Genomic DNA, 57,671 nt, shown 5'->3' on the forward strand with positions numbered 1-57,671 from the left:
ACATAAGCTGACTGAAGTCTGGAAGAGGTAGGTACGTGACGAGGCGTCGTAGGCGGTTCTCGCCGGAGTTCAAGGAAGAAGCCATCCGCATGGTGCTGGAGGGCGATCGGACGGTCGCGTCGGTGGCGCGGGAGTTCGACATCAACGCCAGCACCCTGGGCAGCTGGGTGAACCGGCATCGGATTGTGAGCGCTCAGGAGGAACCGCGGCCGGTCTCCGGGCCGGACCGGGCCAGGATCCGGGAGTTGGAGCGAGAGAACGCCGAGCTGCGCGAGAAGTTGATCTTCCTGAAAAAAGCAGCCGCCTTCTTCGCGGCCGAAACTCGATGACGCTCGCCATGTACGAGCTCATCGACGCGGAGAAGGCCGACCACAAGATCGCCCGGATGTGCGCCTGGCTGGGCGTGTCCCGCTCGGGCTATTACGAATGGCGCGAGCGGCCGGCCTCGGCTACCACGCAACGCCGCACCCTGCTGGCCGCGCTGGTTGCCGAGATCTTCGCCGACTCGCACGAGACCTACGGTTACCGGCGCGTGCACGCCGCCCTGGGCCGTCGCGGCGAGCACTGCTCGACCGAGCTGGTCCGCGCCCTGATGCGCGAGCAGGGCCTCCTGCCGGCCCAGGTCCGGGCGTTCCGGCCCGCCACCACCGTCCAGGGCGACTTTCGCGGCATTCCCGACCTGGTCGGCCGCGACTTCACCGCTGAGCGGCCGGGCACCAAGCTCGTCGGCGATATCACCTATGTCCGCACCTGGGAGGGCTTCCTCTACCTGGCCACGGTGATCGACTGCCACAGCAAGGCGGTGCTGGGCTGGGCGATGGCCGATCACTACCGCACCGATCTGATCAAGGACGCGATCCGGATGGCCGCCGGCACCGGCCTGCTCCAGCCCGGCGCCGTGTTCCACACCGACCGCGGCTCGAACTACACCTCAGATGAGTTCGGCCGCTACCTGACCGGCCTGAACATCCGCCGCTCGGTCGGCCGCACCGGCGTCTGCTGGGACAACGCGATGGCCGAGTCGTTCTTCAGCGCGATCAAGAACGAATGGCTGCACCGCTTCGTCTTCACCACCCGAGCCAAGGCGAGACGGCAGGTCATCCGCTACATCGAAGGGTTCTACAACCGCCGGCGCCTGCACTCGGCGCTCGGCTACCGGCCGCCCCTGGAGGTACTCAACGAATTCCTCTCAACTCGAACAGCCGCATAGGCTACGCCCATAGGACGGCTGTCCGGAATCACCGTGGCCCCTCACACCAGCTGCGACGCGCCATCGCGTCCGTTCTGATGCTGCCCGCTCCCACCTGAGCTCCAGCCCCACCCCCTGACCCCGACGGACAGACCCCACCGGCCCGTGGACCCGGCATCACCGGCGTGACCGCCGGCCCGGCACCCTGCCCAGAGACCAAATCGAAGATCAATAAATCACTCAGCCGTCACGCTGGGCGAAGCCACCCAAACCCGTGAATCATCGAGGCTAGTACTCCAGGGCTCATCAGCGCCTGTGTCGGTTCCTTGGGAGCCAGTCGGCGTGGGTGACCCGATCCACCATCCGCGATATGACCCGCCGTACATGGTTGGGCGGCCAAGGCTGAGGTGACAGCAAGCCAAGCCATTCGTCCCATCTATCCCCTTTGCTACATTTAACGCCATTCCATAGTTAAGAGGAAAGCTACTAGGCGTTTAGAAGTTTTTGTAGCAGAAGCTCTTTTAGTCCGACTTGTCAAATAGGATCAGCCTGTTAGACAATCCGCGCCTACCGGGGCATACCAGGATTGGTGCTCCTTCGCGTTGGGCGAAAGGTTGCGGGCGTGATCGCAGATGTCGCGGAGCAGTTTTTAGACGATGTCGATACCCGTGAGCTGCAGTGGAATCAACCGGACGGCGCTCCGCCCGAGCTGACCACCGAACGACTTCTGTTCGGCAACGGAGACGCACCTCTAGAAGTAGCGATTGCCTATAGCGAGACCGGCACACCCACGACAGAGAACCTCCGTCGCCTGTGGAAGCTTCGGCATGGGAACCGCCCGTCTCCGGTTCTGCTCGTTGTGCTTTACAGCGACGCCGGCACAACCAAGGCAGCGGCCTGTGGAAACCTCGGCGACCCGATCACTGAACTAACCGTCGACCAGCTTGGCCGGATCTGCCGAGCCGCGCTCGCTGAACCAGACCGGCACACCGCGCTGCGCACCCTGGATCGGCTCCTCACCACCGCCAAAGAGCAGCTCACCCCGGGTCTCACCAACCAGGGCCTGTTCGCCACGCACGAACTCCGCAACGGAGTCCCTCGCCGGGCCGACTGGTCAGCCGCGGCCGCGGCTGCTCGTCCGCTGCTGGGCCTCAGCGGTCTCTCGCTGATCCAGGCGCTTGGATATGGCACGACCACACGGGGGTCGGCCGCGCTGCTCCTGACGCATCAAGGCACTTCCCGATCGATTGCAGTTCTACTGGAGCACGACGAGGTCTTCGACCGCCCTTCACCCCGGTTCGGAGCGGTCTCTCCCGTCTCACACGCGATCTCCGTGGCCGCCCGGGAGAGCCTGCCGTGGGTGATCGTGCTGCGCGGCAACCAGATCCGGCTGCACCCGGTCAACCCCACCATCGGCGTCGGCCGAAAGAGCCAGGGCGAGACGTTCACCGAGCTGGATCTGACACTACTTTCCGAGAGCGACGCAGCCTACCTGCACCTGCTCTTCTCGCCCGAGGCGCTCGGCCCCGAGGGGACGGTCACCGAGATACTGCGCGCCTCCTTGAACTTCGCCGCCGACCTTGGAGGCCGGCTCCGCGAGCGGGTCTACCACGATGTCGTACCCGGCCTCGCCGTCGCAGTCGCCCGACAGATGAATGCCACCACCGATGCGAACCTGCAAGAGGCATACCACCGCACTCTGATGATCCTTTTCCGGCTGCTCTTCGTCGCCTACGCGGAGGACCGTGCTCTGCTGCCCTACGGCCGTAACGACCGCTACGACCGACACGCGATCAAGACCCTCGCCAAGGACTTCGCTAACGACCCTGACCAATCGTTCGACCCGTCCGCGACCACCCTATGGGACGACATGCTGTCGGTGTGGAACGCCGTGGACAGTGGCAACAGCGGCTGGCAGGTGCCCGCCTACAACGGCGGCCTGTTCTCCCGCGATCCGCAGACCAGTCCGTCGGGCGCACTCCTGGCGGCCATGCGCCTGACCGACGCGGAGTTCGGCCCCGCACTGCACGCTCTGCTGGTGGATACCGGGCCCGACGGTACCCAGGGCCCTGTGGACTTCCGCTCACTGAGCGTTCGCGAATTTGGCACGATCTACGAAGGCCTGCTGGAGTCGTCACTGTCGATCGCACCCAACCCACTAACCCTAGACAGGGACGGAGCCTACGTCCCAGCGAATGACAGCGACCATATCGAAGTTCTCGCTGGACAGGTCTACTTCCACAATGGCTCCGGGAAGCGTAAGTCGACCGGCTCATACTTCACCAAATCATTCGCGGTGGAGCATCTACTGAGTACTGCCCTGGAGCCAGCGCTTATCGCTCATCTCGGCCGGGTCCGCGCATTGTTGGAGGCCGGAGACGAGGCCACGGCGGCCGAGCTGTTCTTCGACTTCCGAGTAGCGGACCTGGCAATGGGATCGGGTCACTTTCTGGTCGCCGCCATTGACCGGATCGAGGCCCGGTTCACCGCGTTCCTTGCCGAGTGCCCCATTGCTCCCGTCAGTGACGAGCTAGTCCGACTCTCCCAGGCCGCCCACGATGCCCTCGGCAATCACGCCACTGAGGTGGAGATCGAGACTTCAGCACTCCTGCGCCGCCAGATCGCACGCCGCTGTATTTACGGCTTGGACCTCAATCTCATGGCGGTTGAGCTAGCCCGTCTGGGCATCTGGATCCATACCTTCGTGCCCGGCTTGCCCATGTCCTCCCTGGACCACGGGCTGATCGTCGGCAACAGCCTCACCGGCATCGGCACTCTCTCCGAAGCGCTCGAGGTCCTCGAACCGAAATCGTCTTTCGGGCAGATGTCATTGTATGCCGACAAGATCGAGGACGCTCTCCATACTGCTAGTGAACGGCTCCAACGGGTAGCACGTACCGATGAAGCCAAGAAGGCGGAGGTACAGAATGCGGCACTCGCCTATCGGCAGGCGCTCATCGATGCCGCCGACGCCAAGCACATCCTTGATGCGGCCGTGGCCGTTCGCCTGGGACTTCTTCCTCTTCCCCTCGACGCCGACGAGGCCATCGCCTCGATCTCCGGCGATGATGAGCGGGCCCAGGCGATCCGCCAGAAGTTGGACCAGTTTGGTGTCACCCACCTGCCTTACCAGTTCCCAGAAATCTTCGCGCGCTCCCGTCCCGGGTTCGACGTGATCCTCGGCAACCCGCCATGGGACAAAGTCCGCTGGGAGGCTGCGCCATTCTGGGCCGGAGTCTTCCCCGGTTTGATGGCCCTGCGGGACAAGGCGCGAGACGCGAAGATTGAAGAGCTCCGAACGATCCATCCAGTGGAGGCTATTCAGGAGCAGGAGGAGATGGCCCATCGAGCGGTTCTCCAAGAGCTTTTCAAGAAGTCATACACGCTCCGCGGCGGTACGCATCTAGAGCTCGCACAGCTGATGTTGGAACGCGCTATTAAGCTGCGCCGGGACTCCGGCCACATGGGGCTGGTATTGCCGCGCCAGAGCATGGTCCTAGCGGGATGGAAAAAACTCCGTGCGGAGCTGACCGACCGTCATGACCTGCGTATCGTACAGGGCCGTAACCACTCCGAGTGGATCTTCGAGGATGTGGATCCCCGATATGCTGTGGTGTTCCTCAGCACCTCGCCGACCCACACCCCTGTGACCCGTATCTGGGTTGCCAACAGCCCCGCCGACGTCACCGCCGCGACGGATAAAACGGCGATCCTCCTGTCTCAGGACGACATCGCCTCATTCTCTGAGACGCAGGTCATTCCCTGGTTTGCCAACGCCGCCGACCGCCCGGTGTTCGACACTATGCGGCACAAGCCCCGGCTGGCATCCGGCAGGGGCTGGATCAAGGCAACACACGACGCGCGCTGGGATTTCCGCGGCAGTGGACCAGACAAGAGCCTAGCGGATCGCCAAGAGAAGGTGGATTCGTGGAAGATTCTTATGACCGCACACGTCGATCAGTTCTGCTTCGATCCCGACGAGGGATTCAAGCAGTTCGTCGGAGACCTGGACGCGCTCGCCGCCAAGCGGCGCGGGGTGGAAAAGCATCAGGGGACGTTTGTCCTGAACGACCAACATCCAATGATCATCGTTCGACACCCGAGCCGCAGCGACGACTCCCGTACGATCATCGCGACTGCCTTACCGGAGACTGGGCTGCTTCACAACAAGGGCTATATCCACGCCGCTATGCATGGCCCTGCGTCCAATGCGAGTGAAAGGCTCGCCCTTTTGGGCCTGCTGAATACAGTGGCGGTCGACTGGTGGGCACGCCGTTTCGTCGATCGACACGTCACTGCTCCGGTCATCAACCAGATCCCTCTCCCCGGCTGGTCCTCCGAACAGATCGGCGAAGCGGCCCAGATCACGAGTTGCCTGCTCGCCCGTCATGGCTACACCCGCCTGGCCGGTGGTATCACAGTCACCGATAGTCGGATCGATTCCGAAATGGCGCTGCGCGCACGGTTGGAGCGTCTGGCCCTGGACGGTTATGGCCTCGACCAGCAGGCTCTTGAACTGATCGCGGCGGACTTCAATGAGACCGGGTTTCCGGTGGACTTGCGTGTGGAACTCGGCGTCGGTCATGTACTGCCCAAAACCAAGCGATGATTTGATCCATCAACATGCCCGAATTGTCATTGAACAGTGGCCATGCAGAAGCAGCAGCCGAGACAGGAGACGACTCAGTGTCGGTCACACCCTCCGACGACTTCCGGCCGACGTTCGCCACCAACCACCCTGAGGACGGGCATACGGTCGCCGATGCGATCAACACGCTGCTGGAGGGAATGCGTACACACCTCGTCTCGCTGCCGCCAGTGTCGATTGCGTCTGCCTACTTCAACCCTGACGGATTCGGACTGCTGGCTGACGAGTTGGAGCAGACCGGACCGGTCCGGCTATTGCTGGGTGCCGACGCCGACCAGGACCGGCCCAGGATCCGGCCGCTGGCCACCGGGCTGGGCAGGCGGGCCGAACGGGAGGAGGTCAAGCGGGCACTTGAAGGCCACCAGCGCCGCCTGGAGGAGGATCGCGACCTACTCGGCTTCACCTCGCAGTCCGATGCCGCCGCTCGGCGCCTAGTTGACTGGTTGCGCTCCGGCCGAGTCGAGGTCCGCCGGTACGAGAAGGGGTTCCTACACGGCAAGGCCTTCATCGTGGACAGCCCAATGCCTGGCGTCATCGCCGGGTCTAGCAACTTCACCTACGCAGGGCTGGCCCGCAACAAGGAGCTCAACCTCGGCCAGTACCAACCCGGCACAGTGCGCGCAGTACGGGACTGGTTTGAGGAGATGTGGCAGGCGGCCTCACCGTACGACCTGGCCAGCCTGTATGAGTCGCGATGGCAGCAGCACCAGCCGTGGGAAGTCTTCCTACGGATGCTGTACGAGCTGTATGGCGCGGAGGTCGAGCAGGAACAGTCGGCCCGCACGCGTTCTCGGCTCAACCTCACCGGGTTCCAATCCGACGGAGTCTGGCGGGCCCAGCGGATCCTGGATCGGCTCAACGGCGTGATCGTGGCCGATGAGGTCGGCTTGGGCAAAACCTTCATCGCCGGGGAAATCCTGCACGAGGCGGTGATCACTAACCGGCAGAAGGCGCTCATCGTCGCACCAGCGACACTCCGCGACTCCACCTGGGGCCCCTTCCTTCGCGACAAGAACCTGCGCGCGGACGTCGTCTCCTACGAGCAGCTGACCAGCGGTCTGCAGAACGCCGGACAGCTCGGCGCAGCCCTCCAGGATCCTGACGAGTACGCCGTGGTCGTGGTCGACGAAGCACACGCGCTGCGTAACGCCACCACCCAACGGGCCGAAGCGCTGCGTAGGCTGCTCGCCGGCAGCACCCCGAAACGGCTGGTGATGCTCACCGCGACCCCGGTCAACAACACCCTCTACGACCTGCACAACCTGATCTCTTACTTCGTCACCAACGACGCGACGTTCGCCGACTCCGGGGTGCCCTCATTAAAGGGGTACTTCGATCGAGCAATGGCGATGAATCCCGACGACCTATCGCCTGAGCACCTTTTCGACGTCCTGGACAAGGTAGCCGTTCGGCGTACCAGACGATTCGTCCGAAATCACTATGTCGGGGACCGAGTGGTCATCAACGGCATCGAGCGTCAGATCAGCTTCCCGACGCCCCGTGTGCACCGAGTCGACTACAACCTCGACGATGCGCTGCCGGGTCTCTTCGACAGGCTCGCCACTGCCCTCGGTGACCATCTGAACCACCATGATGACGGCTCGGCGGTCATTCTCGACGCTCCCGGCGAAGTCCTCACCTTGGCACGCTATGTGCCTTCGCGCTTCCAGCACGGGGAACGCGAGAAACAGTACGAGCAGCAGAACGCCGGACTTCTGCGATCCGCGCTGCTCAAGCGGTTCGAATCATCGGCGTACGCCTTTCAGCGGACGCTGGACAAGATGATCACGGGTCATGAGGCGTTCCTGTCCGCACTCGATCAGGGGGTGGTTCTTACTGGTGATGCCTTCCGAGAATGGACGTCCTCCGACAGCGATACCATCGACGACTTCCTCGACGTCCTGGACGATGACATCGATGGCGTGAAGAACGCCGACCAGTTCGACGTACCGGAGCTTCGCGCCGCCGTCGAGGCCGATCTGACCCTGCTTGCGTCCTTCCGTGACGAAGTGCAGGAACATCAGGCCGGACCCGACCCCAAGGCCGAAGCCCTCATCGAGGAACTCGCTGCCATCGCGACGCAGGCGGCCGCAGAAGGAATCACCGAGCAGCAGACCCGGGACAAGCGCAAGGTCCTCGTCTTCTCCTACTACTCCGACACCGTCGAGCACGTGCACGGCCGGCTACTCGCCGCGATTGAGTCCAATCCACGCCTCGCCTGCTATCGCGGCCGGGTCACCACCGCCTCCGGTCCGGACCGCGCCGGACGTTCCCAAGTCATCGCCGGATTCGCTCCCCGTACTGCGGGCGGCGGAACCGACGAGGATCTGTTCGATTTGATCATTGCCACCGATGTGTTAGCCGAAGGCGTCAACCTGCAACAGGCCCGGCACATCGTAAACTACGACCTGCCGTGGAATCCGATGCGGCTCGTCCAGCGGCATGGCCGAATCGACCGGATCGGCTCCGACCACCAGGAAGTCTTCTTGCGCTGCTTCTTCCCCGACCAGCAGCTTGAGCGTTTTCTCGGCCTGGAAGAGCGCCTGCAGCACAAGCTCAAGCAGGCGTCCGCCGCCACCGGAGTCGGCGAAGTGCTCCCCGGATTCGTCGGCCGTGAAATCAATCTCACCGAAGCCCGTGAGGAGATCGACCGGCTCCGCCGTGAGGATGCCGCTCTCTTCGAGACAGGCGGCGCTTCGGCCCTCTCCGGTGAGGAGTATCGGCGTCGGTTGCACGGCCAGCTTGCCATCCCGCATATCCGTGATGCTGTGCAGCGCTTGCCCTGGGGAAGCGGTACCGGATTCGTCCGTGTTGGAGGACCTCATCCGGGTTTGGTGTTCTGCGCTCGGATCGGCGATCATCCCCGGCCTTGGTTCCGATACATCCCCCTCACCGATGATCTCAATGTCACCTATGACGAGTCGGGACGTGTCATCGTCGTGGACGACACTCTGTCTTGCTTGTCCGCCGCCGACCCAGGCGGTCCTGAGACCTCGGCTGCACTGACTGACCCGATCTACCAGGCGGCTTTTCCTGCGTGGACGCATGCCAGACGGCACATTCGCGATTCCTGGATGCATAATGCCGACCCGGCCAACCTCCAGCCCCGCATCCCGAAGGTAATGAGGGACGCCGCTGAGCTGGTTCGGCAGCATGGTATCCATCTCGGCGAAGATCAGGACGACCTCATCGGACGTCTCCAAGCGCCTTACAGTCCCCGGATCCTGCGTGACATTCGTGCGGGTCTGGCCCACCCGGGAACCGCCAAGCAGAGAGTGGATCACCTGGCAGAACTCGCAGATCGGCTCGGTCTGGTTCGCCAGACCGCTCCTGAGCCTCTCCCGCAGATCACCGAAGATGATGTCCACCTGATGTGCTGGATTGCAATTACTCCTGACTGATCAGCGTGAGACCCGCGGAGTCCGCGAAAGAACTGGTCCTTCCTTCATGCGTGGAGATCTCACCTAAAGGGGCAGGTTGCAAGCAAACGGCCATGACGCCGCAACCGGGACATGCCCGGGATGATCAAGCAAGCGATACGATCCGTACGAGGCGTATAGCAGGTCAGCTCAGGTGATCTGCCTGCTCCACCTCGCTCTCCTACAGCGGGCACCACAGTTTCCAACCTACCTGGGGCAGAGGGTACACGATCTTGATCAGCAGTTCCGGCCGCCGACAAGCGCGAACATCGTACGAACGGACCTCCAGGCTCACGGAGTTCCGCTCGTTCTCGTTGACGCTCACCGGTTGTGGACCAGTGTCAGGATCGCCCTTCTCCGGAGTCCGAGTCGCTGGCAGGGCGCGACGGCTGCTCCGGTGTCATCAATTCACCTGGCGACCCGGTTGCCGGTGCTGCAGGAGCAGCGCGACGCTGCTTCTCCTCCTCCATGGCAAGAGGTCCTGTTAGATCGACTAGTGCCCTTGCGTAACCGAGCCCTTCGAGCAGGCGCTTCCGCCAATTGTTCGCTTCTTGTGCCTGCCCCTCGCCGAAGCAGCGTGCCACACCTTGCCTGAGGGTTCGGATCATATATTTTGGCACATAAGGCTCCATTTGATCAGTTTTATCCAATTCAAGCCAAGGCACCACTCTCTTCTCCTCGTGCGAGCCTAGCCGGATCCACTCCAGAGGTGCCTCTAGGTAGACAATAGACATGTCCGGGCCGTCATGAACTAGCTGCGACTCCACAAAGCGCCCACGTAAGTTGTTGTCCGAGACGCGCCAGAGGTGGAGCGATCCCCTACCACCCCCACCCTTGACTGACCAGTAGGTCCCATCCATACAGCCATCGCTGTACCGCCCCACGAACGACCACTTCCGGTCGAAATACGGATTATGGACGCGCCATATATGACCAGAAATGGTTCGACGGTGGTGACGCACGCGCAACAACTCGACGGACCACGGTATTTTGCGCATTGCCGGGTCGTCAGCATAGTAGGTGACCTGATACCAGATACCAGCTAGGGCGCCAGATCGCTCATAGTACGCCTTCGCCCCCAGGACTAGCGCGGACCAAACCCCGGCGCCTAGGACGCTAACGATGATGTTTGAGAACCATTCGGGCATGTCGCCACTCCATACCGATATGCTGGCACTCTAGTCACCAAAGGCGTGGTGGCAACCCTCCTAGCGAAATACTCTATGGATCCGCCCCGCCCTGCGCAGAGGTACACCTCTGTGACGATCCCCCGGTGCTGGCGCGACCCCGACATCCTCAGACACTTCGATAGCCGCCGACCAACCTGTCGATCACCCCATAAGCGGGCACTTCCCTCCGCGGACTGAGCAGCCTACATATGGGACGCTCGTTCTGGTCCACGTGCTCAAGCGGGACTGTAAAACTAACGGCGGATCTGATGATCAAGGGAGACACACTTGATGTCCGAGACTGCCGTGGAGTCGCTGCCCATGAACGAAGCGCCTGCCGAGCCGGACCGCGCAATGACGGACGAGCAGCTGATCTCGATGCTGGTGGGTCGGGCCCGCAGCGAGGGCCTGCAGCTGACCGGCGAGGGCGGTCTGCTGCAGCAGCTGACCAAGCGGGTGCTGGAGTCGGCGCTGGAAGGTGAGATCACCGATCACCTCGGCTACGACCGGCACGACCCGGCCGGGAAGAACAGCGGAAACAGCCGCAACGGCAGCCGCACCAAGACCGTGGTGACCGACGTCGGCCCGGTGGAGGTGCGGGTGCCGCGCGATGTGGCCGGCACCTTCGAGCCCCAGCTGGTGCGCAAGGGGCAGCGCCGGTTGTCCGGAGTGGATGAGATGGTCTTGTCGCTGTCGGCAAAGGGCCTCACGCACGGCGAGATCTCCGCGCATCTGGCTGAGGTGCCCAGGAGATTCCGGACAGTCGGCTACATAAGGAACCGCAGGAAAACTAGTAGGCGCTTTGATCTGGTTCGGCTGTGGTCTGGGCGAGGGATAAGAGATTCGTAAGCGAGACTGATCCGGTGTCGATGACAATCCCCTCGAACCGTTGAGGCTCGGATAGATCATTTTCGGTTTTTAGGATCTTGCTCGGCTGTCGTCTCGCGAGCCGCGCGCTGGCTGGGTCAGGCCGGGGCCTGACCGCTGTTCCTGAGCCAGGGGTCGCAGAGGCTCCGGGGTCAAGGGCGAGCCCGAAGGGCCGTCGCCGGTAGGCGATCGCGCAGCGACCCTTGAGGCTGGAGAGGGCGGCCCCGTATGCTGCGCGGCGCACTCCAGCCCGGCCTGCGTATCCGCCGCAAGGCGCCCTTAGATCGTGGCGGCTCATGCCGCCTTCTTCTTCTTCTTCTTCCGCCGCGCAGCGGCCCTGGCCTGCTTCTTCTCCGCGATCTGCGTCCGGATCTTCGCCTGCGTGGCGGCATCCAGCTGCTCGAACTCCACCGGCGGACGCAACCCGTTGGCGGTATGCAACCGCTCATGGTTGAAGTCATCGACCCAGGCAGCCACCGCCGCTCGCGCCTGGGCGTGTGTGCCGAACGGGCCGGCCAGGCGTAGCAGTTCGAACTCCAACGAGGAGAACAGCGCTTCGGCCGGGGCGTTGTCCAGCGCCGACCCCGTGCGGCCCATGGATTGGTCGATGCCCAGTCGATCGCAGGCGGCCCGGAACAGGTGCGCGGTGTACTCGCTGCCGCGGTCGGTGTGCATGACCACGCCCGCGACGGTTCCGCCGCGCACGGCCACCGCCATCTGCAGCGCGCCCAACGCCAGCGCCGCGTCGTGATGCTCGCTCAAGGCGTAGCCGACAATACGGCGGGAGAACAGGTCGGAGACCGCCGCGAGCTGCAGTTTCCCCTCCTCGGTGGGGATCTCGGTGCCGTCGCCGACCCACCGCTGGTTGGCCGCGCTCGCGCTGAAGTCCCGGCCCAGCCGGTCCGCCGCGTGCCATCGGCCACCGTCTTGGCGGGTGGTGTTCTTGCGCTTGCGACCGGGTCGGGCGGCCAGGCCCCGCTCCCGCATGATCTTCGCGACGGTGTTGTCGGAGACCCGCCACCCCTCCCGACGCAGACGCTCGGCGATCCGAGGGGATCCGTCGGCGCCTTTACGCTGCCAGAACATCGAGATCACCGCCTCGGTCAGCCGTAACCTGCGGCGCTGCCGCGCGCTCGGTCCGTCCCGCGCGCGGGCCAGCCATTTGTACAGCCAGGCGACCGAGCGGCCCACCGCCCGGCACGAGGTCGCGTACGGGATAGCGTGGTCGGCCCTCTGGGCGGCGATGAAGGCCGCCAGGTTCACCGGGTCGTATCGGTCACCCAGAGGACCAGACTGCGCTTGAGCACATCACACCGCATCTGCAGCTCGGCGTTCTCCTTGCGCAGCCGGGCCAGCTCGGCCCGCTCATCGGCGTCCAGCCCGCCGTTGATACCCGCCTCGCGCCGCTTGCGGGCCATGTTCACCCAGTTCGCCAGGGTGCCGGAGTTCATCCCCAGGTCCCGGGCGACCTGCGCGACCGGCTTGCCGGTCTCCTCCACCAGCCGGACCGCGCCCTCGCGGAAATCCGGCGTGAACGTCCGTCTCGTCTCTGCCATCGCCCGTCCTCCTCATAGGCGATGCCTCAACGATACGAGGGGAAACCCAGTGCTGGGGTTCGGGTCCTTGGCGTAGTTGCCCGCGATGGCCTTGGGGAGTTCGTTCCCCAGCGGCCCCTTGACCGGCGGCAGAGTTACATCTCGGCCGGCGGTCGTGTCTCCGGGGCGATACGGCGGGTAGGTGCCGGCGTTCGTCGCCGGATTCAGCGCCTTCTCGATGTGCTGGATGACGTCCAGGAACTCGGCGTCGTCGCTCTTGGACATCTTGAACACGCGATCGGCCCTGATGTAGATACAGCCGCCGTACTTGACGCCTCCCTCGGTGCCGACTCCGAGCTTCTTCCAGTCGCAGCGGAAGCTGGGGGACCACAGGCCGTTGGCCGGAATCCCTTGTCCCCAGCGCACGACGCCGAGCCGCTTGCCGTCGTTGCCGAGGAGCTCTTGATCCCAGAGGGGTAGCCTGCCCTTGTTCTCGTTGTACTTGGTGATGGCGGGCTTGATCGAGCACACTTCCCTGTCGTGTGACGCGGGCTTGGCCGCCGTGATCAGATACTCGAGATACGGCGTCGTGCGCCAGTTCGCGACCGTCTTCTCCTGGGTGGGGTCGCCCTTCTCGACCTGGCATCCCTGAGTGGCAAGATCGAATTCGAGCTGCACCTTGTCCAAGTCGGCGTCCAGCTCAGTGCGCCTCACGCCTCTGTTGTAGACGCCGAAGTCGGATAGTTTCACGAAGAACTTAATGTTCTGCGGCTTAAGCCCGGCTCCGGTAGTTCCGGGCTTGTAAATGCCGTTTCCTGAGGCATCGCCGATGTAGGTGTGCGCCACCCAGGTCGCGCGGAAGGTGAACACGTCATCGTCGGTCACCTTGTCCAGCAACACCGCCGGTATTCTCAGCGGGCCGGGGAACAGCCGGACCCACCAGGCCGTCCTGGGCTTGCGCTTCTTGACGCCGTTCTCGTCGGTCTCCTCCCAGCCTCCGTGACCGATCCAGGAGGTCCAGCAGGCGGAGTGCGGGCGTTCCTGCATGCGGGAGTACGCGTCGGTGAATCTGGGCGCCCTGGTGGTGGCGTAGCAGGACTCCAGGTTGGGGTGCTTGTAGTCGAAGTTGCCCTCAACAAGTGGCGCCGCGGCCGCCCGCGCCTGGGAGGGCTGGGCGGCCGAGTTCGTCAGCAGAGCAAGGACTTGCGCGGCGTCCAGCGGACGCTGGAAGACCTGGACCTCGTCGAGGTCCCCCTGCATCATGCTGCCCAGCGTCATGGCGGTATCCGCGTTCCATGCCGGGAAACCGATCGGCGATGACTTGATCAGGGCTCCGTTGAGGTACAGCGAGGCGGTCTTAGCCGTCGCGTCGTACACGCCTGCCAGGTGGAACCACTCATTGACGGGTGGCTCCAGGCCGGAAAGCGCACCTTCGACCGTCGCGTCCGCGGTGTCGGCGCTGGTGAGGATGAACACTAGTCCGTGCTCGGGATCGTTACCGAGCCGGAAGGGCGCCTGGTGGCTGCCCTTCTGTCCGAGGACGGTGTAGTTCCCGTTAGCATCGCTCCAGCGCAGCCATGCGGCGGCGGTAAAGCTCTCGTCGGTGCGGATCACCGGTCCGGCGGTCTGGGCCAAGGGCTCCTCGCCGGGCTGGGCGACGTCCACGGTGACCTGACGCCAGTCCGACCAGGCAGAGGAGACGTCACCGGCGACCGCGCGCAACCGCCAGCGCACCTTCCAGCCGTCGGTGAGCGTGTCCGCCGGGACGGCGATGCTCGCCTGAATCCCTGAGGGGACGTCGTCCACGCTGCCGGTCCAGATCTGCCCGGTGCCCTGCTCGGTGGCGGCCGGGTCGTGCTCGATCTCGGCCTCGGCCCGTAGCGGCCGGCCGGCCGGATGAGTGAGGGTGGCCTGCAGCGTGGGGGTGAGCGAGGTCGTCGCCGTCACGCCGTCCACCACCTTCGACGGGGTGATGGCCAGGCCGGTGGTGGTGGGCTTGGGCAGGCTGACGGTGAAGGTCTGCCAGTCCGACCAAGCCGAGGTGGCATGTCCCCGCCTTCCTCGTAAGGCGGGGTGACATCACCGAGCCGCTCTCCGGTTGCTGGAGCTCTCCTAATGCGGGTGCCGTAGGCCGAAGTTACCCCCAGTCGCAGGAGTAGCCGTAGTGGCCGGCGTCGACTGGGTGGCCGGCGGGGAGCAGTTCGCCGGTGAGCGGGGGGATTTTGGCGGTGGTCCAGTTGAGGGTGCCGTCGGTGGTGAAGTGCTGGCCGAGGTCGATGGTGGTGTCGCAGCTGCCGTTCATGTAGGTGAAGAGGTGGAGGTCTACTCCATAGGGAGGTTCTTCTACTTCTGCTACTACCGGGGCCATGAGCCAGGAGCAGGCCCAGCGGACCTCGTCTGGGTCGGTGGTGATCACGCGTTCTGAGTGGGTGAATGAACCTGATCCTGTTTCCAGGTTGAGTTCGTAGTACGAGAAGCGCTCCGGTGCGGTGGTGGTATCGGCCCGGGTGTTCAGGGCGGCGGTTCCGGCGAGGGCGGTGGGGTTGGTGGGGTCGGCTTGTAGGACCCGCGTGTAGAGGGCTTGGGCTTCGGCTCGTCTGCGGGCGAGGGTTTGGTCGTTCTCGCCGTGCTCGGCCGCGTGGTCGGTGTCGATCTGCCAGAAGGCGATTTGCTGGACGAGGCGGCCGGCCAGGAGGAGGGCGGCGAGGTGGTCGTCGGGGCGGGCATGCAGGGCGGTGCGGAGCCAGGGCTCTTCTGGCCAGGTTGCCAAGAAGTCGCTGTTTCTGGCGTCTTCTAGAGAGTCGGTTCTGAGCATGGATAGCAGGCGGCCCAGTTCGCGGGCGGCGTTTGGGGCGCCGGCGGTGGCTGCGGCTCGGAGGCTTGTGATCGTCTCGTCGGTGATCGGCATGGGATGGCAGGCTAGCGTGATCAGGCGTCAGGGGCGGCGTCCGTATTATCGCGGCATGGTGGTGAAGCTGGAGGGGCGGCTCAGTCGGCGGGCGGTGCTTCTGGCTGCTGGTGGGGTGCTTGTTGGGTGCTCTCAAGAGCGGGGCGTCGACAGGGTTCGGCTGCGGTTGGCTACTGGGCCGGCGGGGGCGGTTTATCGGCGGATCGGGGGGTCGCTGGCTGCGCATATTTCGGAGCAGGTGCCGGGGGCGACGGTTACCACGGTGCCGAGTGGGGCTTCGACTGACAACATTCGGATGTTGCGGGCTGGTGAGGTGCATCTTGGGTTGACGAGTTTGGATGCGTTGATCACGAGTGATGGCAGTGCGCCTGCGGGGCTTTCGGCGGTATGTCGGCTGTATGACAGTCATCTGCATCTTGTGGTCATGGCCGGGTCGGTGATCGATGAGTTCCGGGACCTGCGAGGTAAGCGCATATCGCTGGGGGCGAGGGATTCGGGTACGGAGTTCACGGCTCTGCGGGTTCTGGAGCTGGGGCTGGTGGAGGCCGATGGTCGGTATCTCAGTCAGGCTGAGTCGGCGGCGGCGTTGCGGGATGGGGAGATCGATGCGATGTTCTCCCTGACCGGGGTTCCGACGCCTGCCATTACGGAGTTGGCGCAGCGGCATGCGATTCGCCTGATTCCGTTGGATGGGCAGGCGGACAAGCTCTTCACGACGTTTCCTGGGCCCTACACGCCGGCCATGATTCCCGCGACCGCCTACGCCGGTGTTCCGGCCATCAGGACCATTGCCGTGCCTAACGTGCTTCTCGTACGTAACGACCTGCCTGATGAGCTGGTTCACGCCATCACCGGCACGGTCTTCACGCACGCCAACACGATCACCTCCACCGCCGACCGTGATGATGGTGAAGCCGTTCCCGAGGCGTGGCAGATCAATGTGCGGACCGGGATCTCCACCGCGTCGATACCGCTCCATCCGGGTGCGGCCGCCTGGTTCCGGGACCAAAAGCGGTGAGCCGAGCGCCGTTACGAGGGCTTCGGGGTGTCGGGTTGCGCCACTGGGAGTGCGACGACTGCGGCGAATCCGTGGCCGGACCCGTCGGGGCGGGGCAGGCCGTCCGCCAGGCGTAGTTCGCCCCCGGCCGCTCCCACCAGGTCGGCGCAGATCGCCAGGCCCAGGCCGGTTCCGGAGATGTTCTGGTGCCGGGGTGCGCGCCAGAACCGCCGTAGTGCCTGGGTTCGCTCGGATGCCTCGATCCCCTGGCCGTCGTCACGGACCACGATCGTGACCACGCCGCTGGTCGAGGAAACGCTCGACGTCGAGGAGACGCCGGACCCAGTGCCCGCCTCCTCGTGAACGACTCGGGCGCTCACCTCCACCACCCCCGCGTCCGACAGCCGCAGCGCGTTGCTGATCAGTTCGTCCAGGATGCTCCCCAACCCACCCGTAGGCTCCAGCACCCACAACCCACCAGGCACATCCACCGCCAGCGTCTGCCCGGCAGTAGCGGTCAACGCCCGCCACCGATCCACCCGCGTGGCCAGCACCGCGTCGAGATCCACAGGGGACGCCGTACGGATGCTCTCCATCCGAGCACTGGCCTGCAACGAGTTCAGCATCCGCTGCATCGCCTTCACCTCATCGACGGCGACGTCGTAAACCTGCCGCCCACCACCCACCCCCAGGTGCGGCTCCAGGCTCTCCACAGCGAGCCGGAGGCTGGTCAAAGGATTACGCAACTGATGTGAGGCGTCCGACACGAACGCCCGCTGCCGCTGCACCGCGTTCTCCACCGCGTCCATCATGGTGTTGAAAGACCCCGCCAACCGCCGCAGTTCCACCGGCCCCGCCTCGGCGTCCGCTCGGATGGTCAGGTCACCCTGGGAGATACGGGAACTGGCCGCATCCAGCTCCCGCACCGGCCGCAACACCCACGCCGACACCGGCCAGGCCACAGCCACCAGCGCGACCAAGGGCAACAGTCCAAGGCCCGCGAGTTGGGCCCACCGTACGAGGATGCGCTGCCGGGTCTTGGACAGGTCTGAGATGGTCACGACGGCGCCGACGACCTCGCTGTCCCGGCCCACCGGCTCAGCGACCACGAGTGCGGAGTCGTCCCAAGGTGCCCATTCCCCGAACGGTTCGGGCCGCGCCCCGGCCAGCGCCGCCGTCACGACCCTGGACAGCGCCGGCTCGCCCCGCGCGGCCCGCTGGTAGGCATCCACAGGCCCGAGCAGCACCGTGCCCGACGTGTCGATCACCGCGACCGGGATGCCATAAAGCGCGTGATAACGGGCCAGCTCCTGCTGAAGGGCCTCAGTACGCCCGGTCGACAGCGCCGTCTCCGCCAGCGACGCGAACCGGCCGACGTCGTTGAGCCGGTCGACGTACGTCTCCTGCATCTCCCGCTCCGCCACCGTAACGCTGAGCGGCACCCCGAGCGCCGCGACGAGCAGCACCGCGAGGGGCACCAGGACGACGAGCAGGCGACGATGCACGGCGGGTCAGCCGACCGGCTCCGGCTGGGGATCGGCCAGGAGTCGATAGCCGACCCCGTGAATCGTGCGAATGACGACGGCAGGGCCGAGTTTGTGGCGTAAGGCGGCGATGTGGGTATCCAGGGTACGGCTGGAGGACTCCCAGGTAGCGCCCCAGATCTGATCGAGAATGACGTCGCGGCTGACGACATTCGGAGCGCGCCGAGCCAACAACAGAAGCAGTTCGAACTCCTTGCGAGTCAACGTCACGACCACGCCGTCAACGGTGACCTCGCGGGTGCCGACGGCGATCCGCATCGGCCCGAGATCGAGCGGCGCGTCGGGGTTGCTCAGCGCACGAGCCACCCGGGTACGCCGCAGCACGGCATCGATCCGGGCCAGCAGTTCCGGAATCCCGAACGGCTTGACGATGTAGTCGTCAGCACCGGCACGCAGCCCACGTACCCGCTCATGCTCCTCCGACCGCGCCGTAACCGCGATCACAGCGGTCTCCGGGCGATCACGCAGCTTGCGGATCACGTCGAGTCCGTCGCCGTCGGGCAGCCCCAGGTCGACGAGCACCACATCAGCGGGAGCGGCGCGTACGGCCTCGGCGGCGGTGGCGATGCGGTGGACCTCGAAGCCCGCCTGGGTCAGGACGGTCACCAGGCCCCGCGCCACGCGGTCGTCATCTTCGATGATGGTGATCCGCATACCGGATTGTACGACCCGACCCGACGCCGGTGTTAGCCCTTGAGTTCTTGGGATTTCTCTGACATTTACCGAATTCCTTGGGATTTATCTGACACCAGAGACGCCCCCGTCAGCCCAGACTGAGGCCGCACGCTCACCAAAAACAGCGGAGGGCCGCGATATGAGAGCGACCAGCAGGATGATCGCCGCGATCGGAGTGGTTTCGCTCGCCGCCTGCGCCGGCAACGGGGGCGCCGGCGCAGGGCCCACAGCCGGTGGTGGCTACCCGGAGCAGAACATCACGATCGTCGTGCCGTTCAGCGCGGGTGGCCCCACCGACACCGTCACCCGCATGATCGCCGAGCCGATGGCCGCCAAGCTCGGCACCAAGATCGTCGTGCAGAACGTCGAAGGCGCGGGCGGCACGGTCGGTGCCGGTGAGGTCGCACGCGCCCAGCCTGACGGCTACAACGTGCTCATGCACCACATCGGCATGTCCACCGCGCCCGCCCTGTACCAGAACCTCGGTTACAAGCCTCTCGAAAGCTTCGAGACGGTCGGGCTCGTCACCGAGGTGCCGATGACGATCGTCGCCCGCAAGGACTTCGAGCCCAAGACCCTCCAGGACCTCGTCACCTACGTGAAGGCGAACGCCTCCAAGGTCACCCTGGCCAACGCCGGCATCGGCGCCGCCTCCCACCTGTGCGGCCTGCTGTTCCAGACCGCCGCGGGGGTCAAGGTCCAGGAGGTCCCGTACGAGGGCACCGGCCCCGCGCTGACCGACCTCGTCGGCGGCCAGGTCGACTTCATGTGCGACCAGACCACCAACACCAGCGGCCAGATCTCCGCCGGCGAGGTCAAGGCGTACGCGGTCACCACCCCCGAACGCGTCAAGAGCCTGCCCGACCTGCCCACCACGGCCGAGGCCGGGCTGCCGAAACTCCAGGTCAGCGTCTGGCACGGCCTCTACGTGCCGAAGGGCACACCGCAGGACGTCGTCCAGAAGCTGTCCGACGCGCTGAAGACGGCCCTGGCCGACCAGAAGGTCGTCGACCAGATGGCCAAGCTCGGCACCGCCCCGGTGCCGGCCGAGAGCGCCACCCCGCAGGCCCACCGCACCAAGCTCGAAGAGCAGCTTGGCACATGGGCGAAGGTCATCGCCGACGCCGGCGTCAAGGCCTCCTGAGGTGGAGCGCCGCCGGTCCCTCCCGGACGTCCTGGCCGGGGCCATCTTCATCCTGATCGGTGGCGCGTTCGTCGTGGGGTCGCTCGGCTACGAGCTGGGCACCCCGCTGCGGATGGGCCCCGGCGCCTTCCCGCTGCTGGTCGGCGCGATCGTGGCCGCCCTGGGCCTGGGGATCGTGGTCAAGGGGCTCGTCGCGGGCGAGGTGATCGCGTTCGGGCCGGTCCCCTGGCGGGCGATCGCCGTCATCGTGCTCGCGGTGCTGTTCTTCGGGGCGACCGTACGGGGGTTCGGGTTCGTACCGACGTCGGCGGTGACCGCGCTGCTGACCACGCTGGCCAGCACGCGTGTCCGCCCGCTCATGGCCCTGGCCGTGGCCACCGGTCTGACGGTGGCCGCCACGCTCATCTTCGTCGTCGGGCTTCAACTACGGATCCCGTTGTGGGGCCCGTGGCTGGGATTCTGACGCGGCATCCGGATTGAGGCATGGACCTTTTCAGCAACCTCGCCCTGGGCTTCTCCACCGCCCTCCTCGTCCAGAACGTCCTCTACTGCTTCGTCGGCGTGCTGCTCGGGACGATGGTCGGCGTACTGCCCGGCATCGGGCCGACGGCGACGGTGGCGATGCTGCTGCCGATCACGTTCAGCTTCGAGCCGGTGACGGCGTTGATCATGCTGGCCGGCATCTACTACGGCGCGCAGTACGGCGGCTCGACCACCGCCATCCTGATCAACCTGCCCGGCGAGTCGTCGGCGGCGGTCACCGCGCTCGACGGACACGAGATGGCCCGCCAGGGCCGGGCCGGCGCCGCGCTGGCCGCCGCCGCGATCGGCTCCTTCATCGCCGGTACGGTCGGCACCATCGTCCTGGCCGTCGCCGCCCCGCCCCTGGCCCGCGTCGCGCTGCAGTTCGGCGCGGCAGAGTACTTCTCGCTGGTGCTGCTCGGCCTGATCGTGTCGATCGCGCTGGCGCGCGGCACCGCGCTGAAGGCGCTGGCGATGATCGCGCTCGGCGTCCTGCTCGGCACCGTCGGCCAGGACATCTACACCGGTACACCCCGCTTCGTCTTCGACCAGCGGGAGCTGTACGGCGGCATCGACTTCGTGTCGGTCGCCGTGGGCATGTTCGGCATCGCGGAGATTCTGCGCAACCTGGAGAACGAGCACACCCGCCCGGCGATCATCAGCAAGGTCACGAACCTCTGGCCGACCCGCGAGGACCGGCGCCGCATGGTCGGCCCGATCCTGCGGGGCACCGGTCTCGGCGCCGCGCTCGGCGTCCTGCCCGGCGGCGGCCACGTGCTGGCCTCGTTCACCTCGTACGCCGTCGAGAAGCGGGTCTCGAAGCGGCGGCAGGAGTTCGGGCGCGGCGCCATCGAGGGCGTCGCCGGCCCCGAGTCGGCCAACAACGCCGCCGCGCAGACGTCGTTCATCCCGCTGCTCACGCTGGGCCTGCCCGCGCATCCGGTGATGGCGCTGATGGTCGGCGCGTTCATCGTCCACGGCATCACCCCTGGCCCGAACGTCCTCACCGACGAGCCGGCGCTGTTCTGGGGACTGATCGCGTCGATGTGGATCGGCAACGTGCTGCTGGTGCTGCTGAACCTGCCGCTGATCGGTCTGTGGGTGCGGATGTTGCGCATTCCGTACCAGGTGCTGTTTCCGATGATCATTCTGTTCGCGTCGATCGGCACGTACTCGCTGGGCTTCAACGCCTTCGACGTCTACGCGATCGTGTTCTTCGGGATCCTGGGCTACATCCTGATCAAGTGCGGCTGCGAGCCGGCTCCCCTGCTGCTCGGCTTCGTCCTCGGGCCGCTGCTGGAGGAGAACTTGCGGCGCGCGCTCATCATCTCCCGCGGCGACGCGACCGTCTTCCTCACCCGGCCGATCTCGGCGGTGCTCCTGGTCCTGGCGGTGGCGGCGCTCGTCGTCGCCGTCCTTCCGACTATCCGCAGGCGGCGCGAGGTCGTGTTCGCGGAGGACGAGTAGGTCAGGTTCTTTCGTGTACGAGGGGCCGCGCGGGCGTCACCAGTGCGGACAGCGCCCAGCGGCCCGGGCCGAGGACGGCGATGAGCAGGAAGCCCCAGCAGAACAGGGCGGCCTTCTCACCGCCGTTCTCGATCGGGAACAGGGCCTGGGGCTGGTGGACGACGAAGTACGCGTAGGCCATGGTGCCCGAGCAGAGGACGGCGGCGGCGCGGGTGACCAGGCCGAGCAGGACGAGGGCGCCGCCGCCCAGTTCGATGACCGCGGCCCACCAACCGGGCCACTGCCCGAAGCCGGGCACCGGACCCTGCGGCCCGCCCATGACGTCGAAGAGCGTCGCGGCGCCATGACAGGCGAATAGGAGACCCAGCACGAACCGGTACAGGGCCAGGACCAACGAATCCACGGCAGAGTCCCTTCGGGAGTTGGGAGCGCTCCCATGCAGATTCGGGAGTTTGACTCCATCTGTCAATGCCGTCACTCGCCACCCATGAGCCCGGGGCGTCCGAGGTGGTCGGACGCCCCGGCGACACCTGAAAATTTCAAGGTCACCTCTTGGCGCACAGCGCGGTGTCCATCGCTCCGATCACGTTCAGCATGGCCGGCTCGGCGGTGGGCAGCGCGGTGACGGCGAGGGTGACGGCGCGGCCGTCGTCGGTGATCCCGTTGCGGGTCTCGTAGCCGTCGATGTCACCGCCGTGCCCCCACGCGACGTCGCCGCAGGTCAGCGACATCTTCATCAGGCCGAGCCCGTACTCCCAGCCGGCCGGCATGCCGGGGGCCTTCACCGTCTTCTTCATGGCGGCGAGCTGCTCCGGCTCCAGCAGCTTGCCGTCCATCAGCGCGGTCATGAAGCGGTTGAGGTCGCTCGGGGTGCCGATGAGCTGCCCGGCCGCCCATCCCCACGACGGGTCCAGGTTCGTGATGTCCAGCAGCTTGCCGCCGGGCTTCTTCGCCGCGTACCCCTTGGGGTGCGGCCCGCGGATCGTCCGGTCGCGCTTGGCCGGCCAGTACGTGTCCCGCAGCCCGAGCGGCTCGATGATGCGCTCGTCGATCGACCGCGCGACCGGGCGGCCGTCGAGCTTCTCGATGATCAGGCCGAGCAGCACGTAGCCGGTGTTGCTGTACTCCCAGCTCGTGCCGGGCGCGAACGACGCCTTGTGCTTGAAGGCCATGTCCAGCAGGTCCTGCGGCGAGCGGTAGGCGTAGCGGGTCTTGAAGATGCTCGGCAGCCAGCGGGTGTAGTTCGGCAGGCCGCTGGTGTGCTGGAGGAGCTGGCGTACCGTGATCTTGCGGCCGTCGCCGGCCTTGCCGCGGACCACCTTCGGCAGGTACGTCTCGATCGGGTCGTCCAGGCCGATCTTGCCCTCGGCGACGAGCTGCAGCACCACCACCGAGACGAACATCTTGGTGTTGCTGCCGATCCGCACCCGGCCGTCGACCGGCACCTTCGCCCCCGTCTTCAGGTTCCCGACCCCGGCGGTGTAGTGGCGGGTCCGTCCCTTCGCGTCCTGCACCGCGCCCAGCGCCGCCGGGAACTTGTCCGTCTTGACCAGCGCGTCCAGCTTCTTCTGTACGGGGTCGGCGGCCGCGGCGGCCGGCGTTCCCGCCAGGACCAGACCGGCCAACGCCGCGGCTGCCAGGACTCGCAGGGACTTCTTCGACATGGGAAACGCTCCTGTTCGGGAGGGGTGGGGGTCGGACATGACCAAGCATGTCGGGGGGCGCCCCTCCTGATCGATCCCGTGCGCTGGAGCATCCGAGTACAGCCTGCTGTACCCGAATCGGTTGTGCGCGAGCCGCTGATGGTCAATTCTTAGGAAGGTTTACTTTTTATTTCCGCCGAACCCCCAGGGAGTAAGAGGTGCGCAAGACCACGATCGCCGCCGCGGTGGCGACCTCCGGAGTGCTGGCGCTACTGCCCGCCTCCGCGGCCAACGCCCACGGCACGATGTCCAACCCGCCCAGCCGCGTCTACGTCTGCAAGAACGAGGGCCCGGAGTCGCCGAAGTCGGCCGCCTGCAAGGCCGCCGTGGCGGCCGGCGGCACGCAGGCGTACTACGACTGGAACGAGGTCTCCCTGCTGGAAGCGGGCGGACGGCACCGCCAGATCATCCCGGACGGCAAGCTCTGCAGCGCGGGACGGGAGAAATATCGCGGGCTCGACCTGCAGCGCGCCGACTGGCCGGCCACCCAGGTCAAGCCGGGCAACTTCCAGTTGACCTACCACGCCACGGCGCCGCACGCCAACAGCAACTTCGAGTTCTACATCACCCGCCAGGGCTGGAACCCCACCATGCCCCTCAAGTGGTCCGACCTGGTCCACATCAAGACCTTCAACGGCCAGAACCCGACCACGTTCACCAACTGGACGATCAACCTGCCCCAGCGCAGCGGCCGGCACATCATCTACTCGATCTGGCAGCGCGTGGTGGGCAGCAACGAGGCCTTCTACACCTGCTCGGACGTGGACTTCGGCGGTGGCGGCAGCACTCCCCCGCCGACCAGCCCGACGCCGACCGCGACCTCGAAGCCCACCCCCACCCCCACGCCCACCGCGCCCCAGCCCGGTGGCACGTGGAAGGCGGGCACCGCGTACAAGGTGAACGACAAGGTGACGTACGGCGGGCTGACCTACGCGTGCGTGCAGGCGCACACGGCGCTCGCCGGCTGGGAGCCGCCGAACGTGCCCGCCCTCTGGAAGCGCGCCTGACGCGGCGATCCCTGCGGTGCGCCGCCGCAGGGATCACGCCACCTGGCAGGCGGCTTCGGGTCGGTGTTACCGCTCCACGACCAGCCGAACTCGCCGATGACCGGCGGCCACCCATTGGTCCTGAACCGGTTGAGGTGGTCGGTGATGGCCGTGGCGCTTTCGGCCAGACCATCCGCAGCATCAACGGCAGCATGGAGTGCGACGGCAGGAACCCGGCCCAGGTGCAGAGCCGGGTCAGCGCCTACCAGCGCTTCACTCAGACCCTCGGCGTCAGCCCGGGTGGCAACCTCACCTGCTGACCAGGGTGGCGGTGAAAGTACGGCCGTGCGCGTGCCGGGTGGTGGCCTCGATCAGGGTTCCGCCCGACACGCGCCGCACCTTCACCCTCTCGTCGGCGGTGGCGAGCTTGAGCGGCGGGCCGAGCACCACGACGCTGACGCGGTCGCGCTTCATCGTCGGGTCGGACAGGGCGACGACCGTACGCTTGCCCGACTGGACGATGACCGAGGCGGGGCCGTCGATGAGCAGGTTCCCGGCGTGCCGCGGGCCGTCGGTGAACACGTTGGCGGCGACGATGCCGAGGGCCTTGTGCCTGATCGCCTGCACGTGCCGGCTGTTGGCCAGCACGGTCAGCGGGCCGTTCGCGTAGTCGCGCAGGCGGGCGTCGGTCGCGTTCGGCACCAGGGCGTAGGCCAAGGCGGCGTCGCCGGTGGCGGGGTGCGCGATCGAGGCGGTGAACACGTTCTTGGTGACGCTGGTGTCGGGGTTGCCGGTACGGATGACCCGGCGGCTCTTGGTCACCGTCTCCAGGACGGCCGTGACGGGCTGCCTGCTAAGGAAGGCGTACCCGATCGCGGTGCGTCGGGTGCCGTTGGCGTACCGCAGCCAGCGCGGCGGCGTCGTGTCGCCCGCCTGCCAGGACCCGCCGGTCCAGGTCTCGCCGGTGAGCGTGACCGCGTCGGCGGGGGCGGCGATGCGGCTGTCCACGGTGGTCACCGCGGCCCGGCCGCCCTGGCCGGAGACGCCCGCGGCCAGCACCACGATCTCGTCGTCGAGCATGAACCAGGACTTGGTCGCGCGGGCGTTGCGGTAGGCGACGAAGTCGTCGGGCAGGGTGCCCGCCTGCTTGGCGGCGTAGGCGGCGTCGTCTGACTGGACCATGCCGGTGGCGCCGTACGTGCCGAGGGTCGCGCCGCCGGAGAAGGCGTTCTGGGCGCGCGGGAAGTACACGTAGGTGTTCTGGGACGCCGAGGAGGAGGTGAAGTTGAGCGGGTGCCCCGGGTTCTCGTACCAGAGGCGGCCGTACAACTCGGGGATCGTGCGCCGCTCCTCCACCGGCGCGGTGATCCCGGCCAGCCGGTACGGCGAGACGGTCGTGTAGTAGTCGACCCCGAACACCTCGCGCTGATCCTCGCCCGCCAGGTAGAGGTAGTACGCCCCGTCGCCCTGGAACCAGGGCATGAGGTTCTCGCCGCTCATGTACTCGTATTTGCTGATCCGGTCGGAACTACGCGCCAGCGCGAAGGCGTACCCGGGCCGCCGGTGCACGGTCCGGTCCATGGCATTGAACGCCACACTGCGCGCGGGCGCGTTCAGGTCCGCGCCCGTGATGGCGGAGTCGGTGCGAATGGCGGTGTACCGGGCGATACTGACCGGCGAGACGAAGGCGGCCGTGTCGGCGGCCGGCAGGAACTTGACGTACTTCTTCAGCGCCTGCGCCTCGGCACCCCCGACGTGGTCGGCCAGGTCGGCGATGGCCTCCACGATCACGCCGACGTCGGAGTAGCCCGTGTTGGTACGCGAGACCGCCCGCCCCTTGACGATCTCCATCATCCAGCCCTCGAAGATCAGCGGGGCGAAGCCGTCGGCGATCCACCGGTAGACGACCCCGGCCAGCCCTTCGGTGGTCCCGGCGCCCTCCAGCGTCTTGAGGGTCTGCACGACGCGCGTCAGCAGGGCGCGCCCGTACGAGCCGGTGTAGGCCACCGAGTGGTGCTGGATGAAGGAGCCGTCGGGGTAGTAGCCGTCGGTGTTGCCATGCTGCAGGTTGTACGGATCGATCGTGGCGAACACGGTGGCCTGGTCGGCGATGGCCTTGGCGATGCGCGCCTCGTCGCCGGTGAGCGCGCCCTGCAGGATCCGGTTGCCGGTGATGTCGGCCAGGTTCGCCCCGGTGTGGAAGCGCGAGTCGAGATCGACGTCGCCGTTCTTGCCGTTGCGCAGGTACGCGTCCATCGAGGCGACGTAGGTGGCCGTCAGCTCGGGCCGCTCCTGTTTCACCCGGTCGGCCAGCAGCGCCAGCGTCCTGCTGACGTGGGCGGGGATGGCGATCTCCCAGTTGTGCCAGTTGCCGTAGTAGCCCTTGGCCTGGTCGCCGAAGTAGCGCTCGTGCAGCCAGGCCAGGCCGTCGATGACCCGACGCTGGGCGGCGGCGTCGCCTTCGAGCCCGCCGCCAGGGGTGCGGGTCGCGAGCGCGATCTCGTACAGGTACTGATAGGCCAGCCGCAGATTGACGTCGTCGGTGCCGAGCCGCAGCCCGGCGAACAACTCGCCCTCGGCCGCCTGGTCCATGGCGGTCAGCCGCTGCCTGGCGGTATTGAGCATCGCCGCGACCTTGGCGGCGACCTCGGGACGGGCGTTGACCTCGGGGGTTCCCGCGAAGATCGCCACGGTGTTGGCGATCAGCCGCGCGTGATCGGTCACCGCGGCCCGCGCGGGAGCTGCCGCGGCGAGCAGCCCGGCGGCGGGAATCAGGGCGAGAACTTGGCGGCGAGACACATGCGGCACGGCGGACTCCAGGCCGTTGGGGGATATGCCGGGCTCACCATACATGATCCGTTTTCAACCACACGAGCCGAACGTTTTTTCGATTACACTGCCTCATCATGATTCTCACCCTCGAGTCGGCGCGGCGGCTGGCCGTGACGTCCCAGCACCTGGCCGGACCGCCCGCCGACGGTGGTCTGGAGGGCATGCGGCAGGTGCTGCGCAGGCTACGCTGCCTGCAGCTCGACCCCGTCAACGCCGTCGCCCGCAGCCACCTGCTGGTGCTCTGGAGCCGGCTCGGCGCCTACGACCCCGCCGACCTGGACGTGCTGCTGTGGCAGGAGCGGTGGCTGTTCGAATACTGGGCCCATGCCGCCTCCATCGTGCTGTCGGAGGACTACCCGATCCACCAGCTCATGATGCGCCGCTACCCCGGCGAGCGGTCGGGCTACGGCCGGCTCGTACGCGACTGGCTGGCGGCCAACGACGAGCTGCGCCGGCACGTGCTCGACCGGCTGGCGGAGAAGGGGGCGTTACCGCCCGGGGCGTTCGAGGACGTGGCGGCGGTGGCGTGGAAGTCGTCCGGGTGGACCAATGGCCGCAATGTCGAGCGGATGCTGGACTTCCTGTGGACGCAGGGGCAGATCGTGGTGGCGGAGCGGCGCGGCCGCACCCGGCACTGGGACCTGACCACGCGATGGCTGCCCGACTGGGCGCAGGGTGAGCCGCTGTCCGAGGTCGAGGCGGTGACGCTGGCGACCGAGCACGCGCTGCGGGCGCTCGGCGTGGCGCGGGCGATCGACATCGAACGCCACTTCACCCGCGACCGCTACCCGGGGCTGACTCAGGTCCTCGAAGAGCTGGAGTCGCGAGGGCGGGTCGTCCCCGCCCAGGTCGAAGGCGGTGACGAGCGGTGGTACATCCACCGGGACGCGCTGGAGCAGGCGGAGTGGCAGCCGCGCACCACGCTGCTGTCGCCGTTCGACAACCTCATCTGCGACCGGGAGCGCACCCAGCGGCTGTGGGGATTCACGTTCCGTACCGAAATGTACGTCCCCAAGCACAAGCGCCAGTACGGCCACTACATCATGCCGATCCTGCACGGCGAGCGGCTGATCGGCCGGATCGTCCCCAAGATCGACCGGCGGCGCGGGGTGATGGAGATCGAGGGCGTGTTCCCCGAACTCGACACGGTCGCCGACCCGGACACCGTGCGGGCCGTCCACGACGCCATCACCGACCTGGCCGGGTTCGCCGGGGCGCGCGAGGTCGTGTTCGGTGAGCGGGTGGTGGCGACCTGGCTACGGTGACGAGGTCTCCAGCAGCGCCGAGCTGAGACCGTGGACGGCGGTGACGAGGTCGTCGCCCAGCCGGCGCCACGACGTCTCGGCGCCGGAGGGCGGGACCCGGCCGGCGGCCAGGTCGGTTTCGAGCTCGGCGCTCATGTGGACGATGAGCAGGCGGACCATCGCACCGTGCCTCTCGGCGAGGTCTGAGGCGGGGTCTGAGGCGGGGTCGGAGTCTCGGCGGGACGGGCGTAGTTGTTGCAGGCGGCGCCACGAGGGGGTGTCCATGGACACCTGCGTGGCGTATTCGCGCAGCGACGGCTCGACGACGGCCTGGGCGAGGAAGCGGCCGTACCAGGACGGGGTGCCGAGGTCGATGTGGTGCTCGATGCTCGGCTTGATGACGCAGGTGATCCAGTCGCGGACCGAGACCCCGCCCGAGGTGTCCAGCGCCTGCACCATCGGCCACCGGTGCCGCTCGATCGCGGTGGCGTGGCGGGTCAGGATCGCCTGGATGAGGTCGTCGCGGCTGCTGAAGTGGTATTGGACGGCGGACTTGTTCCGGTGGCCCGCCGCCTCGCGGATCATTCTGATCGAGACGTTCGCGAAGCCGTGCTCGGCATAGAGGCGCTCCGCGGTGTGCATGAGCTTGTCGCGGGCGCGGAGTGAGCGGGGAGACGGCGTGGCCGCCGCCGTACTGACTTTTGGATCCATTGGTTCCTGATCTTGTGGTGCCTTACCGTCTCCCCGTAATACTTCCAGGTCAATGAGCTACCAGGTGACCCACACGTCCTGCAGCCCGCCGGACATCATGCCGACGCGCAGCTTGAGGTCGTCCACGGAGTCGCGCAGCCGCAGCTCGGGCAGTCGCTGGGCCAGGGTGCCCAGGACGATCTGAAGCTCGACCCGGGCCAGGGGCTGGCCCAGACAGTAGTGCGGGCCCGCGCCGAACGTGAGGTGCTGGGCGCTGTTCTCGCGGCGGGGGTCGAAGCTGTCGGGGTCGGTGAACTTGCCCGGGTCGCGGTTGGCGGTGGCGATGTGCGGGATGAGCGTGGTGCCGGCCGGGATGGCGACGTCGCTCAGCTCAAGGTCCTCGGTGAGGAAACGCGGCACACCGCCGAGCACCGACAACGTGTTGTCCAGGCGCAGGACCTCCTCGACGGTGCCCGGGATCAGGTCGGGCTCGTCGATCACGTCCTCGAACCGCTTCCGGTCGGACAGCAGCATCGCCATCATGATGGCGATCATGTTGGACGTGGTCTCGTGGCCGGCCAGGAGCAGGCCGCGTACGGTGGCGATGAGCTCGGCCTGGCTGAGCCGGCCGTCCTCGGCGTCGGAGATCTGGGTCAGCTCGCTGAGCAGGTCGTCGCCCGGGTTCTCGCGGTTGTGGTCCACCAGGTCGGACACGTACGCGTTGAACTCCCGGTACGCCTGATCGACCTCGTCCTGGCTGAACCGCGTCAGCGTCAGCATCACGCTGGACCAGTGCGCGAACTTGTCCTGGTCCTCACTCGGCGCGCCGACCAGGGCGCAGATGACGCGTACCGGAAGCTGCAGGGCGAGCCCGGCCGACAGGTTGCCAGGCGAGCCCTTGGCCAGCATGGCGTCCAGCAGGTCGTCGGTCATCGCCTGGACCCTGGGCCGCCACACCTCCATCTTGCGCGCGGTGAACCAGCGGCTGAGCAGGCGCCGCCACCGCATGTGGCCCTGTCCCTCGCCGATGTCCATGGTGCCTTCGCGGCGCCGGCCGAAGACGCCGCCGTCCTTCGTGGTGGCCAGCCGCGCGGCGCCTTCCCTGGCGAGGTTGCGGCTGAACCGGGGGTCCGCCATCACCGCGCGCGCGTCGTCGTACTTGGTCACCAAGGTGGCCACGTCGCCGCTCGGCAGGCGGATGTGCGAGACCGGGCACTGTTCCCGCAGCTCGGCGAGCTGGGGCGGCGGGTCCAGGGCGTTGGGGCGCTCGAACGGGAAATCGGGGATCGCGTCAGCAGTCAACATGTCCTCCAACTCGGAGTCAGCCCGGGCGACTACGAATATAAGTTGACCACCTTATTTAAGGCAATCGCCTTGATTCACTGCTCAGCGGGACCCCGGCAGTTCAGCGATGACGATCTCCCCTGACGACGCGTAGGCGGCGATCTCCGGCGCGATGGCGCCGTCCGCGATGACCGTGACCTCACCCGTCGTGCCGTTGCGGCCCGTGCTCGCGCTGTCCACGAGCGCGCTCGGCGCGAGCAGCCGGTGCTGCCCGTTTCCGGCCGGGACGAACACGACCTGCACCCGCCGGCCGGGCGTGACCCCGCTGGGGAACTGGCCGGGCTTCAGCGCCAGGCCGACGCGGGCCTTGCCGGGCAGGAGCTCCTTGTTCCAGTCTTCCGTCATGGCGGTGGTCACCAGCGTGCCGGGCAGCAGGCTGACGGCGGCCACGCTCTTGGCGACCTGGGCGCGGTCGGCCCACAGCTCATAGGTGGACCCGTCGGAGACGACGCGGGCCTCGCGGATCGCCCCGGTGCCGAAGGGCTGACCGGCGCCGATCGGCTTGGTGACGAGGATCGCCGAGACGCGTTCGTCGGCGTTCATCACCAGCATCATGGTGGTCAGCGCGCCACCGAGGATCAGCAGGACCGCGAGGGCGGCGAGGGTGCCGCTGCGCTCGCGCGGCGCGACCGGCAGTGTCCGCGCGGCCACCGTGGTCAGCGTGCCCGCAGGCCGATCGCCATCCGTCATGATCTGAGAGCCTGCCGCATGCCGCGCGGCGTCGAGCCATAAGCGGCCCATGGGACTCCAGCTATCCGCTTCTGGACGCCCGCGTATGCGGTTGAGCGCGCCGGCCATGGACCGTCTCATCCGGAGGGATCACGATATGACCATGATGCTGATACTCGCTCTGGTCACCCTCGTCCTGCACGGCGCCCTCACGGGCCTCTTCTACACCTTCTCCATGTCCGTCATCCCCGGCCTCAACGCGATCGACCCGGCTCAGGCGGAAACCGCCATGCGGAGCATCAACGTGAAGATCCTCAACCCGTGGCTCTATCTCGCGTTCCTCGGCTCGCCGGTCGCGGCGCTGGTGACGGGCTTCCTCGCGGGCTCCCCCGCCGCGATCTGGTTCTTCGCCGCCGCCGCCGTCAGCTTCGTCGGCTCGTTCCTTGTCACCATGGTGATCAACGTGCCCATGAACAACGCCGTCAACGCCGGGACGATGTCATGGAAGGACTATTCGCCCAGGTGGACCGCCTGGAACACGTTCCGGGCCGCCGCCTCCGCCGCCGGACTTGTCCTGGTCGGTGTTGGTTTGGTCAATTTGTAGAACTTACGCCCGGCTTATTTGCGTGGGAGTCCAATCGAACACATCTATGTGGAGGACAAGGTGACGCCCACGAATGCCGATCAACCATCCGAGGAAATGTCGTTCGGGCCGGACGAACCGCGCAAGCGCGTCCCACGGCCGCTGATCGTCGCCACCGCCGTCGCACTCGTCGCGGCGGGCGGGGTCAGCGTGGCCGCGGCGGCGTCGGGAAGGACACCGACGCCCAGCGAAACGCCCACACCAACGGTCACACCCACGGAAGATCCCACCGAAACCCCTACGGAGCCGCCTACCGACACACCCACCCCGACACCGCCTCCCGAACTCGCGCCGATCAACCCGTGGGGGTTCGTCGGTGCCATGCACGGCGAGTTCATGGTGGCGACCAAGGACGGCTGCGGCACCGTGCCGCTGCTCGCCCAGACCGGGCAGGCGACCGCCGTCGCGGAGGACTCCATCACCGTACGGAGCCAGGACGGCTTCGAGAAGGTGTACGCGATCAATGACGACACCCGGACGATCGCGGGCCGGCGCGGTAACAGCTCGGTCCGCCAGGACGACTGGGTGTCCGTGACCGCGACCTCCGACGGGACGGCCCTTACCGTTTACGACCTGTCACGGCCGAGTAAGCGCATCTGGTCGTACCAGGGCTGGAAACGGTCCTGGCAATGGTGGGCGGGCCCGCCCTTGTGGCAGACCCCCACCCCGTGTCCTACGCCCACTGTGACACCTACCGTCACACCTACTGAGACACCCACTGAGACGCCTACCGTGACGCCTACCGTGACCCCGACGTCGGATCCGACGCCGACGGTCTCGGAGACCACGACTCCCGATCCGTGAGCGCTCTGTCCCGAGCAGCTCTTCTCAGTAGATTTCTCAGTAGATTTCTTAGTAGATGCGGTACTTGCGGCCGCAGTTGTCGAACTTCCCGGCCCAGCAGGTGAAGGTGTAGACCTTCTTGATCCCCCGGCCGCTCCAGGCACCGACGACCTTGCCGTCCCAGGACTTGTTGAACTTGTGCCAGCCGCCGTTCTTGTAGTACTCGAACCACACCCAGCCCTTCTTGCCACCGACCTTGTCGACGCCGTACCACTTCGTGAAGACCTTGCCGTGGGACTTCCAGGTCTTGCCGTACGTGTACGCCTTGTTGTCGCTGGAGAAGAACTTGCCCCACTGCACAGTGGTCGTGGACTGGGTACTGGCCTGAGCCGCAACCGGGTTGAGGGCGAGGCCGGTAACGGCCGTCGAGCCGACCAGGGCGGCGATCGCGAGAGTCTTACGCATTTGGGGTTCCTCCTCATTCGGTGTCGCCGGCCGATCCGGCGATGACCTGAACGTTACGGAGAAGCCCGCCGATCAACTGTGGAGGAATCCACACACCAAGCGTGATCAGCGCCACACGTGAATGAAAGGATCGAGGCATTGGCTCGATCTCGAAAGGCATAAGAGATGGCTCCGAACATCGCGACCGCGCGCCGCGTCGACCTGCCCGAACTGCTCGACTTCCTGCGTCCCCGGCACCACGGCCTGCTCTCCACCACCCGCGCGGACGGACGGCCGCAGCTCTCGCCGGTGTCCTGCGGAGTCGACGAGGGCGGCCGGATCGTGGTCTCCACCTATCCCGACCGCGCCAAGGCCCGCAACGCCCGCCGTGACGACCGCGCGTCGATCTGCGTGCTGTCCGACGACTGGAACGGGCCTTATGTGCAGGTCGACGGGCGTGCGGAGGTGCTCGACATGCCCGAGGCCGAAGACGCGCTGGTCGAGTATTTCCGATGCATCGCCGGCGAGCACCCCGACTGGGACGAATACCGCGAGGCCATGCGCCGCCAGGACAAGTCGCTGATCCGGCTGCACATCGACCGCTGGGGCCCGATCGCGACCGGCGGTTTCCCGGCCCGCCTCAGCGGCTGAGCAGTTCGCGGGCCAGCGCCTCGCTCCACCACCGCTCGACCCGATCGGGCGACCAGCCGCGCTCGGCGGTGAGCGCGGTGTAGACGTCGATGCTGCACAGGCCCGCGTAGATGTCGACGGCCGCCCGCACGTCGAGGCCCTCGCGCAGGGTGCCGGCCGACCACGAGGACAGCACCGCCAGGCGGGTCTCGTCGGCCCGCCGGCGGCCGTCGCGGTAGACGGCCGCCAGCTCGGGCTCGGTACGGCCGGCCTCGCGCAGCAGGGTGATCACGTCCCCCGCGCGCTCGAACAGCCGCCGGTCGAAGGCGGCCATCACGGCCAGTTGCCGCGCGGGATCCGCCTCCGGGGCCTCTAGCTCCGCGAGCTGCTGCGACGCGTCACCTGACAGGTCGGCCGCGTCGGCCAGGGCCCGGGTCAGGCCGGTCTTGTTGCCGTACACCGAGTAGACCGTCGGCGCGGACACCCCCGCCTCGCGCGCCACGTCGCGCACGGTCGTCGCCGCCCACCCGCGTTCGACGAAGAGCCGGCGCGCGGCCTGGGCGATCTCGGCCCGCGTCTCCAGCGCCTGCGCCGTGCGGCGCAACGAGTCGTAGCGGCGCCGGCCCACCTCTGCACTCATGCTTGCACCCTAAGCGTTTACGCTACTTATAATGAATATAAGCTCCGTAAAGCTTGGAGGTCTCACCATGCGCTTCTCCCGTGTCAGCGGCATCGGCGCCATCGGCTTCGCCGGCACGATCGTGGGCGTCAACCTGCTCATGACCCCCGCCGGCATGCCGCTCACCGGCGCCGGGGACGGCGAGGTCGCCGCGTTCTTCGGCGCGAACGGCGGCCTCGTCGGCGTCGCCTCCGCGTTCGTGCCCGCCGCCTGGGTGCTGGCCACCCTGTTCGGCGCGGGCGCGGTGGCCGCGCTGTGGCCGTCGGAACGAGAGCGGGGCGAGGCCTGGTCGCTGGTCGGCTTCACCGGCCTGATCCTGCAGAACGTCACGTTCGCCGGCGTCATCGCGGCCCGTCTCGCGCTGACCAGGACGTCCCAGGAGGGCACCTCGGCGCTCTGGGCGTTTCACGACGCGGTGTTCACGCTCAACGGCACGTTCCTGGCGATCGCCATGCTCGGCCTGTCCGTCGCCGGCCTGCGGACGGGATTCATCCGCCCGTGGCACGGCGGGCTGGGGTTCGTCGCGGCCGCGCTCCAGTTCACCTCGGCGAGCCTCGCGTACCTGATCATGCGGGAAGACGGCCCGCTCGGGCTCATCGGCCTGGCCGGCTGGCTGCTGTGGGTGGCCTGGATCGTCGTGTACGGCATCCGCCTGATCCGCCACGGTCAGGAGCGGCCGACCGTCACCCAGTCCGCGCCCGCCGGGCGGTAGCCCAGCGGTTCGCCCTCCGGTAGACCCAGGTCGAGCGCCACCGGCTGGTCGGCCGACGCCCCCGTACGGAGCCGGGCGACCAGCCAGTGCGCGGGGGCGTAGCGTGTGGCGGAACCCTCCGCGGCGATGAGGTGGCACTCGCGCGGACGCTCGGCAACCTCGCCATGGAACGCCGGCTCCGCGATGTGCGGCATCGGGAACAACTTGAAGGCCATCCGCGTAAGCGGTCTTCTGAGAGTGATCACGGCCGATCGCATGCCCACGACGCTCGTCTCGATGAACTGCATGCTCCTCCTGCTGGTCCGCAGGGTCGGGCGGCCAGCCTACGAAGGAGCCCCGAACGCCCACAACGGCGTAGTGAGCAGAATGCTCTAAACGCTGTCCAGGTACGCGAGCACCGCAAGCACCCGGCGATGACCCCCTTCGGCGGGCGGGAGGCCGAGCTTGGCGAAGATGTTGCCGACGTGCTTGTGGACGGCATTGTCGGTGATGAACAGCCGCCGGCCGATGTCGGTGTTGCCCAGGCCCTGCGCCATCAGGGTGAGCACCTCGCGTTCGCGGCCGGTGAGCGCGTCGACGGCACTCGTACCGCCGCCTGTGAGGAGTTGGGCGATCACCTCGGGATCCATGACCGTGCCGCCCGCCGCCACCCGGCGCAGGCCGTCGACGAACTCGCCGACCCGGCTCACCCGGTCCTTGAGCAGGTAGCCGACGGCTCCCCGGCCGTCGGAGAGCAGCTCACGGGCGTAGACCCTCTCCACGTACTGCGACAGCACCAGCACCGGCAGGCCCGGGTGCGCGGCCCGGATCTCCAGCGCGGCCCTGATGCCCTCGTCGCGGAAGGACGGCGGGAGGCGTACGTCGACGATCAGCGCGTCAGGGCGGTGCGCTTCCACCGCCCCGACCAGCCCGGGACCGTCTGTGACGACGGCGGCGACCTCGATGCCCTTGGTCTTCAGCAGGAGTTCGAGGCCCGCGGAGAGCAGCACGTTGTCCTCGGCGATCACGACTCGCACGGCAACTCCACCGACAGCGCCGTCGGGCCGCCCACCGGGCTGGAGACGTTCAGCGTGCCGTCGAGCGCGGCGACCCGGCGGCGGATGCCCATGACGCCGGTGCCGCGGGTCTCGTCCATGCCGCCGATGCCGTTGTCCTCGACTTCGACCAGCAGCCCGCCTTGTGCGCGGGTGATCCGTACCCGTACCTGGGTGGCGGCGCTGTGCTTGGCGGCGTTGGTGAGCGACTCCGCGACGATGAAGTACGCGGCCGCCTCCACCGCGGCCGGCAACCGGCCGAGCTCACCGACCTCGATGCCGGCCGGGACGCCCGCCCGCGCGGTGAGCGCGGCCAGCGCGCCGGAAAGCCCGCGGTCGGCGAGGATGGGCGGATACATGGTACGGATCACATCACGCAACTCCGTCATCGCCTCCTCCGCCCCCTCGTGAGCCTCCCGCAGCAGGTCGGCCAACTCACCGGTGTCGTCGGGCAACGCCTCCCTGGCCACCCCCAGCCGCATGGCGATGGCCACGAGCCTGGCCTGCGTACCGTCGTGCAGATCCCGCTCGATGCGCCGCAACTCCGCACCGTGGGCGTCGAGCACACCGGCACGGCTCTCGGTCACCTCGGCCAGCCGATCCTCCGCCGACGGCTCCAGCGCGGCCAGGCACCTGGTCGCGTGGAACGCCGCGAGCCTGGGCACCGCCCAGTACGCCAGCGCGGCGAAAACCGCGACCTGAACGCCTCCGATCGCCAGCGCACCGCCCCACCCGGTCACCGGAACGACGCCCAGCAACCGCAGCGGCGCTTCCTGAGGAAACACCCACCACAGCGGGGCCGCGACGGTGGTGAACACCACTGTGCCCACGCAGGCCAGCGCCGCCATCCCGGCCGGGATCCCGGTCACGACGTTCCAGAACACCCAGCGGACGTCCCGCCTGGCCTCCCGGTCGTTGAGCACCCCGCGGATCCCCTTCTCCTGGGGCCGCATCCGCCGGGCAGCGATCTCCCTGCCCAGCAAAGCGGCGGCCCGCCGGCGATGCCACTCTGCCCACCGCCTCAACCCGGCCATGGCCCGCGGGAACAGAACGAACCCGAGCCCGCCGAACGCGGTGGACAGCGCGGCTGCCGCCAGGATAGGCGGAACCAGCATGGTGACCATCGCGGTCGGTAACCCGACGATCAGGTATCGGACATTTCGCCATATTTCCCGGAATCGTTCGCGCACGACACCCAGTCTGATCGCGCCCACCGCCGACCGCACTACAGCGGGCTGTAGTGCCGGGCGAGGTGGTCAGAAAACTTGCGAATACCTGTTCGCAGCATTTCCAGTAACTGTACGTGCTTTCTCTGTCACAATACGAGACATGCCATCCCCCCTACACGACGCTGTCGTGCAGCTGTTCAAGGAACGTCCCAAACTGGCCGTGGATATCCTGCGTGACCTCAAGGGCATCGAACTGCCCGATACGCCGCTGATCCAACTGGAGGACAACAACTTCAACTCCCGCACCTCCGACGACTTCGACGCGGACGTCGTCGTCGCCATGGGGCAGGCCAAGGAACCCCTGCACGCCGTCATCGTCGAAGTTCAGCAGGACAAGAGCAAGGACCCCAAGCAGCTCACCCGATATGCCGCGGCAGTGTGGCTGCTGCTGCGCTGCGACGTCACGCTCCTGATGATCTGCCCCACAGCCGGACCCGCCGCACACTACGCGCAGCCGATCGACTCAGGGTTGACCGACTACCGCCTCCAGGTGCACACGCTGGGACCGGACGAAATCCCGGCCATCACCGACCCTCAAGAGGCCGCGGCCAGCCTGGCGCTGTCCGCGCTGGGGGTCATGGTCCACGGCCGCGACCGCAAAGTCGTCGAAGCCTTCACCACGGCACTGGCAGAGCCGCCCGGTAATCACTCTCCGAAGTACTATGAATACGCCTACAGTATGTCCACGCCCGAGATTCGGCGCCTCCTGGAGGAGATCGCGATGTCCACCACCTGGCCGGTCCACAGCCCCTTCGCCCGCGAACACTTCGGCCGCGGCAAAACCGAGGGCATCGCAGAAGGCAAGGCCGAGGGCATCGCAGAGGGCAAGGCTGAGGGCAAGGCGGAAGAGGCTGCCAAGCTGGTGCTGCTGGTGCTGAGCGCTCGCGGACTCGACCTCCCACAAGACGCCCGCACCCGCATCACCCACTGCACCGACCTCACCCAACTCGAAACCTGGGCCACCCGCGCCGCCACCGCCCAAACCCTCGCCGACCTGTTCGACGAATAAGACCAGCGCCGAATCCGCCTGAGCTACGACACACCGCAGCTCAGGCACCATTTCCGGGCCCGGAAATTGTCGGTGGGGTTCGACATGATGGGGGCATGACCGAGACACCTCCCATCACCGTCCTCGCTGACGACACGGCCTACGCCGAGGCCGTGCAGCTGGCTGTGGACTCTGCGGCGGCCTACTACACCGACGCCACCTCGACGCTCGACGACGATGCCTACGACCGGCTGGTGCGGGGCATTCAGGCGTACGAGGAAGAGCACCCCGAGTCCGTGCTGCCGGCCTCGCCGACGGGCAAGGTGGCCGGTGGGGCCGTGGTGGGCGATGTGCCGCACACCGTACCGATGCTCAGCCTGGACAACGTGTTCGGCGCCGAGGAGCTCGCGGTCTGGGCGGCAGGGCTGGAGCGCAGGCTTGGCCGTTCCGTCACCGCGTGGAGTGTGGAGCCCAAGCTCGACGGGCTCGCGATCTCGGCCCGCTACCGGCACGGCCGCCTGGCGCAGTTGGTCACGCGGGGCGACGGGACCGCGGGTGAGGACGTCTCGCACGCCATCGGCACCATCGTCGGCCTGCCCGACCGGCTGGCCGACGCGATCACGGTGGAGTTGCGCGGCGAGGTCATGATGACCACCTCCCAGTTCGAGGACGCCTGTGCCAAACGCCAGGCCCATGACGGCACCACGTTCGCCAACGCGCGCAGCGCCGCCGCGGGCACGTTGCGGGCGCAGGACCGGCCCTACGTGTGTGAGCTGACGTTCTTCGGCTACGGCGTCCTGCCGCCGCCCGGTGACGACTCCGAGCTGGCCACCCGCCTGCGCGAGCTGCCGCACGGCGAGATCATGGCGTGGGTGGCCGCGCAGGGTGTGCAGACCACCGCCGCCACACCGGTGGCCGGGATCGTCGCCGAGACGCTGGAGCGGGTGCAAGAGCGCGTCGAGGAGATCCATGAGGCACGCGCCGAACTACCGTTCGGCATCGACGGCATCGTGATCAAGTGCGATCTGGCCGCCGACCAGGCCGAGGCCGGGTTCAGCTCGCGTGCGCCGCGGTGGGCGATCGCGTACAAGCTGCCCGCCACCGAGCGGATCACCAAGCTGCTCAGCGTGGAGTGGAACGTGGGCCGCACCGGCATCATCGCCCCGCGCGCGAAGCTGGAGCCGGTCGAGCTCGACGGCAGCACGGTCCAGTACGCCACCCTGCACAACGTCGCCGACATCACCCGCCGGGGTCTGATGATCGGCGACAGCGTGACCGTGTACAAAGCGGGCGACGTGATTCCCAGGGTCGAGGCGCCGGTGGTGCACCTGCGTACCGGCGAGGAGAAGCCGATCCAGATCCCTGAGGTCTGTCCCTCCTGCGGAAGCGAGATCGACACCTCGCAGGAGCGGTGGCGGTGCGTGCTCGGCCGCGAGTGCCGTACGGTCGCGTCCATCATCTACGCGGTCGGCCGCGATCAGCTCGACATCGAAGGGCTGGCGGCCAACCGCATCGGGCAAATGCTCGACGCCGGCCTGATCGCCGACTTCGCCGACCTGTTCTTCCTGACGCGTGAGCAGTTGCTCGGCCTGGAGCGGATGGGCGAGACCAGCAGCGACAACCTGATCGCGGCCATCGAGCAGGCCAAGTCCCGGCCGCTCAGCAGGGTGTTCGCGGCGCTCGGAGTGCGGGGCACGGGCCGCTCGATGAGCCGCCGGCTCGCCCGTCACTTCGCCACGATGGACGCCATCCGCGCCGCCGACGCCGAGGCGATCCAGGAGGTGGACGGTCTCGGCCCGGAGAAAGCGCCGGTCATCGTCACCGAACTGGTCGGGCTCGCCCCGCTTATCGACAAGCTCATCCAGGCCGGGGTGAACATGACCGAACCCGGCGCCACTCCCCCTGCGGAGCGGGCCGCCCAGAATTCGGAGGACTCGGCGGTCTCGGGGGTCGAGCTGCCGCTGTCCTCGATGTCGGTGGTGGTCACCGGGGCGATGACGGGTCCGCTGGCGGAGCTGACGCGCAACGAGGTCAACGAGCTGATCGAACGGGCTGGGGGCAAGGCGTCCTCCAGCGTTTCCGCCAAGACGTCCCTGCTGGTGGCCGGGGAGAAGGCGGGATCCAAGCGGGCCAAGGCGGAGACCCTGGGGGTGCGGATCGTCAGCCCGGAGGAGTTCGCCGACCAGGTCAGCGCCTTCATGGGGAGTTGATCGAGGGTCAGTCAATCGCGGGGCCGGGCGCCGGTGGGCCGCGGAGCCGGCCCAGCTCGGGGCCTGGGCTGCCGGGGCCGTGGATGGTCTCGACCTGCCAGAGGCCGTCGCTCGTCAGGTGGTGGAACGGGTAGCCGGGGCTGGTGTCGCGGGGCGGGCCGTACTCCTTGAGGAGTTTCTTGAGCTCGACCTCGGCCGCGCTGAACGGAATGGGCCTGTTGCCATGACGCTGGAAGTGCCCCAGGACGTAGAGGAGAAGGAGCGGCTTGTGCGGTGCCCGCCTGCCGTCCCTGGTCCAGCGCCGGATGTCGGCGACCCGCTCGATCCAGTCCACCACGGTGGGCCAGTGTAGGGCGAGTTCGTCAGGAGCGTTCGCACAGCGCGGTGTTCAGGGATGCCTCGACGTGGTCGCGGGCGGGGAGCGTGGTGGGGAGGTGGGTGACGGCGATGGCGGCGGCGCGGCCGTTCTCGGTGACGGCGTTCGTGGTGTAGTAGCCGGGGATCGCGCCGCCATGGCCCCAGGCGGTGCGGCCGCAGGACAGTTTGATGCGGCTGAGGCCGAGACCGTACCCGCCGCCGGGGCCGATCTGCGGGGCGTCGACCGTGGTACGCATCTGCTTGAGCTGCGCGGGCTTGAGGAGCTTGCCGTCGATGAGGGCCGTGAAGAAGCGGTTCAGGTCACTGGGCGTGGAGATCATCTGGCCGGCGGTCCAGGCGCTGGACGGGTCGAAGACGGTGATGTCGGTCAGCGGCTTGGCCGGGTCGTCGCGGTGGTAGCCCTTGGCGTGCGGGGTGCGTACCTGCTCGTCGCCGACATTCGGGAAGTACGTGTCGGTCAGGCCGGTCTTCTTGATCGTACGGTTGGTGATCTCCTCGATGGCCGGACGGCCGGTGACCTTCTCGATGAGCAGGCCGGCGACGATGTAGTTCGTGTTGGTGTAGAGCCATTTGGTGCCGGGCGCGAAGACGGCCTTCTTCTTCAGCGCCATGTCCAGCATGTCGCGGGGCTGGAAGTAGGTGTGCTGGTAGGGCAGCGCGCCCTTGGCCAGGAAGTCGGTGTACTCGGGCAGCCCGCTGGTGTGCTGCAGGAGCTGCCGTACGGTGATCTTGCGACCGTCGATGCCCTTGCCGCGCAACAGCCCCGGCAGGTACGTCTCCACCGGCCCGTCCAGCTTGACCTTGCCCTCCCCTACCAACTGCAGGATGGTCACGGCGGTGAAGGTCTTGGTGTTGCTGCCGATGCGCACGTACCCGTTGGCCGGCGGCTCCTCCCGGGTCTCCAGGTCGGCCACGCCGGCCGCGTACGTACGGGTGCTTCCGTCGCTTTCCTGGACGGCGGCCACGGCGGCCGGGAACTTGTCCTTGGCGACGAGGTCGTCCATGGCCTGCTGCATGGTGGGCGCGGCGGCGGCGTGGGCGACGGTGGTGGTGCAGAGGGCGGCGAGGGCGAGGGCTGCGGCGCCGGTCCACCGGCGGGTGCGAGGTGCGATCATGTGGAAGAAATTACGGGCAGGGCCCGGCCCGCATCGATCCCGCAGGTGGCACTTCGGTGGTAGTGCCTGCGCTACCAAACCGTCTTCAAGCCGGCAGCGCGCGGACCGCTCTTAAGTAAGTAGCGCGAGGACCGCTCTTAAGCCAGCAGCGCGAGGACCGCTGCCGTGAAGTCGCGGGTGCCCGCCGTTCCGCCCAGGTCGCGCGTGCGTACGTCGCCCTTCGCCAGCACGGCCGCGATCGCCGCCACCACCTCCTCGGCCGCCGCCGCGTGCCCGAGATGTTCCAGCATCAAGGCCGCCGACCAGATCGCGCCGATCGGGTTGGCCACCCCCTGGCCGGCGATGTCCGGCGCGGAGCCGTGTACGGGCTCGAACATCGACGGGAACTCGCGCTCCGGGTTGAGGTTGGCCGACGGCGCGATCCCGATGCTGCCCGCCACCGCCGCCGCGAGGTCACTGAGGATGTCACCGAACAGGTTGGAGCCGACGATCACGTCGAACCGCGACGGCTGCAGGACCAGCTTGGCGCACAGGGCGTCGATGTGCTCCTGGTCCCAGCGCACCCCGGGATGGACGGCCGCGCGTTCCTCGACCAGTTCGTCCCAGAAGGGCAGCGTGTGCACGATCCCGTTGGACTTGGTGGCGGAGGTCAGGTAACCGCCGCGGCGGCCGGCCAGCGTGAAGGCGTAGTCGAGGACGCGCGTCACGCCCGCGCGGGTGAACACCGCCTCCTGGACCGCCATCTCCTCGGGAAAGCCGCGGTTCATCCGGCCGCCGATCTCGCTGTACTCCCCCTCGGTGTTCTCCCTGACGACCACGAGGTCGATATCGGCTCGTACGGGGCTGTCGATGCCCTCGAAGAGGCGTACCGGCCGGAGGTTCACGTACTGGCGGAAAGCCCGGCGAATCGGGATGAGCAGGCCCCAGAGCGAGACGTGGTCGGCCACGCCGGGCGCGCCCACCGCGCCGAGGAAGATCGCGTCGTGGCCGCGCAGCCGCTCCAGGCCGTCGGGTGGCATCATGGCGCCCTCGCGCCGATAGCGCTCGCACGACCAGTCGTACTCGGTGAACCGGAACCCGAAACCGTGGCGGCGACCGGCCGCCTGCGCCACCTCCAAGGCCGCGGGGGTCACCTCCAGCCCGATGCCGTCTCCTGGGATCACGGCGAGGTCATGCGTCGTCGTCATACCTTCGATTCAAGCGCTGGCCTGGGCGAACGTCCAAGACCGGCGTGCGATACGACCTATAGGCTCGGCCTATAAGTGAGAGCCACGGACAGAAACGCCTCCGCCGCCGGGGTCAGCCAGCCCTTCCTGCCGACCAGTGCCAGGTGCAGCGACGCGGGCGGGTCCAGCTCGAACACCAGCGCCCCGGCGCGCTCGGCGATCGGCCGCCACGCCTCGGCCAGTACGCCGATGCCCACACCCTTCAGCACCAGCGGCAGGAACGCCTCCCGGTGCTCCGACTCGACCGCGATCGACAACTCGACGCCCGAGGCCCGGATCTCGTCGATCAGCCGGCGCAGCCCCGTACCGTGCTCGCCGACGATCAGTCGCTGCCCGGCCAGCCGTTCGCGGGGCAGCGACCGGGCCGGTTCGAACGGGCCGTCCGGCGGGGCCACGATCACGAACCGCTGTTCCTCGACGGGGTGCAGCGTCACGTCCGTGACCGCCGGGAGCTCCCAGGCCGACAGCAGGCCCAGCTCCGCCTCGCCGGTGCGTACCAGCTCGATCACGGCCTTCGGCACGGGCGCGTCCCTGATCACCACCTCCACGCCCGGGTGGCGTTCGCAGAACCGGCCGACCATGCTGCTCAGCGGCTCCACCGCCGGCGACGGCATCGAGGCGATGACCACGCTGCCGCGCACCAGCCCCTGTACGGCGGCCACGCTCGCGCGCGCTACCTCCAGACTGCGGACGACCTGCCTGGCCGGCTCGATGAGCGCCCGGCCCGCGTCCGTGAGCACCACCCGCCGGCCGATGCGGTGGAAGAGCCGGCTGCCCAGGTCCTTCTCCAGGGCCTTGATCGCCTGGGACAGCGAAGGCTGCGCCATGAACAGCGCCTTGGCGCCCTTGTTGAAACCACCGTGGTCGACGACGGCGAGGAAGTATTCGAGCTGCCGTACGTCCATGGCCCCTCGATCGCTCAGGCTTCGCGGGCGCGGAGCAGGGCGTTGAGGGCGGCGCGGATGGCCGCTCTCGTGGGTTCGAGGGTGATTCCGTGTTCGCGCAGGACGTCGGCGGTCGTGCCCGACTTGTCGTGCAGCAGGCCCAGGAGCATGTGCTCGGTGCCGATGTAGTTGTGCCTGAGCTCCGCGCTCTCGGTCAGGGTGGCCCGCAGGATGCGCCGGATCTCCGCGCCGACCGGGATCGCCGCCGGTGACGGGCCGGCGCCGGTGGGCAGGCGGGGTTCGAGTGCGGTACGGAGGTGCGCCGGGTCGGCGCCCTGGGCGGCGATCGCCTTGACGGCCAGGGTGGCCGGGTCGTCGAGGATGCCGAGCAGCAGGTGACCGGCGCCGATGGCGGGCTGGCCCAGGCGGCGGGCGTGCGCCTCGGCCCGTTCCAGGGTCTGCCGGGCGCGGCCGGTGTAGCGCTCGAACGCCCCCGACCGGGCCAGGTCGGCGACGGTGAGGCTGGACCAGCGGCGGCCGTAGCGCTGCTGGGCCGCCTGACGGCTGATGCCGAGGTGGTCGCCGATGTCGGACCACGAGCAGCCATCGGCCCTGGCCAGCTCGACGAGGTAGCCGAGCAGCCGGTCGCCGACGCCCTGCAGGTCGGACAGGACGCCTTCGGCCACGGTGAGGCGCGTCAGGGCGTCGGCGTTCTGGTCGCGTTCGTCGACGATCGTCAGCAGCGCGGTGAGGTCGGGTAGCTCGGGCACCGTACCATTATGCCTGTCAACGTTTGCCTTGACAGTTCTCAAGTGTCAATGGCAGCGTTGACGCATGTACGTTGGTCATTTGGCAGCGGCGCTCGACGCGTACGTGCCGGAAATCATCGATCACTGCGGGACGCCCGGACTGTCGGTCGCGATCGGGGTGGGTGAGGAGGTGGCGCTGGCCAGGGCGTACGGACTGGCGGACCTCGCCACGGGCCGGCCGATGACGGTGGACACGGTGGGGCCGACGGGCTCGGACTGCAAGCCGTACACCGGTGTCGCCGCCATGCAGCTCGTGGAGCGCGGCCTGATCGGGCTGGACGACCCGATCGACGACATCGTGAACCCGCACGGCGAACGCCCCATCACCCTGCGGGACCTGCTGACCCACCACAGCGGGCTCGGCACCGGCCTGGGCAACTGGGACCGGGTGCCGCCGGCGCCGCTGGGCGAGCACCTGCGGAGGGTGTTCGCGGCCGGCCGTTCCGACGCTTACGGCGGTGCGCTACTGCCGTTCTGGGCCGGGAAGGTCGGGGAGCGCTACCAGTACAGCAACCTCGGGATCGCGGTGGCCGGCCACCTGGTCGAGCGGCTCAACCCGGACGGGGTGACGTTCTCGGAATGGGTACGGCGGTACGTGTTCGCGCCGCTGGGGATGGATTCGACCTGTTTTCCGCCGGCGCAGCATCCCGACCACGTGCCGGCCGAGTTGCTCGCGCGGCGCTCGACCGGGTACGCGACCCTGCCCGGCTACCACTTCCCGCTCCCGGACCTGTATCCCGGCGACTATCCGGCGGGCTCCGCGCTGAGCACGCCGTCCGATCACGCCAGGTTCATCCTCGCTCTGCTCAATGGTGGTGGAGCCGTTCTGGAGCCCGCCACGGCCGAGCAGATGATCACCACGCAGGCGTCCGGTGGGACTCTCATGGGGCCGAGCCCTGACATTTCGGTTGGGCTGGTGTTCAACGTCTTCGGTGGTGAGCATCCCCACATCGGCCATGGCGGCGAGTATCCGTGGGGCTGGAACCACTTCACCCGCGGCTGGCCCGGGCCTCGGGTGGCGCTGGTGATCTCCGCGAACCAGTACGACCTCGGCGATTTCGGCCTCTCCGACCGGCCCAGCCATCAGGCGGCGCGGTTGGTCGCCGAGATCGTCACCGCCTGGGTGCAGGGCGCCGACCCACGCCCGCGCCGCGACCTGGCCGCCGCCCGTGGCCACCTGGCCGGACTCCTGGTCGGCGACCGGCTCACCACCCGGTTCGGCATCGCCTCGCAGCCTTCGGACGAGGAGGTCGCCGAGTTGGCGAACGCGACCGTCGTGGCGCCGGGCATCTCGTGGGACCCGGAGGCGTTCCGGCAGGCGGTCGGCCAGGTCCGCCTGACCGACTGGCCCCAGGCGGCCGCACTCCTCCACCGCGAACTACCCGGGTACGAACTCGCGCTGCTGAAGCGACAACTCGGCGTACCCGGCTTCGGCACCATGACACCGCCCCCAGCACAGGCCCCGACGGAGGCACCCGTGAACGTGGCTGGACGGGCGAAGACGGATACGCCAGCGGACCTGCCGATGAACGCGCGTGAGGGCGCGCCGGTGCAAGAGCCGACGGACGCCTTAGCGGACGCCTCGGTGCAAGTGCCGGGGCAAGCGCCGACGGACACATCAGCGGATACGCCGACGAACACGTCAGCGGATACGCGGGGGCAGGCGTCGTGAGTTCAGTGGTGGGTGAGGCGTTGTCGGTTGCGGTGGCGGCCGGGGTGCCGGTGCTGTTGTGGGGTAGTCCCGGCACCGGTAAGACCTCTGCCGTCGTCGCGCTGGCCGAATCCCTGAACTGGCCGCTGGAGGTGGTGATCGGGTCGATCCGGGAGCCGAGCGACTTCGCCGGCCTGCCGGTGATCTCCGAGGGCACGGTCCGGCTGGCTCCGCCCGCCTGGGCGCAGCGGCTGGTCACGGCCGGGCACAGCCTGCTCTTCCTGGACGAGCTGACCACCGCTCCCCCCGCCGTACAGGCCGCGATGTTGCGCGTGGTGCTCGAACGGGTGGTCGGGGACGTACGGCTGCCGGACAAGGTGCACGTGGTCGCCGCCGCCAACCCGCCCGAGGAGGCCGCCGACGGGTGGGAGCTGGCGCCGCCGCTGGCCAACCGGCTCGTGCACCTCGACTGGCCCGTCGACGGCAGGCAGATCGCCCGTGGGCTGGCCACCGGGTTCCCCGCGCCGCCGTTGTCGGCGTTCGAGCGGCCGCCGACGTACGAGCAGACGGCCGCGGCACGGGCGACCGTGGCGGCGTTCCTGGAGGTCAGGCCCGAGCTGGTGCTACAGACGCCAAAAGGCGGGCAGGGGTGGCCCAGCCCTCGGTCGTGGGAATCGGTGGCCCGGCTGACGGCCGCGTGCACGGCCGTCGGCGGCTCGCCCGACGTTCTGGCCGTACTGGTGACCGGGGCGGTGGGTGAGGGGGCGGCGCTGGAGTTCCTGTCCTGGGTGGAGCACCTGGATCTGCCCGATCCGGTCGCGGTGCTCCGGGATCCGGACGGCTTCGAGTTGCCCCGGCGTGGTGACCGGGCGTTCGCCGTACTGACCTCGGTGGTGGCGGTCGCGGTGGCCGCCGGTGACGCCGAGGTGTGGGACGCCGCGTGGAAGGTGATCGCCAAGGCCGCGCGGACGGCACCCGACGTGGCCACCCTGGCCGCCCGTACGCTGGCCCGCCGCCGACCCGCCGGGGCACGGATCCCCACCGCGCTGCTGGAACTGACACCCATTCTGCGTGCCGCCGGGCTGCTCCATGACTGACGAACTGTGGCGAAAGTGGGCGGCGGCCCGGGTGTGGGCGGCCCATCAGGTGCCGTATCTGGCTCACGCCCTGCTCGCCCTGGTGCCGGTGGTGGCCGTCGATCCCGCTGCCGGCCTGCGCCGTTTCCCGGCCGACCTGGGCTGGCACATCCACCTCAACCCCGCCGAGGTGGAACGGCGGAGCGTGCCGGAGATCGGCTTCTGGCTCGTCCACCAGGTGACGCATCTGCTGCGTGAGCACGCCCGCCGCTATCCGGGCACCGAGCGGCAGCACTGGAACCTGGCCACCGACGCCGAGATCAACGACGACCTCGGGCTCGCCCTCCCCACGGACGCCGTCACCCCCACGCTGCTCGGGCTACCGAACGGCTGGACCGCCGAACAGTACTGGCAGGTCCTGAAAGAGCCGCCGGTGGAGGCGGGCCGGCGCGATTTGAACGAACCGGCCGTGGAGGAAAGCCAGCACGACCCGAACGAGCCGGCCGTGCAGGCGGCCCGGCACGGCCCGAACGAGCCGCCCAGGGCGTCAAACGGCCACAACCCGAACAAGCCGCCCAGGGCATCGGACGGCCACGACCCGAACGAGCCGGCCGCCGGGGAGAACCGGCACGACCTGAACGGACCTGTCGCGGAGGAGGGCGGGAAGGACCGAGCCGGACCGGCCGCTGAAGGGGACTGCGGTAGTGGTTGTGACGGGCTGCCTCGGGCTTGGGACTGCAGGGAAGGGCTCTCCGGTACGGGTGCGCGGCTCGTCGTGCTCGATACCGCGCGGCGGATCCGAGAGCGGCAGCGGGCCCGTGACGACGTACCGGCCGGGTGGCTGCGGTGGGCCGAGCAGGCGCTGGAACCGGCGGTGAACTGGCGTCGCCTGCTGGCCGCCACGGTCCGTCGTGGACTCGCCCAGGTGGCGGGGCGGGTCGACTACACCTACCGGAGGCCGTCGCGCAGGGCCGCCGCGCTGCCCGAGGTCGTGCTGCCGAGCCTGCGCCGGCCGTCGCCGAAGGTGACCGTGCTGGTCGACACCTCCGGCTCGGTCTCCGACGGCCTGCTGGGGCAGGCGCTGGCCGAGGTCACCGGGGTGCTGCGCGCGGTCGGTGCCGGGCGCCGGCTGCTCACGGTGGTCTCGTGCGACGCGCGGGCGTACCGGGGACAGCGCGTCGGCCGGGTGTCAGAGCTGCGGCTGGGCGGGGGTGGGGGCACCGACCTGCGGGCCGGGTTCGCCGCCGCGCCACGGTCGGACTTGATCATCGCGATCACCGACGGCCGTACCCCCTGGCCGGTCCGCCCGCCCGCCGGGACGCGGGTCATCGTCGGGCTGCTCGGCCCCGGAGGCGAGGCGCCCGAGTGGGCGGAGACCGTACATATCCCGAAATCAGGAGCGTCATGAGCGAATTCGACCCCGCGTCCTACCGTGCCGCCGGCATTCAGGCGGACGAGGCCCGCAGGTGGTGGCGGTGGCGGCTGAGCGCGGCGCAGGCGCGGGACTGGCGCGCGGCCGGAATCGCCGATCCGGCGCTCGCCACCCAGTGGGCCACCGCCGGGGTCACGCCCGAGACGGTGACGGACTGCCGCGCCGCCGGGCTGACCGCCGCCGAGATGCTGCTCTGGCACGAGTACGAGTTCGGCCCGGCCGACGCCATCGCGGGCAAGCGCCGTGGCCACACCCCCGAAGAGGCCTTCGACCTCGTACGGGGCCGGAAACCGCGCCGATCCGAGGACCCGGACGCGTTCAGCAGCCTCATGGCCTTCAACGGCGACCCCCGGGACCAGACCCAGCGGTTCGTCGCGGCGGTCGCCGGCGCCGACGCCCTCGTCCTGTACGGCTACATCAACGAGAACTGGACCGACGCCGAGGCCGCCGCCTGGGCCGGCCAGAACATCGACGCCGCCACCGCCCACATGTGGCAGGAGCTCGGTCTCCGGCCGGGCGAGGCGAGACGCTACATCCTGCGCGGCCTCACCCCGATGGCGGTCGCCCGCGCCTGGTGGCAGGCGGGCATCCCGTTCGAGGAGATGGCCTCCTGGGCCGGGGCCGGCCTCTCCCCGCAGGAGGCCGCCGACCAGCGCGCCAAAGGCGTCACCGCCGAACAGGCCGAAACCCTCCGCGCCCTACGCGACGGCTGACCCGCCTGGCTTGGTCGCGGCATGACGAGCGACGCGCCCGGTCGGGATCACCGCGCAACGGCTGACCCGCCCGGCTGCGGTCCTGCGAACAACTCACCCTGAGGTCGATGAGCTCACCGGAACGAAGCCCGTGCCCGCCCGGTAGTTGGGTGACTGGTGCCGGAAGTAGGTGTTGTACACCTGGCAGTAACGCCCACCCCGGGCGAGCAGCGTGTTGTGGTCGCCCTCCTCCACGATCTGCCCGTGGTCGAGCACGATGATCCGGTCGACGTGCTCGATCGTGGACAGCCGGTGGGCGATGACGATCGAGGTGCGGCCGGCCAGCACCACGTCGAGGCCCTCCTGGATCTGGGCCTCGGTCATCGGGTCAACGCTGGCCGTGGCCTCGTCGAGGACCACGATCGCCGGGTCCTGGATGAGCAGCCGGGCCAGGGCGACGAGCTGGCGCTGGCCCATGGACAGGGCGCGGCCGTGCTCGCCGACGTCCGTTTCGAGACCGTTGGGGAGCGCCTCGATCCAGTCGCCGCCACCGACGGCCGACGCGGCGGCCAGCACCTCGTCGTCGCGCGCGTCCGGCCGCGGATAGCGGATGTTGTCGGCCACGGTGCCGCTGAACAGGAACGGGACCTGCGGCACGGCACCGATCTGCCGCCGGTAGGAGGACAGGTCGAGGCTGCGGATGTCGCGCCCGTCGATGAGCAGCCGGCCCTCCTGGAACTCGTAGAAGCGGGTGATCAGCTTGCTGAGCGTCGACTTGCCGGCTCCGGTGTGCCCGACGAGCGCCACGCTCTCGCCCGCCTCGATGAGCAGGCCGAAGTCGCGCAGCACGGGGTGGGCGGCGTCGTAGCCGAAGGTGACGCCCTCGAACTCGATGCGCCCGGCCAGCTCACCGGCCGGCTGCGCGTCGGTCTGCACCACGCGGGGCGGCGCGTCGATCAGGGCGAAGACCCGCTCGGAGGCGGACAGGCCCTGCTGGAACTGCGACCAGAACGCGGCGATGGACGTCAGCGGAAACCAGAAGAGGGCGACGCCCTGCAGGAACAGGTACCAGGCGCCGGCGGTCAGGCCGCCCCCGAGCACCGCCGAGCCGCCGAACTGGATGAGCGCCACCGTGGCGAGCCCGGCCACCAGGAACAGCACCGGGAAGATGCCCGAGAAGACGTAGCCCTGCCGCAGCGTCACCTGGTAGCTCTGCTGGTTGATGGGCCGGAACTCGTCGTAGACCTGCTGCTCCTGGCGGAAGTTCTTGGCCACGGCGATGCCGCCCATGGTCTCCTGCAGGTTGGCGTTGACCCGGCTGAGCGAGCGCTGCGCGCGGCGGGTGCTGGCCCTGGCGAGCCGGCGGAACAGCAGCGCCAGGCCCACCACGATCGGCACCACCAGCAGCGTCAGCAGGGCGAGCTCGACACTCCGCACGAACAGCAGCACGGTGACGAAGGCCACCATCAGCACCTGGCTGATCAGGTCCATCGTCAGCGTGGAGACCGTGGCGAAGTCGTCGGTGTCGGACGTCACCCGGCTGACGATCTTGCCGGACGGCGTCTCGTCGTAGAACGACAGGTCTCGCTCCAGCACGGCGTCGAAGGCGTCTTCGCGCAGCCGCAGCACGACGTCGCCGGTGACCCGCGAGCTGTGCCACTGCCGGATGAAGTTGAACCCCCAGCCGAGCCCGCCCGCGAGCAGCAGCCCGGCCGCGAACCGCCAGCCGACCTCGCCGATCGTGCCGCCGGCGACGGCGTCGACGCACCAGCTCACCAGCAGCGGGATGGCCGCCTGGCTCATCGACGACAGCACGATCATGCCGGCCACCAGGAGCATCGCCCCCAGCTTGGGCCGGAAGTAGGACAGGATCCGGCGCAGCAGGTCGCGGTCGTTGTAGGTGCGGTCGTAGTCTTCGGCGTCGAGGCCGTCCATGATGAAGCCCATCAGCGCGCACTCCCCTGCTCGCTCGCCAGGACGGGGGCGTCGTCGCCCGCGTCAACGCCGGCCTCGTCGTAGTGGGCGAAGATCCGCCGGTAGAGGCGGCTCCGCTCGATCAGCTCGTCGTGGGTCCCGCTGGCCACCAGCTCGCCGCGGCGCATCAGCAGGACCTTGTCGGCCCACCGGATCTGGGAGAGCCGGTGGGTGATCAGCAGGGTGGTGCGCCCGTCGAGGATGCGGCCGATGGCCTGCTGGATCTTGTCCTCGGTGGCGGAGTCGATGGCGCTGGTGGAGTCGTCGAGCACGAGGATCGCCGGGTCGGTCAGCAGCGCCCGCGCGATGGCCAGGCGCTGGCGCTGGCCGCCCGACAGCGTGACGCCGCGCTCGCCGATGACGGTGTCGTAGCCGTCGTCGAGCTCGGCCACGAACTCGGCGGCCTGCGCGTCTTCGGCCGCCCTGACCACGGCCTCACGGTCGGCGCGCTGGCCCAGGCTGAAGGCGATGTTCTCGGCCACCGAGCGGGAGAACAGCACGATGTCCTGCTCGATGGTGGAGATCTGGGAGCGCAGCGAGTCGAGGTCCCATTCGCGTACGTCGACGCCGTCGACCAGGATCCGGCCCGAGGTCACGTCGTAGATGCGCGGCACCAGCTTGGTCAGCGTGCTCTTGCCCGAGCCGGTCTCGCCCACGATCGCCACCGTCTCGCCCGGCCGCACGGTGAACGAGACGCCGCGCAGCGCCGGCTCGCCGTCGTCGTAGCCGAACGTCACGTTGTCGAAGACGATCTCGCCGGTGATGGGCGCCGCGTGGCCCTCGGCCGGCTGCTGCAGCTCGGCCTCGGAGCCGACGATGGTGAGGATCCGGCGGGAGGAGGCGATGCCGATCTGCACCAGCGAGAAGGTGAAGATCGACATCTGCGTGGGGAAGCCCAGCATGGTCGTCAGGCCCATGAAGGCCACCAGGTCGCCGACGCTGATGGCGCCCATGCCCTGCAGGTAGAGGCCGTGCCACAGCGCCCCGGCCACCGCGCCGGCGAACAGCAGCGTGGGCAGGTAGCGGGCCTGGACCAGGCCGTTGCGGACGAAGGAGTCGCGGTAGGTGCGCGCGTGCGCGCGAAAGCGCCGCCGCTCCTGCGCCTCCTGCGCGGTCACCTTGATCACCTCGATGCCGCGCACGGCCTCGTTGAGCCCCGCGTTGAGGTCGCCGAACTGGTCGCGCATGCACGTGGCCACCGGGTTGAGCTGACGCATGTAGTGCCAGAGCGCGAACACGAAGATGACCGCGTAGACGCCGGGCACCAGCAGCAGCCGCGGGTCGATCGCCCCGATGAAGAACAGCGGCACGAGCCCGGTCAGGCCGGAGTCGACGATCAGGTCGATGCCCGGCGTGATCATGATGGACAGTTGCCTGATGTCGTTGGCGGCGCGGGCCATCAGGTCGCCGACGCGCTGCCGGTTGTGGAAGGTCTGGCTCTTGCCGAGCAGGCTCACGTAGAGCTCGTCGCGGGCGTCGCGCTCAAGGCGCTTGGCCAGGACCTCGCTCGCCATCCGGGCGACCATGTCGAACAGCCCGCGGGCCGACACGATGGCCACCAGAGCGAGCGCGATCGAGCCGAGTGTCATGCCCTGGCCGGCCAGCACGGCGTCGAAGGCGGCGCCGGTGAGCCGCGGCACGGCGGCGTTGAGCACCACCATGACGAGCGACCCGCCGAGGAAGCCGATCAGGGCCAGCGGGTGACGGCGCACATGGGACCAGAGCCAGCGCACCGGACCACGGCGATTGTAGCTCCGGCCGGAGACGGAGAACTCCGAACTGCTGGTGCTCACGGGACCTGCCTCCCAGACCGCGGGCGGGCGTACATCGACCCCGTTTTCTATCACCGAGGTACGACAGTTTCCCAACGGTTTTCGGCGGCCCTGCCCCGCTTACTCGGGTTTCCAGTCCAGCGGCACCAGTCTGAGGTCGAACTCGATCTCCTCGTACGGCCCGTCCATCTCCCAGCCGGAATCCCGTACGCGCGGCTCCCGGATGAGCTCCTCCTTGACCGCGTACGCGGCGTCGGACCCCAGGTAGGGGTCGCCGGCCAGGAACACGTGGGTGACCAGCGGCCGGTGCCCGGCGGCGCTCACCCGGTAGTGCAGGTGGGCCGGGCGCATCGGATGCCGCCCGACGGCCCGCAGCAGCCGCCCGGCGGTGCCGTCGGTGGGCACGGGATAGCTGCTCGGCCGGATCGTACGGAACAGGTATCGCCCTTCGGCGTCGGTCGTGAACAGGCCGCGCAGGTTGCCGATCTCCTGAGCCTCGTCCTGGCTGTCGTACAGGCCGGCGTCGTCCGACTGCCACAGCTCGACCTCGGAGCCCGCGAGCGGGGTGTCGTCGCAGTCCAGCACCCGGCCGTGCACGACGGTCGGGGTGCCCCGCCCGCGCTCGGGGCCGTGGCTGATCCAGTCGCCGAGCGCGCGCACGGGCGCCGGGGAGTGGAAGGGGCCCTCGACGGACGACGGGGTCATGTTGGCGGGGCCCTGGTGGTTGACGTCGTCCACGGCGCTGGTCAGGCCCAGCATGTCGGACAGCAGGATGAACTCGTTGCGGTGCGGCGTGCACAACCGCCCGGTCTCGATCAGGAAGTCGAGCCCGGTCAGCCACTCCTGCTCGGTGGGGCGTACCTCTTCGACGAAGGCGTGCAGGTGGGCGACGAGCGCGGCCACGACCTCGTTGGCACGGGGGTCGGGACCGTCGACCTGGCTGAGAACCTGGCGTAGCAGCGGGGTCACGCGTGATCTCCTCCCAACGGCTCAGCGGGAGCGTATCCCCACCGGGCCGAACAAGCCACAGAACCAACCCGATCACGGCCTGCGATAGATAGAGTGTGGGACCTTTCACCTTCCGGCGCGACCGCGCGGCCGATCCCCCCGGCGTCGGCGCCGACAGCACCGACGCCGAGCTCGTCGCCGCCGTGGCCGCGCGGAGCACCCCCGCGCTGCGCCTGCTGCACCAGCGCCACGCCCCCTGGCTGCGCGCCCGGCTGGCGCGCCGCTGCGCCGACCCGGACGCCGTGGACGACGCCCTGCAGGAGACGTTCCTCGCGGTGTGGCGGTCGGCGGGACGGTTCGAGGGCGGCAACGCGGCCGGCTGGCTGTGGACGATCGCCATCCGGCGGCTGGTCTCGGTGCTGCGCGGCCGCGGCTCGCGCTGGATCGGCAGCGGCGTCGAACCCGGCGACCTGCCGGGCCACGGTACGTCGGTCGAGTCGGCGGAGGACGTCGTGCTGCTCGGCGTCGAGCACGGCGACCTCAGCACGGCGCTGAACAGGCTCTCCCCCGAACTTCGCGCGGTCATCGAGGCGACCGTGCTGGACGGCCTCACCACCAAGGAGGCCGCGCGCCTCCTCGGCATCCCTGAAGGCACGGTCAAGTCCCGCGCGACGCGGGCCAGGGCCCGGCTGCGCGAGGAGCTGTCATGAGCGGCTGGCACATCACCGACGACCTGCTCGAACGTTATCTCGCGGGCACCCTCGAAGCCGCCCTGGCGATGTCCGTGGACGCCCATCTCGAACGGTGCGCGGCCTGCCGGGCGGCGGTGCCGTACGAGCGGGACTGGCTGGAGACGTCCTGGGCGCGGCTGGAGACCCGGCTGATCGCGCCGCGCCCCCGTCTCGGCGAGCGGCTGCTGGGCTGCTTCGGCGTGCCCGGCCACCTGGCCAGGCTGGTGACGGCCACGCCGACGCTGAGCCGCGCCTGGCTGGCCGCGGTGGTGGTCACGCTGACGATCTCGGTGCTGGCCGCACGGGAGGGGCCCGGGCTCCTGCCCGTCTTCCTCATCGCGGCCCCGGTGCTGCCGCTGGCCGGGATCGCGCTGGCGTACGGTCCGCGCGTCGATCCCGCCCACGAGCTGATGGCCGCCACGCCCATGGCGGGCCCACGGCTGCTGCTGGCCAGGGCGGCGGCGGTGCTGGCGGTCGCGACGGTGCTGGCCGCGCTCGCCTCGCCGCTGCTGCCCGCCCCGCCCGGCCTGAGCGCCGCCTGGCTGCTGCCCTCGCTGGCCGGGGTGGCGGGCTGCCTGGCCCTGTCGAACCGGCTGCCCGTGCCGATCGCCGCGCTCGCCGTCGGCGGGCTGTGGCTGGCCATTGTCGGCACGGGCGGCCTCATCAGCGGCTGGCCGGCCGCGTTCGGACCCCTCGCCCAGCTCCTGTACGCCGGGGTCGCCCTGTTGTCGACGTTCCGCTTCCACAGAATGAGCACCGCATGATCAAGATCTCGGGCCTGACCAAGACCTATGGCGGCAAACGCGTCCTCGACCGCCTCGACCTCGATCTCGGCACCGGCGTCACCGGGCTGCTCGGCCCCAACGGCGCCGGCAAGACCACGCTGCTGCGCTGCCTGGCCACCACGCTGGCCCCGGACGGCGGCTCGGTGAATGCCTTCGGGCTGGACCCGGCGGCTCCCGTACAGCGCACCGCCCTGCGCCGCCGGCTCGGTTACCTGCCGCAGGAGCCGGGCTTCTACCCGCATTTCACCGCGTTCGACCTGGTCGACTACGTGGCGATACTCAAGGAGCTGACCGACCGCGGGCGGCGGCACGCCGAGGTGCGGCGGGTGCTGGCCGAGGTGGACCTGACGGGGCAGGCCAAGATGAAGGTACGCAGGCTGTCGGGCGGCATGCGACGCCGGCTCGCCCTGGCCCAGGCGCTGCTGGGCGAGCCCGACCTGCTGATACTCGACGAGCCGACGGTGGGGCTCGACCCCGAGCAGCGCATGTTGTTCAGGGCGATGGTGTCGCGGCTGGGCGAGAGCCGGGCCGTCGTGCTGTCCACGCACCAGACGGAGGACGTCGCCGCGCTGTGCGAGCGGGTGATCGTGCTGCGGGACGGCCGGGCGGTCTTCGACGGCACCCCCGGCGAGCTGGCCGAGGTCGCGGCCGGGCAGGTGTGGTTGTCGGACGAGGCGCCCGCCGCGTCCCGGGTGTTCTGGCGGACGGCCGACGGCCGCTACCGCACGCTCGGCGACCGCCCGCCCGCGGCGGACGAGGTGCCGCCGGGGGTCGAGGACGGCTATCTCATGCTCCTCGGGGAGGCGGCGTGACGCGGGAGCTCTTCCTGTTCGAGGCCCGCAGGCTCGTACGCCATCCGCTCGTCTGGGGCATGACCGCCCTGGTCCTGGCGCTGCAGACCTACCTCAGCCGGGACCGGCAACCTCACCTGGGCGTCGACCCGGTCAACGCGACCGGCCTGTCCACCTGCCTGGCCGCCGCGGTGCTGGTCGTGGCGAGCCTGGCCGTCTCCCGCGACGGCCGGCACGGCATGCCGGAGAGCCTGGGGGCCCTGCCGGGCCGCGCCGAGCACAGGACGACGGCGATCCTGCTGGCCACGCCGCTCGTCGCCGGGCCGGCCGCGGGGGTGGCCGTCGGCGGTTACCTGCTGATCCGCCTGTTCAGCGGGCCCGCGGGGGGCCGGTTCGACGTGTGGGAGCCGCTGACGGCGGTGGCGGCCGCGATGTTCGCGGCGACGCTGGGGGTTGCCGTCGGCCGGTGGGCGCGCCGGCTGATCGCGGGCCCGATGGTGGTG

Annotated in this window: 48 protein-coding genes and 2 pseudogenes (1 of these 50 running past the window's edge); 25 read left to right on the forward strand and 25 right to left on the reverse strand. The window is 68.5% G+C overall.

What is annotated here, in order from left to right; all coding sequences use genetic code 11:
- Positions 1 to 35: 35 nt before the first annotated feature.
- From C4V41_RS47445 to C4V41_RS47460, 4 genes and pseudogenes are all read left to right on the forward strand, one after another.
- A protein-coding gene (locus tag C4V41_RS47445) for an IS3 family transposase (protein ID WP_407670161.1) occupies positions 36 to 1,210 on the forward strand; the annotation gives its coding sequence in 2 pieces (ribosomal slippage) (positions 36 to 291 and positions 291 to 1,210; 1,176 coding nt in all).
- A 601-nt stretch (positions 1,211 to 1,811) separates the two neighbouring features.
- A complete protein-coding gene (locus C4V41_RS47450; protein ID WP_146104053.1) occupies positions 1,812 to 5,798 on the forward strand; it encodes an Eco57I restriction-modification methylase domain-containing protein in 3,987 nt (1,328 codons plus the stop codon).
- Positions 5,799 to 5,875: 77 nt separating this feature from the next.
- Positions 5,876 to 9,238 carry a helicase-related protein gene (locus C4V41_RS47455; RefSeq protein WP_200824732.1) on the forward strand — a complete coding sequence of 1,121 codons (3,363 nt, stop codon included), beginning with the start codon at positions 5,876 to 5,878 and terminating at the stop codon, positions 9,236 to 9,238.
- Positions 9,239 to 10,779: 1,541 nt separating this feature from the next.
- Positions 10,780 to 11,169 (forward strand): annotated as a pseudogene (locus C4V41_RS47460) (transposase); the annotation flags it as partial.
- Between the two features lie 417 nt (positions 11,170 to 11,586).
- On the opposite strand, the gene C4V41_RS47465 reads toward C4V41_RS47460, so the two are convergent.
- The 4 genes from C4V41_RS47465 to C4V41_RS62410 all read right to left on the reverse strand — a co-directional run bounded on the left by C4V41_RS47465 (position 11,587) and on the right by C4V41_RS62410 (position 15,735).
- A complete protein-coding gene (locus tag C4V41_RS47465; protein WP_200824734.1) occupies positions 11,587 to 12,555 on the reverse strand; it encodes an IS3 family transposase in 969 nt (322 codons plus the stop codon).
- Positions 12,552 to 12,848 carry a transposase gene (locus tag C4V41_RS47470; protein ID WP_103962647.1) on the reverse strand — a complete coding sequence of 99 codons (297 nt, stop codon included), beginning with the start codon at positions 12,846 to 12,848 and terminating at the stop codon, positions 12,552 to 12,554. The genes C4V41_RS47465 and C4V41_RS47470 overlap by 4 nt, the downstream gene beginning before the upstream one ends.
- 12 nt (positions 12,849 to 12,860) lie before the next feature.
- Positions 12,861 to 14,774 (reverse strand): LamG domain-containing protein, encoded by a 1,914-nt coding sequence (locus C4V41_RS47475; protein ID WP_160150642.1) that lies wholly within the window; start codon positions 14,772 to 14,774, stop codon positions 12,861 to 12,863.
- Between the two features lie 190 nt (positions 14,775 to 14,964).
- A complete protein-coding gene (locus tag C4V41_RS62410; RefSeq protein ID WP_160150643.1) occupies positions 14,965 to 15,735 on the reverse strand; it encodes a hypothetical protein in 771 nt (256 codons plus the stop codon).
- A gap of 55 nt (positions 15,736 to 15,790) precedes the next feature.
- Between C4V41_RS62410 and C4V41_RS47485 the strand changes: the two genes are divergently transcribed.
- Positions 15,791 to 16,753, forward strand: coding sequence for a TAXI family TRAP transporter solute-binding subunit (locus C4V41_RS47485; RefSeq protein ID WP_103962819.1), 963 nt, complete (start codon positions 15,791 to 15,793; stop codon positions 16,751 to 16,753).
- Positions 16,754 to 16,764: 11 nt separating this feature from the next.
- Here C4V41_RS47485 and C4V41_RS47490 read toward each other — a convergent pair whose 3' ends face one another.
- Together C4V41_RS47490 and C4V41_RS47495 are read right to left on the reverse strand one after the other, a co-directional pair.
- Complete coding sequence (locus C4V41_RS47490; RefSeq protein WP_103962650.1) at positions 16,765 to 18,237, reverse strand: sensor histidine kinase; 1,473 nt, start codon at positions 18,235 to 18,237, stop codon at positions 16,765 to 16,767.
- A 6-nt stretch (positions 18,238 to 18,243) separates the two neighbouring features.
- Positions 18,244 to 18,930 carry a response regulator transcription factor gene (locus C4V41_RS47495; RefSeq protein ID WP_103962651.1) on the reverse strand — a complete coding sequence of 229 codons (687 nt, stop codon included), beginning with the start codon at positions 18,928 to 18,930 and terminating at the stop codon, positions 18,244 to 18,246.
- 160 nt (positions 18,931 to 19,090) lie between these two features.
- Here C4V41_RS47495 and C4V41_RS47500 point away from each other — a divergent pair, with 160 nt between their 5' ends.
- From C4V41_RS47500 to C4V41_RS47510, 3 genes are read left to right on the forward strand one after another with little or no spacing between them, the layout of a single operon-like run.
- On the forward strand, positions 19,091 to 20,095 hold the full coding sequence (locus C4V41_RS47500) for a tripartite tricarboxylate transporter substrate-binding protein (RefSeq protein WP_200824735.1): 1,005 nt from the start codon (positions 19,091 to 19,093) through the stop codon (positions 20,093 to 20,095).
- A 1-nt stretch (position 20,096) separates the two neighbouring features.
- The gene (locus tag C4V41_RS47505; protein WP_160150644.1) at positions 20,097 to 20,558 is read left to right on the forward strand and encodes a tripartite tricarboxylate transporter TctB family protein; all 462 of its coding nucleotides are present in this window, start codon (positions 20,097 to 20,099) and stop codon (positions 20,556 to 20,558) included.
- A gap of 20 nt (positions 20,559 to 20,578) precedes the next feature.
- Entirely contained in the window at positions 20,579 to 22,084 is a 1,506-nt protein-coding gene (locus C4V41_RS47510) for a tripartite tricarboxylate transporter permease (RefSeq protein ID WP_103962654.1), read from the forward strand.
- A 1-nt stretch (position 22,085) separates the two neighbouring features.
- On the opposite strand, the gene C4V41_RS47515 is transcribed toward C4V41_RS47510, so the two are convergent.
- Both C4V41_RS47515 and C4V41_RS47520 read right to left on the reverse strand, forming a co-directional pair.
- Positions 22,086 to 22,487, reverse strand: a complete 402-nt coding sequence (locus C4V41_RS47515) for a DoxX family protein (RefSeq protein WP_103962655.1) — start codon at positions 22,485 to 22,487, stop codon at positions 22,086 to 22,088.
- Positions 22,488 to 22,629: 142 nt separating this feature from the next.
- Positions 22,630 to 23,748 (reverse strand): serine hydrolase domain-containing protein, encoded by a 1,119-nt coding sequence (locus C4V41_RS47520; protein ID WP_235030835.1) that lies wholly within the window; start codon positions 23,746 to 23,748, stop codon positions 22,630 to 22,632.
- A gap of 197 nt (positions 23,749 to 23,945) precedes the next feature.
- Here C4V41_RS47520 and C4V41_RS64820 point away from each other — a divergent pair, with 197 nt between their 5' ends.
- The gene (locus C4V41_RS64820) at positions 23,946 to 24,794 is read left to right on the forward strand and encodes a lytic polysaccharide monooxygenase (RefSeq protein WP_235030836.1); all 849 of its coding nucleotides are present in this window, start codon (positions 23,946 to 23,948) and stop codon (positions 24,792 to 24,794) included.
- Between the two features lie 134 nt (positions 24,795 to 24,928).
- Entirely contained in the window at positions 24,929 to 25,093 is a 165-nt protein-coding gene (locus tag C4V41_RS64825) for a glycoside hydrolase family 19 protein (RefSeq protein WP_235030837.1), read from the forward strand.
- Here C4V41_RS64825 and C4V41_RS47535 read toward each other — a convergent pair.
- The gene (locus tag C4V41_RS47535) at positions 25,083 to 27,581 is read right to left on the reverse strand and encodes a polysaccharide lyase family 8 super-sandwich domain-containing protein (protein WP_235030838.1); all 2,499 of its coding nucleotides are present in this window, start codon (positions 27,579 to 27,581) and stop codon (positions 25,083 to 25,085) included. The two genes, C4V41_RS64825 and C4V41_RS47535, sit on opposite strands and share 11 nt — an antisense overlap.
- Positions 27,582 to 27,679: 98 nt before the next feature.
- Here C4V41_RS47535 and C4V41_RS47540 point away from each other — a divergent pair, with 98 nt between their 5' ends.
- On the forward strand, positions 27,680 to 28,870 hold the full coding sequence (locus C4V41_RS47540) for a winged helix-turn-helix domain-containing protein (RefSeq protein WP_103962658.1): 1,191 nt from the start codon (positions 27,680 to 27,682) through the stop codon (positions 28,868 to 28,870).
- On the opposite strand, the gene C4V41_RS47545 is transcribed toward C4V41_RS47540, so the two are convergent.
- The 3 genes from C4V41_RS47545 to C4V41_RS47555 all read right to left on the reverse strand — a co-directional run bounded on the left by C4V41_RS47545 (position 28,862) and on the right by C4V41_RS47555 (position 31,573).
- Entirely contained in the window at positions 28,862 to 29,560 is a 699-nt protein-coding gene (locus C4V41_RS47545; protein ID WP_103962659.1) for a TetR/AcrR family transcriptional regulator, read from the reverse strand. The two genes, C4V41_RS47540 and C4V41_RS47545, sit on opposite strands and share 9 nt — an antisense overlap.
- Positions 29,561 to 29,617: 57 nt before the next feature.
- Positions 29,618 to 30,844 (reverse strand): cytochrome P450, encoded by a 1,227-nt coding sequence (locus C4V41_RS47550; protein WP_103962660.1) that lies wholly within the window; start codon positions 30,842 to 30,844, stop codon positions 29,618 to 29,620.
- A gap of 81 nt (positions 30,845 to 30,925) precedes the next feature.
- Complete coding sequence (locus C4V41_RS47555) at positions 30,926 to 31,573, reverse strand: hypothetical protein (protein ID WP_103962820.1); 648 nt, start codon at positions 31,571 to 31,573, stop codon at positions 30,926 to 30,928.
- A gap of 142 nt (positions 31,574 to 31,715) precedes the next feature.
- Here C4V41_RS47555 and C4V41_RS47560 point away from each other — a divergent pair, with 142 nt between their 5' ends.
- Both C4V41_RS47560 and C4V41_RS63525 read left to right on the forward strand, forming a co-directional pair.
- Positions 31,716 to 32,156, forward strand: coding sequence for an anthrone oxygenase family protein (locus tag C4V41_RS47560; protein WP_235030839.1), 441 nt, complete (start codon positions 31,716 to 31,718; stop codon positions 32,154 to 32,156).
- Between the two features lie 60 nt (positions 32,157 to 32,216).
- Positions 32,217 to 32,999 carry a hypothetical protein gene (locus tag C4V41_RS63525; RefSeq protein ID WP_200824737.1) on the forward strand — a complete coding sequence of 261 codons (783 nt, stop codon included), beginning with the start codon at positions 32,217 to 32,219 and terminating at the stop codon, positions 32,997 to 32,999.
- A gap of 48 nt (positions 33,000 to 33,047) precedes the next feature.
- Here the strand turns inward: C4V41_RS63525 and C4V41_RS47575 are convergent, their stop codons facing one another.
- A complete protein-coding gene (locus C4V41_RS47575) occupies positions 33,048 to 33,443 on the reverse strand; it encodes a hypothetical protein (protein WP_103962663.1) in 396 nt (131 codons plus the stop codon).
- Positions 33,444 to 33,608: 165 nt separating this feature from the next.
- Here C4V41_RS47575 and C4V41_RS47580 point away from each other — a divergent pair, with 165 nt between their 5' ends.
- Positions 33,609 to 34,073, forward strand: coding sequence for a PPOX class F420-dependent oxidoreductase (locus tag C4V41_RS47580; protein WP_103962664.1), 465 nt, complete (start codon positions 33,609 to 33,611; stop codon positions 34,071 to 34,073).
- On the opposite strand, the gene C4V41_RS47585 is transcribed toward C4V41_RS47580, so the two are convergent.
- Complete coding sequence (locus tag C4V41_RS47585; RefSeq protein ID WP_103962666.1) at positions 34,063 to 34,692, reverse strand: TetR/AcrR family transcriptional regulator; 630 nt, start codon at positions 34,690 to 34,692, stop codon at positions 34,063 to 34,065. The genes C4V41_RS47580 and C4V41_RS47585 overlap by 11 nt on opposite strands.
- A gap of 67 nt (positions 34,693 to 34,759) precedes the next feature.
- On the opposite strand from C4V41_RS47585, the gene C4V41_RS47595 reads away from it, so the two are divergent.
- Complete coding sequence (locus tag C4V41_RS47595) at positions 34,760 to 35,443, forward strand: hypothetical protein (RefSeq protein ID WP_200824738.1); 684 nt, start codon at positions 34,760 to 34,762, stop codon at positions 35,441 to 35,443.
- Here the strand turns inward: C4V41_RS47595 and C4V41_RS47600 are convergent.
- The 3 genes from C4V41_RS47600 to C4V41_RS47610 form a co-directional block, all read right to left on the reverse strand.
- Positions 35,398 to 35,730: a hypothetical protein gene (locus C4V41_RS47600; protein WP_103962667.1), complete on the reverse strand. Its 333-nt coding sequence runs from the start codon at positions 35,728 to 35,730 to the stop codon at positions 35,398 to 35,400. The two genes, C4V41_RS47595 and C4V41_RS47600, sit on opposite strands and share 46 nt — an antisense overlap.
- Positions 35,731 to 35,814: 84 nt before the next feature.
- Positions 35,815 to 36,459 (reverse strand): response regulator transcription factor, encoded by a 645-nt coding sequence (locus C4V41_RS47605; RefSeq protein ID WP_103962668.1) that lies wholly within the window; start codon positions 36,457 to 36,459, stop codon positions 35,815 to 35,817.
- The gene (locus C4V41_RS47610) at positions 36,447 to 37,703 is read right to left on the reverse strand and encodes a sensor histidine kinase (RefSeq protein ID WP_407670162.1); all 1,257 of its coding nucleotides are present in this window, start codon (positions 37,701 to 37,703) and stop codon (positions 36,447 to 36,449) included. Before C4V41_RS47610 ends, C4V41_RS47605 begins: the two co-directional genes overlap by 13 nt.
- 130 nt (positions 37,704 to 37,833) lie before the next feature.
- On the opposite strand from C4V41_RS47610, the gene C4V41_RS47615 reads away from it, so the two are divergent.
- A complete protein-coding gene (locus C4V41_RS47615; protein ID WP_235030841.1) occupies positions 37,834 to 38,715 on the forward strand; it encodes an RpnC/YadD family protein in 882 nt (293 codons plus the stop codon).
- Positions 38,716 to 38,810: 95 nt separating this feature from the next.
- A complete protein-coding gene (gene ligA / locus C4V41_RS47620) occupies positions 38,811 to 40,904 on the forward strand; it encodes an NAD-dependent DNA ligase LigA (protein ID WP_103962672.1) in 2,094 nt (697 codons plus the stop codon).
- Between the two features lie 22 nt (positions 40,905 to 40,926).
- On the opposite strand, the pseudogene C4V41_RS47625 reads toward ligA, so the two are convergent.
- The 5 genes and pseudogenes from C4V41_RS47625 to C4V41_RS47645 all read right to left on the reverse strand — a co-directional run.
- Positions 40,927 to 41,238 (reverse strand): annotated as a pseudogene (locus tag C4V41_RS47625) (phosphorothioated DNA-binding restriction endonuclease); the annotation flags it as partial.
- Between the two features lie 28 nt (positions 41,239 to 41,266).
- The gene (locus tag C4V41_RS47630; protein WP_103962673.1) at positions 41,267 to 42,397 is read right to left on the reverse strand and encodes a serine hydrolase domain-containing protein; all 1,131 of its coding nucleotides are present in this window, start codon (positions 42,395 to 42,397) and stop codon (positions 41,267 to 41,269) included.
- A 137-nt stretch (positions 42,398 to 42,534) separates the two neighbouring features.
- Positions 42,535 to 43,584 (reverse strand): tartrate dehydrogenase, encoded by a 1,050-nt coding sequence (locus C4V41_RS47635; protein WP_103962674.1) that lies wholly within the window; start codon positions 43,582 to 43,584, stop codon positions 42,535 to 42,537.
- A 56-nt stretch (positions 43,585 to 43,640) separates the two neighbouring features.
- The gene (locus tag C4V41_RS47640; RefSeq protein ID WP_103962675.1) at positions 43,641 to 44,528 is read right to left on the reverse strand and encodes a LysR family transcriptional regulator; all 888 of its coding nucleotides are present in this window, start codon (positions 44,526 to 44,528) and stop codon (positions 43,641 to 43,643) included.
- A gap of 14 nt (positions 44,529 to 44,542) precedes the next feature.
- On the reverse strand, positions 44,543 to 45,277 hold the full coding sequence (locus tag C4V41_RS47645; protein WP_160150645.1) for a Clp protease N-terminal domain-containing protein: 735 nt from the start codon (positions 45,275 to 45,277) through the stop codon (positions 44,543 to 44,545).
- Between the two features lie 64 nt (positions 45,278 to 45,341).
- On the opposite strand from C4V41_RS47645, the gene C4V41_RS47650 reads away from it, so the two are divergent.
- From C4V41_RS47650 to C4V41_RS47665, 4 genes are read left to right on the forward strand one after another with little or no spacing between them, the layout of a single operon-like run.
- Positions 45,342 to 46,988: a serine hydrolase domain-containing protein gene (locus C4V41_RS47650; RefSeq protein WP_103962677.1), complete on the forward strand. Its 1,647-nt coding sequence runs from the start codon at positions 45,342 to 45,344 to the stop codon at positions 46,986 to 46,988.
- A complete protein-coding gene (locus C4V41_RS47655) occupies positions 46,985 to 48,064 on the forward strand; it encodes an AAA family ATPase (RefSeq protein WP_200824740.1) in 1,080 nt (359 codons plus the stop codon). The genes C4V41_RS47650 and C4V41_RS47655 overlap by 4 nt, the downstream gene beginning before the upstream one ends.
- Complete coding sequence (locus C4V41_RS47660; protein WP_103962678.1) at positions 48,057 to 49,451, forward strand: vWA domain-containing protein; 1,395 nt, start codon at positions 48,057 to 48,059, stop codon at positions 49,449 to 49,451. The genes C4V41_RS47655 and C4V41_RS47660 overlap by 8 nt, the downstream gene beginning before the upstream one ends.
- Entirely contained in the window at positions 49,448 to 50,188 is a 741-nt protein-coding gene (locus tag C4V41_RS47665; RefSeq protein ID WP_103962680.1) for a hypothetical protein, read from the forward strand. The genes C4V41_RS47660 and C4V41_RS47665 overlap by 4 nt, the downstream gene beginning before the upstream one ends.
- A gap of 93 nt (positions 50,189 to 50,281) precedes the next feature.
- Here the strand turns inward: C4V41_RS47665 and C4V41_RS47670 are convergent, their stop codons facing one another.
- The 3 genes from C4V41_RS47670 to C4V41_RS47680 all read right to left on the reverse strand — a co-directional run bounded on the left by C4V41_RS47670 (position 50,282) and on the right by C4V41_RS47680 (position 54,882).
- Positions 50,282 to 52,114, reverse strand: coding sequence for an ABC transporter ATP-binding protein (locus C4V41_RS47670; RefSeq protein ID WP_103962681.1), 1,833 nt, complete (start codon positions 52,112 to 52,114; stop codon positions 50,282 to 50,284).
- A complete protein-coding gene (locus C4V41_RS47675) occupies positions 52,114 to 53,934 on the reverse strand; it encodes an ABC transporter ATP-binding protein (RefSeq protein ID WP_235030842.1) in 1,821 nt (606 codons plus the stop codon). Before C4V41_RS47675 ends, C4V41_RS47670 begins: the two co-directional genes overlap by 1 nt.
- 99 nt (positions 53,935 to 54,033) lie before the next feature.
- Entirely contained in the window at positions 54,034 to 54,882 is an 849-nt protein-coding gene (locus tag C4V41_RS47680) for a dioxygenase family protein (protein WP_103962683.1), read from the reverse strand.
- A 95-nt stretch (positions 54,883 to 54,977) separates the two neighbouring features.
- Here C4V41_RS47680 and C4V41_RS47685 point away from each other — a divergent pair, with 95 nt between their 5' ends.
- The 4 genes in view from C4V41_RS47685 to C4V41_RS47700 are tightly spaced (each overlapping or abutting the next) and all read left to right on the forward strand, a layout consistent with a single transcriptional unit that may run on beyond the window.
- Positions 54,978 to 55,571, forward strand: coding sequence for an RNA polymerase sigma factor (locus tag C4V41_RS47685; protein WP_103962684.1), 594 nt, complete (start codon positions 54,978 to 54,980; stop codon positions 55,569 to 55,571).
- Positions 55,568 to 56,356, forward strand: coding sequence for a zf-HC2 domain-containing protein (locus tag C4V41_RS47690; RefSeq protein WP_103962685.1), 789 nt, complete (start codon positions 55,568 to 55,570; stop codon positions 56,354 to 56,356). Before C4V41_RS47685 ends, C4V41_RS47690 begins: the two co-directional genes overlap by 4 nt.
- Positions 56,353 to 57,189 carry an ATP-binding cassette domain-containing protein gene (locus C4V41_RS47695; RefSeq protein ID WP_103962686.1) on the forward strand — a complete coding sequence of 279 codons (837 nt, stop codon included), beginning with the start codon at positions 56,353 to 56,355 and terminating at the stop codon, positions 57,187 to 57,189. Before C4V41_RS47690 ends, C4V41_RS47695 begins: the two co-directional genes overlap by 4 nt.
- A protein-coding gene (locus C4V41_RS47700; RefSeq protein ID WP_103962687.1) for a hypothetical protein crosses the window boundary here: on the forward strand, positions 57,186 to 57,671 show its 5' portion. 930 nt of this gene lie beyond the right edge of the window; 486 of the gene's 1,416 nt are visible here — the first part of the coding sequence; the start codon lies at positions 57,186 to 57,188; the stop codon falls past the right edge of the window. The genes C4V41_RS47695 and C4V41_RS47700 overlap by 4 nt, the downstream gene beginning before the upstream one ends.

This window comes from Nonomuraea solani, from assembly GCF_900108335.1.
GTDB classification, from domain to species: Bacteria; Actinomycetota; Actinomycetes; order Streptosporangiales; family Streptosporangiaceae; genus Nonomuraea; species Nonomuraea solani.

Coding starts and splice junctions, on each gene's coding strand:
- C4V41_RS47670 (WP_103962681.1), bottom strand. CDS start 52,114: ATGGGCTTCATCATGGACGGCCTCGACGCCGAAGACTACGACCGCACC.
- C4V41_RS47630 (WP_103962673.1), bottom strand. CDS start 42,397: ATGATCGCACCTCGCACCCGCCGGTGGACCGGCGCCGCAGCCCTCGCC.
- C4V41_RS47470 (WP_103962647.1), bottom strand. CDS start 12,848: ATGGCAGAGACGAGACGGACGTTCACGCCGGATTTCCGCGAGGGCGCG.
- ligA (WP_103962672.1), top strand. CDS start 38,811: ATGACCGAGACACCTCCCATCACCGTCCTCGCTGACGACACGGCCTAC.
- C4V41_RS47640 (WP_103962675.1), bottom strand. CDS start 44,528: ATGGACGTACGGCAGCTCGAATACTTCCTCGCCGTCGTCGACCACGGT.
- C4V41_RS47555 (WP_103962820.1), bottom strand. CDS start 31,573: ATGACGGATGGCGATCGGCCTGCGGGCACGCTGACCACGGTGGCCGCG.
- C4V41_RS47595 (WP_200824738.1), top strand. CDS start 34,760: ATGCGCTTCTCCCGTGTCAGCGGCATCGGCGCCATCGGCTTCGCCGGC.
- C4V41_RS47485 (WP_103962819.1), top strand. CDS start 15,791: ATGGTGGTGAAGCTGGAGGGGCGGCTCAGTCGGCGGGCGGTGCTTCTG.
- C4V41_RS47575 (WP_103962663.1), bottom strand. CDS start 33,443: ATGCGTAAGACTCTCGCGATCGCCGCCCTGGTCGGCTCGACGGCCGTT.
- C4V41_RS47495 (WP_103962651.1), bottom strand. CDS start 18,930: ATGCGGATCACCATCATCGAAGATGACGACCGCGTGGCGCGGGGCCTG.
- C4V41_RS47635 (WP_103962674.1), bottom strand. CDS start 43,584: ATGACGACGACGCATGACCTCGCCGTGATCCCAGGAGACGGCATCGGG.
- C4V41_RS47560 (WP_235030839.1), top strand. CDS start 31,716: ATGATGCTGATACTCGCTCTGGTCACCCTCGTCCTGCACGGCGCCCTC.
- C4V41_RS47690 (WP_103962685.1), top strand. CDS start 55,568: ATGAGCGGCTGGCACATCACCGACGACCTGCTCGAACGTTATCTCGCG.
- C4V41_RS47580 (WP_103962664.1), top strand. CDS start 33,609: ATGGCTCCGAACATCGCGACCGCGCGCCGCGTCGACCTGCCCGAACTG.
- C4V41_RS47520 (WP_235030835.1), bottom strand. CDS start 23,748: ATGTCGAAGAAGTCCCTGCGAGTCCTGGCAGCCGCGGCGTTGGCCGGT.
- C4V41_RS47500 (WP_200824735.1), top strand. CDS start 19,091: ATGAGAGCGACCAGCAGGATGATCGCCGCGATCGGAGTGGTTTCGCTC.
- C4V41_RS47540 (WP_103962658.1), top strand. CDS start 27,680: ATGATTCTCACCCTCGAGTCGGCGCGGCGGCTGGCCGTGACGTCCCAG.
- C4V41_RS47545 (WP_103962659.1), bottom strand. CDS start 29,560: ATGGATCCAAAAGTCAGTACGGCGGCGGCCACGCCGTCTCCCCGCTCA.
- C4V41_RS47600 (WP_103962667.1), bottom strand. CDS start 35,730: ATGCAGTTCATCGAGACGAGCGTCGTGGGCATGCGATCGGCCGTGATC.
- C4V41_RS47650 (WP_103962677.1), top strand. CDS start 45,342: ATGTACGTTGGTCATTTGGCAGCGGCGCTCGACGCGTACGTGCCGGAA.
- C4V41_RS47585 (WP_103962666.1), bottom strand. CDS start 34,692: ATGAGTGCAGAGGTGGGCCGGCGCCGCTACGACTCGTTGCGCCGCACG.
- C4V41_RS47550 (WP_103962660.1), bottom strand. CDS start 30,844: ATGTTGACTGCTGACGCGATCCCCGATTTCCCGTTCGAGCGCCCCAAC.
- C4V41_RS47660 (WP_103962678.1), top strand. CDS start 48,057: ATGACTGACGAACTGTGGCGAAAGTGGGCGGCGGCCCGGGTGTGGGCG.
- C4V41_RS47695 (WP_103962686.1), top strand. CDS start 56,353: ATGATCAAGATCTCGGGCCTGACCAAGACCTATGGCGGCAAACGCGTC.
- C4V41_RS47510 (WP_103962654.1), top strand. CDS start 20,579: ATGGACCTTTTCAGCAACCTCGCCCTGGGCTTCTCCACCGCCCTCCTC.
- C4V41_RS62410 (WP_160150643.1), bottom strand. CDS start 15,735: ATGCCGATCACCGACGAGACGATCACAAGCCTCCGAGCCGCAGCCACC.
- C4V41_RS47665 (WP_103962680.1), top strand. CDS start 49,448: ATGAGCGAATTCGACCCCGCGTCCTACCGTGCCGCCGGCATTCAGGCG.